Below are 56,581 nucleotides of genomic sequence, written 5' to 3' on the forward strand. Positions count from 1 at the left end.
ACTCGCTCCCCCCTGCGAAGCGGTTTGCTTGTTTTCCCCCCCCCCCCCTCCCCCCCCCCCCCCCCCCCCACTCCACCCCCGCTGCAGTTTTGGGGGACATTTCCTGGAATCGACCTGGTCACGCGGTGGCCGGAAGCAATCGATCACCGGTGTGGATTTTCACTCCGCTCAACTTCTGGTCACCCTCGCCCCATCGCTCGCGTCAGCTCGATCTCGATCACCACGCGCGCCGGATTGGGCGACGGGGTCCGGCCGTAGCGCTCCGCGTAGCGGCGTTCCGCCTCCGCGACCCGGTCGGGCTCGCCGTGGACGAAGGCCCGGCCCTCCAGTGTGGCCCACCGCTTGCCCTCCATCTGGCAGACCGCGACGGCCGCCCCCTGCTCCCCGGCGGCCAGCACGTGGCGCACCTTGGCGCTCGCCTTGTTCGCGATCACCCGAGCCAGACGGGCCTCGGGATCGTATGTGACTCCGACGGGTACCACGTGCGGAGTGCCGTCCGGGCGGGGAGTCGTCAGGGTGCAGACGTGCCGCTCCCGCCAGAAGGCGAGGTACGGCTGGTCGGGGGCACCCGGATCGACGGAGTACTTGGTGGCCATGACCCGGAACTTAGCCCCTCACGTACTCCCGGATCCGTCCTTGAGTGGAATAGACTCAACTTTATGTACGCTGATTGAGTCAGTGCGCTGATCGGGTCAGTGCAAGGAGGAGGAGAACGCGAACGTGGACGCCGAGCTGACCAACCGGAGCCGGGACGCGATCAACGCGGCCAGCAACCGTGCCGTGACCGAGGGGCACCCCGACCTCACCCCCGCCCATCTGCTGCTCTCGCTGCTCCAGGGGCGAGGCCCCCGAGAAAACGAGAACATCACCGATCTGCTCGTGGCCGTCGACGCCGACCAGGCGGCCGTGCGGGTCGGAGCCGAGCGCGTGCTCGCCGGGCTGCCCAGCGTGACCGGCTCCACCGTGGCGCCGCCCCAGCCCAACCGCGAGATGCTCGCCGTCGTCGCCGACGCGCAGGCCCGCGCCAAGGAGCTCGGGGACGAGTACCTCTCCACGGAGCACCTCCTCATCGGTATCGCGGCGAAGGGCGGCGCGGCCGGCGAGGTGCTCTCCCAGCAGGGCGCCGACGCCAAGAGGCTCCAGGCGGCCTTCCAGAAGGCGCGGGGGCAGCGCCGGGTGACCACGGCCGACCCCGAGGGCCAGTACAAGGCCCTGGAGAAGTTCGGCACCGACTTCACCGCCGCCGCCCGCGAAGGCAAGCTCGACCCGGTCATCGGACGGGACCAGGAGATCCGGCGGGTCGTGCAGGTGCTGTCCCGGCGGACCAAGAACAACCCCGTGCTGATCGGTGAGCCCGGCGTCGGCAAGACCGCCGTCGTCGAGGGGCTCGCCCAGCGCATCGTGAAGGGCGATGTGCCCGAGTCGCTGAAGGACAAGCGGCTGGTCGCGCTCGACCTGGGCGCGATGGTCGCCGGGGCGAAGTACCGGGGCGAGTTCGAGGAGCGGCTGAAGACCGTCCTGGCCGAGATCAAGGACTCCGACGGGCAGATCATCACCTTCATCGACGAGCTGCACACCGTCGTCGGGGCCGGTGCGGGCGGCGACTCCGCCATGGACGCCGGCAACATGCTGAAGCCGATGCTCGCGCGCGGCGAGCTGCGCATGGTCGGTGCCACGACCCTCGACGAGTACCGGGAGCGCATCGAGAAGGACCCCGCCCTGGAGCGGCGCTTCCAGCAGGTGCTGGTCGCCGAGCCGACCGTCGAGGACTCCATCGCGATCCTGCGCGGGCTCAAGGGGAGGTACGAGGCCCACCACAAGGTGCAGATCGCGGACAGTGCCCTGGTCGCCGCCGCGAGTCTCTCCGACCGGTACATCACCTCCCGCTTCCTGCCCGACAAGGCCATCGACCTGGTCGACGAGGCGGCCTCGCGGCTGCGCATGGAGATCGACTCGTCCCCCGTCGAGATCGACGAACTCCAGCGCGCCGTCGACCGGTTGAAGATGGAGGAGCTGGCGATCGGCAAGGAGACCGACGCCGCCTCCCGCGAGCGCCTGGACAAGCTGCGCCGCGACCTCGCCGACAAGGAGGAGGAGCTGCGCGGCCTCACCGCCCGCTGGGAGAAGGAGAAGCAGTCCCTCAACCGCGTCGGTGAGCTGAAGGAACGCCTCGACGAGGTGCGCGGCCAGGCCGAACGCGCCCAGCGCGACGGCGACTTCGACACCGCCTCCAAGCTGCTCTACGGCGAGATCCCGGCCCTGGAGAAGGAGCTGGAGGCCGCCTCCGAGGCCGAGGAAGAGGTCGCCAAGGACACCATGGTCAAGGAGGAGGTCGGCTCCGACGACATCGCCGACGTCGTCGCCTCCTGGACCGGCATCCCGGCCGGGCGTCTGCTGGAGGGCGAGACGCAGAAGCTGCTGCGCATGGAGGACGAGCTCGGCAAGCGCCTCATCGGGCAGACCGAGGCGGTGCGGGCGGTGTCCGACGCCGTACGGCGGTCCCGCGCCGGCATCGCCGACCCCGACCGGCCCACCGGCTCCTTCCTCTTCCTGGGCCCGACGGGCGTGGGCAAGACCGAACTGGCCAAGGCCCTCGCCGACTTCCTCTTCGACGACGAGCGGGCGATGGTCCGCATCGACATGTCGGAGTACAGCGAGAAGCACAGCGTGGCCCGCCTCGTCGGCGCCCCGCCCGGATACGTCGGCTACGAGGAGGGCGGCCAGCTCACCGAGTCGGTGCGCCGCCGCCCGTACTCCGTCGTCCTGCTGGACGAGGTGGAGAAGGCCCACCCCGAGGTCTTCGACATCCTGCTCCAGGTCCTGGACGACGGCCGGCTCACCGACGGGCAGGGCCGCACGGTCGACTTCCGCAACACGATCCTCGTCCTGACGTCGAACCTGGGCAGCCAGTTCCTCGTCGACCCGATCACCAGCGAGGAGGAGAAGAAGGAGCAGGTGCTGGAGGTGGTGCGGACCTCCTTCAAGCCGGAGTTCCTCAACCGCCTGGACGACCTGGTCGTCTTCGCCGCGCTGACCAAGCCCGAGCTGGAGCGCATCGCGAAGCTCCAGCTCGACCGTCTGGCCAAGCGCCTCGCCGAGCGGCGCCTCACCCTGGACATCACGCCCGAGGCCCTGGCGTGGCTCGCCGAGGAGGGCATGGACCCGGCGTACGGCGCCCGCCCGCTGCGCCGCCTCGTCCAGTCCGCGATCGGTGACCGCCTCGCCAAGGAGATCCTCTCCGGCGAGATCAAGGACGGCGACACGGTCCGGGTGGACCGCTTCGAGGAGGGCCTGATCGTGGGCCCGGCGACGGGCAAGACGCTCTGACCGGCCGCTCATGCCCCGACGACGGCCCGCCCCCGCACAGGTGGGGCGGGCCGTCGCATGCCGTGATGAGGCGAACCGGACGGGCGTACGAGGTATTCGGCGGTATTCGGCCAACTCTGGCCGCATCCGCACGCTGCGTTCCTTCCGCTTCACGGCAGCTTCACAGTTTCCCCGCAGGGGTCGAACGTCTTTTCGCATCCGCCCGTCGATTCCGCTCGTGAAAGCGGTATCGGCCACGTTCCCGCGGATCTCTGTCGGGCGTGTTGCCCGTGTGTCTAGAGTGACCGGGCTGCCAGTGAAGTGGACCTGACCAGTCCTGCCTGGTGCGTTGACCATTCACGGGGGATTCACGGGGGAATTCGGCCATGCACGTCATTCCGCGCGCCTTCACGCCGCCACCCGTCCGCTGACGGGCATCTCATCGCGGCACGGCACACGCCGACGCCGGCACAGGTGACCAGCCCTTCGACGGCCCCCTGCTCTGCCTCGCTCCGCTCCGCACTGGCCTCACGCGTACCGACTCCAGCCCAGAAGGAATGCCCATGCGCAAGATCCTGACCGCAGCCGGTCTCACGTCGTCCGCCCTCGCGATCGGCGTGCTGTTCGCCGGCCCGGCGGCCGCCTGGACGGCCTCGTCCCAGTTCGACGTCGTCTTCCCCGGCCAGAAGCCGCAGACGACCTACTACGTGGAGAACACCGGTGCGAACATGACCTCCAGCGGCAACATGACCGGGAAGTCGGTCGTCTACTGGCAGCTCGGCGTCGACCAGGTGATCGACGGCTCGAAGCGGTTCACCAGCTTCAAGATCACAACGCGGGTCGAAGCGCGCCTCGGCACGTCCGGGACCGACGAGGTCGTGTCCAAGAAGACCTGCGACATGACCGCGGTCGTCAACGACCACTACGCGTGGTCCTACGACTCCCCTGAGAACACCTGCGTCGCTCCGTCCGTCACGTACGACGGTGAGCTGTGGTGGTCGTCGGACGCCACGGTCGTCTACGACATCGAGGGCGACGGCAAGGGCGCCATCACCCAGGAGCTCGACGGCACCAAGTTGATCCACGGCTGACCTGCGGAAATCCGTCATCCAGTCACGACATCCCGGAGAGACAGACGTGATACGCAGATCGTTGACGGCTGCCCTCGTGGCCACGGCCTCGGCCACCGTGCTCGTACTCACCAGCGGCACGGTGGTGCAGGCGGCCGAGGAGCCCACCGCCGAGCCGTCGGTCACCGCCACACCGGCGGACGAGACACCGGCGAACCCCGTGATCGCCGAGTACGACGGGCGGAAGATCAACCTCGCCGATTCATGGGAGGGCGCCGACAGCTGTACCGAGCTGCCCAGCGGTGAGGTGCACTGCTACGACTCGGACGCCGAGGCGCTGGCCGACCCCGAGCTGCCCGCCGAGATCCGCGAGGAGACGCTGAAGGCCAACGCCTCCGCTCCCGCCGGGCCCAGCGCGGCCGCCGCGCCGCCCGCCCGGTGCGTCGCCGACTACTGGTGCCTCTATATGAAGGTCGGCTACAAGGGCAAGCTCCTGCGGCTGTACTCCGACGGGAAGAAGGACCTCAACGAGTGGGGCTGCCGGGACAAGCTGAGCGCCGTCTACTACTGGGTCGGCCGCTACTCGGTGAACTACGGCGACGCGAAGATCACCGACCTGCGCTCCTGGCCCGTCGAGGACCGGGTCCGGCGACTCGACCCGCCGGGCGGCTGGTCGAACTTCACCAACCTCGACTACCCGGGCGGCGGGAACTGGAACAACAAGGTCGACATCTTCGAGGTCCGTCGCGCCTGACAGCCGTGTGATGGCTCCGGTGGGTACCCGGTGCTTCCCCCGACCGGCCGGATCCTGACAGCCGACGGCTGATGGGGCCGGTCCGGGCTTGCCACCCCCCTCCCCGCATGGGGGAGGATGGCGGAATCCGTACGAAGGGAAATTCACGGTGACCATCGACCCGTCCTCGATTCCGAACTTCGGGGGCCAGCCCGAGCCGCAGCCCGGCGGCCCGGCCGGCCCCGTCGTCCCGGATCAGGACCTCGTGAAGCAGCTCCTCGACCAGATGGAGCTCAAGTACGTCGTCGACGACGAGGGAGACCTCGCGGCGCCGTGGGAGCAGTTCCGCACCTACTTCATGTTCCGGGGTGAGGGAGACCAGCAGGTCTTCTCCGTGCGGACGTTCTACGACCGGCCCCATGAGATCGAGGCGAAGCCGCAGATCCTGGAGTCCATCGACGACTGGAACCGTCGCACGCTGTGGCCCAAGGTCTACAGCCACACCCACGACGACGGCACGGTCCGCCTCATCGGCGAGGCCCAGATGCTGATCGGCATGGGTGTCAGCCTGGAGCACTTCGTCTCCTCGACGGTCAGCTGGGTGCGCGCCGCGATCGAGTTCGACAAGTGGCTCATCGAGCAGCTCGGTCTCGAGGAGGAGATCAACGAGGCGGAGAAGCCCGAAGACGAAGAGTAGGCCCAGCGAGGCCTCGCCCCAGCGGCGCGTCGGCGCGTACGAGCAGGTCAGGTACGTGCTGTACGCGCCGTACGCCTTTTCAGCCCAGCCAGCCCTTCTCGTGAGCGAGCAGCGCGGCCTCGACCCTGTTCGCGGCGCCGAGGCGGCGCATGAGCGCGGCCAGGTGCTTGCGGTAGGTGCGCACGGACACCCCGAGGCGGCGCGCCGCCGTCTCGTCCTTGTCGGCGTCCCTGAGCAGGGCGAGGATCTCACGCTCGATGTCGGACGGCAGGTCCGCCTCGCCCCCGGGGAGGTCATCCGCCCCCTCCCACATGCGCTCGAAGAGCGTGACCAACGTGGCCACCAGGCCGGGTTCACGCACCAGCAGCGCCCCCACCGAGGTGCGGGCCGGGTCGATGGGGGTCAGCGCGGCCGACCGGTCGACGATGATCACGCGCTCGACGGGGTGGTGGGAGATCCGCACCTCCGCTCCGTGCGAGACCAGCTCACGCATGTAGGTGAGGGTGGTGTCGTCCCGCATGATCGCGGACCCCATGATCATGCGCATCCGCACGCCACGGCGCAGCAACCGCATGTTGATCGGGTGCGAGACGGCGATCGACTCCTCGGTCAGGACGCCGGTCGGCTCCGTGGTCAGGTCCTCGGTCCGGGCGAAGAAGGTCAGCTCGTCGATGGCTTCCCGGACCGCCTCGATCCCGTGCAGCTGTGTGATCACCTGGCCGCCGTCGCCGGCGTCCGCGCGGGGCGAGGAGGGGGTGGTCAGACGCTCCTGGAACAGGGACTCGACGACCGAGTGCCGCGTGGCCTCGCTCTCCAGCTCCTCCCGCAGGCGGCGCAGCCGGCCGTCGATCAGGGCGTCCACGGCCCGGGGCGGAGGGACCGGGCGGACCGCGCCCCGGGTGTTCCGGGTGGCGAGCCCCAATGCCACCAGCCGGTCCAGGGCCGATTCCTCGAACGACGTGTGTGAGTCCGCACCGGGCTTCTGGGAGCCGTCCCTCAGGAGAGCGCGGTACAGCTGTTCCTCCGCTTCGTTCACGCCCAGGAAGGCAAGCGGATTGGCCATGTGTTTCCCACAGTTGACGACCGATCACACATGCGGTCCCCGGGATCCTTGAACGCCCGCACTCGACTGTCAATGACGAGCGGGCGGCGCGAGAGGGCCGCTGCAGCTTGAGGAATCCGCCTGTGCAGCAAGCTGCGCGCGGACGGCCTCGTGGCGGCCCTCGCCGGACGGCAGAGTCGTACCCGCCGTCACACACGCCGGTACAGCCGGAAACCCGGCCCTCACCGCAAGGAAATCCGATGACCGTCTCCCGCTCCACCACCTCCCTCGCCGCCCTGCTGGCCGTACTCGCCTGCGCGGAGGTGGTGCTGTTCGCCGGCGACGCCGCCGACGGCGTCCGCTACGGCGTCGGCGCCGCTCTCGCCGTCGCGATCCTCGTGGTGGTCGCCCGGCTCGCCAAGGGTGACTCCTCCGGCTGACCCACCCGTCGACTCCTCGAAAGCGCCCGGCCGGTCGGTCACCCTCCAGGGCTCGATCTTCACTGAAGGTTCACAAGTTTGCTAAGTTGACCACTGCGCGCGCGACTTCTACCGGTAGGCAGGTGGTCTCGCCCGCTTTCGGACGGAAGGAGCGCCCTCGTTGGCGAGTGAGAGCGAGGGCCCGAGCCCTGATGAGGTCCGGCGGTTGGTCAACAGGCTCTACGACCGGGCCGAGAGAGACACGGGTAGATACAACGCGACCCGCGCCGCTTCGATCCCGCGCCAGAGGAGCGCGGCCACCGGTGGCCAGTCCCAGGAGGACACGGAGCCCGCGGCCGCGACCTTTGCCCGGAAGTGGTTCGACTCCGCCCGGGCCACATTGGGCCCGACCCTGCAGGCGACGCTGCCGGACAGGAGGTCGCCGGTCCGTCCCGCCCGCGCACCCGAGTCCGTACGACCCGTGCGCCCGGCGGAACGTCCCGCGGAACCCCTCGCCCTCGAAGCGCCCAAGGGTGTTGCGCGGGAGCTGACCGGCGGAACAGCTCAGTCACCAACCACCGGATCCCTCCCGGAGATCCCCGCCCAGCGTGTCGCACCGGCTCTGCCGGGCGAGTACCGGCGGGACGAGAGCGACCGGCCCGGTGATGCGCTACCGGTCCTCGGCGGCGACGCGGCGGCGTGGCCGCTGTACGAGCCCGTACCGGCGCCTGCCCCGGAGCCCGGCCCACTGTCCGGCCCGCTGCCCACCGTGACGCTGCCCACCGTCCCGGGCCCCGCCGCGAGTACCCTCCAGGCGGATCTCCCGGCAAGCGGGACGGAGGCCTACAGTGCCGGTCCGGCGACCGGCGCGACCGCGACGTATCCCACGGCGCTGTCAGTCGATCCGACCGCTCACCACACCTCCGGTCCCACCCCTGACTACACCTCTGGCCCCACCCCTCACTACACCTCCGGTCCCACCGCTCACTACACCTCCGGTCCCACCGCTCACCACACCTCCGCTCCACCGGCCGGCCTGACCACCGCGATCTATGACGCCGGCCTGCCGGACGTCCCGGCATCCGCCCTCACGGCTCCTGCTCCGGCAGTGCCCGCCGAGCCGGCCGCCGCACCCGCCCTCTCCGCCACGTTCACACCCGGCGCCTACGGCGGATCATGGCTGTCGCCGGACAGCGGCCACCGTCCCCGGGCCGAGCGGGTGATCGCCTTCGCCCGGGCGCAGACCGGCAGGCCCTGCGTATGGGGCGCGGTCGGGCCGGGATCGTACGACGCCCCCGGTCTCACCCAGGCGGCGTGGAAGGCCGCCGGCGTCACGCTTCCCCGGACCACGCAGGCCCAGTGGGAAGCGGGAACGCAGGTCTCGCTCGCTGACGCCCAGGTCGGAGACCTGGTCTTCTTCCACGACGACCTCGGTCACGTCGGCATCTGGAGCGGCGACGGCATGATGATCCACGCCCCGGGTCCCGGAGCGCTCATCCGTGAGGAGTCGGTGTTCTTCGCCGGCCAGTCGGCGATCAAGGGCGCGGTCCGCCCGGCCTGACGCCACTCACCCCTCGTCTAGAACGCCGCCCCGAGCCGCTTCGCCGCCTCCTCCAGCACCCCCGTCCGCTTGCAGAACGCGAACCGCACGAACGGCGCGCCCTCCTCGCGATGGTCGTAGAAGACCGCGTTGGGGATGGCGACGACACCGGCTCGTTCCGGCAGGGCGCGGCAGAAGGCGAAGCCGTCGGTCTCGCCGAGGGGGCGGATGTCGGTGGTGACGAAGTAGGTCCCCGACGGGCGGAACACCCGGAACCCGGCCTCCTCCAGGCCCGCCGCCAGCAGGTTCCGCTTGAGCAGCATGTCGTCCCGGAAGGCGGTGAAGTACGACTCGGGCAGCGCCAGCGCCTCGGCGATCGCGTACTGGAACGGGCCCGCCGAGACGTACGTCAGGTACTGCTTCGCCGAGCGGACGGCCGTGACCAGCTCCGGGGCCGCCGTCACCCAGGCCACTCCTCGTCGGCCTATCTATTCCTCTATCGTGCGACAGGCCCCGCTGCGGATCTCCGGCACCGGTGGTGAGCGGGCCGCACAACCTGTCCGGACCGGTCTGTCGGCCGTACCGACGGGCCCGGTGACGCGGCACTGTCCGTCGTATCCTGACCACACACGGGAAGGAGCCGTCCATGAGCGTCGACGCGATCGTGCACACCGAGTTCCCCAAGGGGTACACGGTCCTGTTCGGGGCCGACGGAAAGGTGATCATGACCCCGCAGAGCGAAGAGCACTCCAGCACCATCAGGTCGATGCAGATCGACTCCGCTCTTGCCCTCGGCCGTCACGCGAAGGTCACCTCCGATGTCTACATCGACTTCCCCGCCGACGAGAACTCCGCCCCCGACCTCGCGATCCTGCGCGAGGACGCACGCAAGGAAGGCAAGCGCTACAGCTTCGAGGACGTCCTGCTGATCTCCGAGGTCGTCTCGACCTCTTCCACACGCAAGGACTACGACGACTGCACCGCGAAGTACGGCCGCTACGGAATCCCGATCTACCTGGTCGTGGACCCCTACGCCCAGGAAGTCGTCCTTCACACCCAGCCGACCGCCACCGGTTACATCGCCGCACACACCCACAAGTACGGCACGGGCAAGCTCCCCATCCCCCTGGCCGACGGCCGCACCTTCACCCTCGACCTCGACGAACTCCCGCGCCCGGATCCCGAGGCAGACGCCCGCTGACGAAGGACTCCCGGTGCGGCGGCGCGGGTGCATGGCGGCTCGGGGCAGCCGTGTACGTGTGGCCGGTACGCCGGGTGCCGGAGCCCACGGCGGACATCGGGTACCTCATGGACGCCGAGCTGATCCGGGAGGCGTGGAAGGGTGCCGCGTTGGAGAAGCGGCGCACGTTGCTGAGGCTCGGCCTCGACGGCGTCTGCGAAGGTCCGAAGTTCGGTGCAGGCCGGATGCCGGTCACCCCGGAGCGGTTCCATTACGCGTGGACGGGAGCCCCGAGGATGCTCACCGAGGAGGGCGCACGGGTTGTTTCCGTCGCCGGAGACGCGCGCAGAGCAGTACGCGTCCGCTGCTTGGCCCCACCCGTGCTGGAGCCCCTGCCCTGGAACGCCCAGGGTGGGGGCTCCTTTTCTGGTACGGGCCGCGTTGTGACAGACGTCGCGCTCAGCAACGGAGGCGATCGGCTCCGGGAAAGTAGGCGCCAAAGGTAAGTTCCCCCTGTATGCGGACCAGTACACGGTCGGGGGAGGAGTTCGCATGTACGAGGCCGAGATTATGACGGTGGCGAGTGGCGCCGCTGGCACCCTCGTGGCAGCAGGCGTTACCGGAGGCGCGCAGGCGCTCCGTGCGCGGGTCGTCGCACTGTTTCGTCGTGGCACCGCCCAGGACCAGGACGCCGCAGTTGCCGCCGCCGAAAGCGCTTCGGGGCGTACCGAGGCCGAGAGAACTGAGGCTCTGGCCGCCCTCATCGCGGCCCACCTCGTTGCTCACCCTGATGCGCGGCCCGAAGTCGAGGCCGCTGCTGCCGACTCGAACGCCGTCACCTACCGCCAGCACAACTCTGGGAGTGGCGTCTTTGTCGGCCGGGACCATGTAGGCGACCTGACGATCAATCACGGCGGTTCGGCCCAGTGAGTACGACGCCTCCGAGCGAGCCGTCGACTACAGAGCAGCGCAACGAAGGATCCGGCACCTTAGTCGGCCGGGATCTGATCGGCAATGTGGTCAACCAGGTGCGCAATGTCTTCATCCGCTCCGGGCGCAGCGTTGGGCAGCCGCCAGGAGGGCCGGGATCCGCACGGCGGCCGACTGACACAGAACACGGCGACATCGAGGAGGAAACACCCCGAGTCCGATTTCTAGCCACACTCTTCCTCGCGTACGTGGCTGTTTACGGCATGGGTCGGATCATCCAGGGCGAGCCCCTTGCGGGCGACGGCCCGACGCCTTCCCTTGCCGTCCAGATCTTCTGGCTCTTCTTCCTCGGCGGCGGGTTCATTGCCTGCGTGGGGTACGCCCTTGCCTGCCTGGCGGAAATCCTTGCCGACTGGGCGCAGTCAGCGGCCGACTCGGCGGTGTCGAATGCGCCTCGCTGGCGCCTCGCGGCCAGGACTAACACCGTGTTCGCACGCGGGCTGGCGAGGAGCAGCGGAGCGAGTGCGGCTGCCGCCTCCGTCATCGCGCTGGTATTCGGCTGGTGCCCGCTCGGCAATGCCATCTCGACCCGGGCTCATCACGCGAGTGACGTTGCATATGCGGCTGTTGCCGAGGCGTGTGCCGCCACGCGGAAGCGCGCAACCTGATCGTTCGCACCGGTGGCTGTGCCACCCAGCCGCCCGGGGGCCACCCACTACTGGGGAGACCAAGTCTCTGGACGCCTTCCGCCTGCGCAAAGTGGAGGGCGGTAAGCAATGCGGCGCGACGCGCTGCCTGGGCTGTGCGCGTCAGGAGAAGCAAGACGCCGCGCACAGGCGCCAGGCGGCCGACCCGGATGGCTATCGCGCAGCGCAGCGCGTCCGCATGCAGACGGCCCAAGATGCGGACCCTGGGGCACCGGGAGCTGCAGGCCGTCACGCAGCGGCCCTGGGCGGCAGGGGCTCACCGTGGAGGAGTCCGAGGCCCTGCGAACACGCGCCTGCGCCATCTGCGGCGCAAAGGCCCCGGAGAGCGGCAATCCGTGTGCGGCGCCCTGTGCCGGAACTGTTTCCGTGGCCTCCGGGCGTTCGAGGACTTCTCGGAGCGCCTGGGCGCCGCCTTGAGCTATCTGAGCTCAGTCTTTCCGCAGTTTCAGTAGTCGATCTGTTGCTGCCTGCAACACATCTGTCCGCTTGCAGAACGCGAACCGCACGAACGGCGCGCCCTCCTCGCGATGGTCGTAGAAGACCGCGTTGGGGATGGCGACGACACCGGCTCGTTCCGGCAGGGCGCGGCAGAAGGCGAAGCCGTCGGTCTCGCCGAGGGGGCGGATGTCGGTGGTGACGAAGTAGGTCCCCGACGGGCGGAACACCCGGAACCCGGCCTCCTCCAGGCCCGCCGCCAGCAGGTTCCGCTTGAGCAGCATGTCGTCCCGGAAGGCGGTGAAGTACGACTCGGGCAGCGCCAGCGCCTCGGCGATCGCGTACTGGAACGGGCCCGCCGAGACGTACGTCAGGTACTGCTTCGCCGAGCGGACGGCCGTGACCAGCTCCGGGGCCGCCGTCACCCAGCCGACCTTCCAGCCGGTGAACGAGTACGTCTTGCCGCTGCTCGAAATGGTCACCGTGCGCTCGCGCATCCCCGGGAACGTCGCCAGCGGCACGTGTTCGGCCTCGTCGAAGACCAGATGCTCGTACACCTCGTCCGTCACCACGAGCAGATCGCGCTCCACCGCCAGCTCGGCGATCGCGGCCAGCTCCTCGCGGGTGAGGACCGTGCCGGTGGGGTTGTGCGGGGTGTTGATCAGCAGCAGGCGGGTGCGGTCGGTGACGGCGTCGCGCAGCTCGTCCAGGTCGAGGCGGAAGCGGCCCTCGTCCTCGTGCGCGCGCAGGGTGACCGGCACCCGGCGCCCGCCCGCCATCGCGATGCACGCCGCGTACGAGTCGTAGTACGGCTCCAGGGCGATCACCTCGTCGCCGGGCTCCACCAGGGCCAGCAGCGAGGCCGCGATGGCCTCCGTGGCCCCGGCGGTGACCAGGACCTCCGTGTCGGGGTCGTACGACAGGCCGTAGCGCCGCTGCTGGTGGGCGGCGACCGCGGTGCGCAGCTCGGGGACGCCGGGGCCCGGCGGGTACTGGTTGCCCCGGCCGTCCCGCAGGGCCCGTACGGCTGCCTCCCTGACCTCCTCGGGGCCGTCGGTGTCGGGGAAGCCCTGGCCGAGGTTGATGGCGCCGGTGCTCAGGGCCAGGGCGGACATCTCGGCGAAGATCGTCGTCCCGAACTCGGCGAGCCGGCGGTTGAGGAGGGGGCGCGCGCTGGAGGTCATGCCGGTCATCCTCCGCCGAAGCTCTGGAGTTCCTCAACTCACCTTCGCGGATGAGCACGTGCGCCGGCACTCGCGGCGCCCCCTCTGCGCAGGGGGAGGGCCGTCGTCGACTGTCGTCATCTGTCGTCGTTGGCCGCCCTCGGACGGCCCACAGACGGCCCGGCTCGTGGCCTCGCTTGTCCTCACTACCGCAGTTAGATGGTGGCCGCAGACGTCTCGGGCCAGCCCCGACCTGCAAGATCGCGATGCACAGCTTAAGTGTCAGCGGTGCAGTACCGGTGTTCTCAGGCGAGTTATGGGTACGTTTCCAGCAAACCCATGCCAGTGGGGTTGAAACGGGTGGGGATGTGGTGAACCGAGAGAACCGAGTACGTCGGGCGAAAATGGCGCGGCGTCATCCCAAAAGCCGGAAAGTGCGGAGCAGGCCGCAGATTCGGCGACAGAAAATGGACTGGGTTAAGTGGACAGCAATCGTCACGGCTGTGATCTCGCTTAGTGGGCTAGTGTTCACGGGGTTTGGAACCTACTGGGGTGCGCGTACATCAAAGGATCAGCTCGCGCAATCCAGGGAAGAAGAAGCGCAGGCCCGCCGGAAACAAGCATCCCTGGTGACGTCCTGGGTGGAGCAGCGGCCTGAGGGGCTCGTCAGAATACTGGTTAACCGATCACCTGACCCTGTCTTTTCCGTTCAGCTCGACTATGAATGGAACGATCCGAAGGATGCGGAAGCGGAACGATCAGCGCTTCGAGACCACCGAGGAGACACCCTCTCGGGCATCGCCGAGGGTTCCCGCGGCGGCTGGGACAGGCTGCTCCGAGGCCATGAGGATGTGATGGCTGATCAGGAGCTGATTTCCCCTGATGGAACTCGCGTCAAGGTGGCCAAGAAGAAAGGGCTTGCGGAAGTTTATTGGGAGATCATGATCAGGAACGCTCGGGCTCGCTACATCGGAGAAATTCCCCCTTGTACAAGGGTGGAACTCAAGCCCCCTGTGCGTAATGTCGATCTACGCTTCATTGATAGTCGGGGAAAGCATTGGTTGCGTACCAGTCAAGGAATTCTTCGACCCAGCGAGCCGGAACCGTTCAGTGATGCCTCCATGACGCTCGCATACAGCAGGGATGGGATTCTGCAGGCAGCGCCACCGAAATCGAAGATGACTAAGATCGACTGCGGTGAGAGCGAGAAGCCTTGACGGTCATCGAATCACGTGTGTGCGGCTCAAGGTGGCCAGCTGCTCGCCCTGGCATCATGTGCCGGGGCGTGTAGCAACGTCAGATGGCATGAGTCGGCTAGTGAAGCCTTCGATGCACAGCCGCTCAAAGGCGGCTACAACGGTGTCCGGTACGTCTTGCTCGATGGCCAGACCCAACCTCGGGAAGACGAGCACGCGTTGCAGGGCGCCCACGATCATGTCGATCACCATGCGAGCGTCTCCGATGGAGTCGGCGTACTCCTCCAAGCCCATCGGCGTCGACGCGCACACCACTTCGACCTCGGGCCAGAGCTTCCGCATCATGGCGTACGAGCGTCGCTCTTCGTACGGCTTGCTCACGAGCAGGACGGACGAGGCTTTGACCTCGGCCTCCGCCAGCACCGCTTTCGTGAACTCGATGTTCTCGCCGGTGTTCGTGGCACGCGGTTCCAGGAGTACCGCGGACTCGGGCACCCCAAGCTCCAACGCCCGCTCGCGGTAGTGAATAGCTTCACCGCGCGGCATGTGCGCCCGGGTCGTCGGGCTGGTGGCCCCCGTGAAGACAATGACCGGGGCCATGCCCTGGTGGTACAGCTCCGCTGTCACGTCGGCCACGCCGAGGTCGTGACTGCCCAGCCCCACCGCCACCGAACACGGCCGTGGGGCATGGTGCATGAAGTGGTAGTCCCACAGGAGTCGAGCGTCCGCCCATGCCTGTGCCGAGATCATTCCTGCCCCTTCTTGTCCTGTGCCGAGTCGGGAACCTTGAAGTCGTACTCCCACGCGAAGCGAGAAGCCGCGTAAACGCCCACCGCGAACTCAACCACCGTGCCATCTGCGGTGTACGTGGTCCGGTGCAGCTCGACCACGGGCTCGCCGGCGGGGAGCTGTAGGAGCTGCACTTCGTCCGTTGTCGGGACGCGGGCGAACAGGGCCTCCCTCATGTGGTCGATCTCGTATCCGGCGTCGTAGAGGACCCGGTACCCGCCGCCCCGGCCGGCAGGCCCCGGAGTGGGGTCGACGATGCGTGTGCCCTCGACGTGCTCCGGCCTGTAGTAACTGGTCAGGGTGTGAGTCGGCTGCACCCCTTCCTTCACGAGTCGAGCGCATGCATACACCTCGGAGCCAACAGGGACGCCCAGCCCCTCCGCTACGAGGCTGTCCGCCTCGACACGGCTCACGGTCTGCGTCTGATCATTGCGCTTGTACGCGCGTCCCGACGCGACGCGGTCAGCGATGAACGCGACTTCGTCACCGTCGCGCCATTTCGCCTTGTCGTACCGGGCGACCCCCAGCCGCTTGAGTGCAGCGCGAGGACGCACGGCGGTGCCATGGCCGCGCGTCGACGTCACAAGGCCTTCAGCCTCCAAGGCCTTATAGGCCTTGTGGACGGTCTCCTTTGAGCCTTCCCCTTCCTCTACTAGCTCTCTGATCTGGGGCAACTGGGTGCCCGGCGGCAACTGACCGATCTTGATCTGCTCCGCGAACCTGTCCGCCAGGTCGCGCCACTTCGGTGCTACGCGGAACTCCTCTCGACGCAACCAGTAGTCGGGGCGCACCAAAGAGGGCCGCTACATCGAGTTGACCCGTTCGCCCGTGCCACCGCCGCACGAGCAACAGGCGTTCTGACCGGCACCGCCGGCACGAGCAAGAGGAGCACCACCGGCCGGGGCGTGCTCCTCTTGCTGTTTGGCGGCACCGCCGCCCTGCTCCGGACGTGCCGCGCAGCGGCTCCTTCTTCATGCTCTGAGCCGCGCTGCACCACCACAGACAGCCCTCGTTTTTTCCTAAGTAGGAAACGCTGCGTCACCTGCGTCACCAGGGCCCAGAAAACAGCGGGTGACCTGCGCAGACAGGGGTGACGCAGACGGCCGACGGCTGCGTCACCCCGCGTCATCTGCGTCACCGATGACGCACCCCCAACGCTCTGTGTCACCCCAAACCCGCAGGTCAGAAGCCTGAATGGCGCAGATGACGCGGGTGACGCAGAAATCCGCACCTCGGACACACGCACGCTCCCAGCACCGCCGGCACGCAACCCGAGAACCCGCCGCAGGACACCTCACCCAACCCCATCACGGACATGAGGAGTCACCAGCCATGGCTAGCAAAGAGCCGACCGACCCGCGTGCGCTCCTGCGTGGCGGAGTCCCGGACCGCTACCTCACCCCCGAAGACCTGGTCACCATGTTCAGCCTCCCGAGCGTCGAGACGGTCTACCAGTGGCGACGCAAGCGCATCGGCCCGGCCGGCTTCCGCGTCGGCCGCTACCTCCGCTTCAACCCCGCCGCCGTACAGGCATGGGAGGCCGAACGCACCGCCCTCGAAGACGCCGCCTGAGGCTGCCGAACCCCTCACCACCCAACTCCCCGGGGAGGGCCACACCGTGGCCCTCCCTGTCCTGTGTCCAGAAGGGACCTCGCGCCACGTGGCAGGCCACATTCAAGATCGCTGGTTCAAGACCGAGACCAATTCCGCCGGCAAGACCGTCCGCGTCAAGACCGACCGCCACGGCACCGGCCTGCGCTACCGCGCCCGCTACATCGGCCCCGACGGAACCGAGAAGTCCAAGAGCTTCCCCGACGGCAAAAAGCGTCTCGCTGAGAAGTGGCTCAGCGCCGTAGAGACGGACATGACGCGCGGTCAGTACACCGACCCCAAATCCATGCAGATCACGTTCCGGCAATACGCCGAGAAGTGGCTGGACAGTAAGATTCCCAGCCCGATGACCCGGAAGGAACTCGGCCGGCGCCTGCGGCTGCACGCCTACCCGGTGCTCGGCTCCCGTCCGATCGGGACCTTCCGGCCGGAGCACATCAGGGAGTTCGTTGCCGCACTGGAAGCGAAGCCCGGCGTCGGCCCGTCCTACGCCCGGAACATCTTCGCCGACGTTCAGTCGGTCCTGTCTGCCGCTGTCGACGACACACTGCTGTCGCGCAACCCGTGCGGTGCCCGCACCGTTCGGCGTCCCAAGCCTGACCCGCATCCCGTGGTCCCGTGGGTGCCCGATCAGGTGTTCGCCGTTCGCGCGGCCCTTCCGGAACGGTACCGAGCCATGGTCAACGTCGGGGCCGGATGCGGCCTGCGTCAGGGCGAGGTGTTCGGCCTCGCTGAAGACGCCATCGACACCGACGGGCGCACGCTTCACGTGGTCCGGCAGATCAAGCATGTGGAAGGGCACCCAGTGTTCGCACTCCCCAAGGGCGGCAAGAAGCGGGACGTTCCGCTGCCCGGCTCCGTGGCGGAAGCACTCCGGGCGCATATGGACGCCTTCAAGCCTGTGGAGATCGCGTTGCCGTGGGACGTTCCGGAGGGACCGAAGGTGTCCGCCCGGCTGATCTTCACGGCGGAGCAAGGGGGCATGGTCTGGCGCAGCAACTTCAACGGCAAGGAGTGGAAGCCTGCTCTGGCGGCCGCCGGACTCATTCCGGAGGCGGACGACGACGGCAAGTACGAGTCGGCGCGCGAGCACGGCATGCACGCGCTACGGCACTTTTACGCCTCCGCATTGCTGGACGCGGGTGAGAACATCAAGGCCGTCAGCGAGTACATGGTGCACGCTGACCCGGGGCTGACGCTGCGGGTGTACGCCCACCTGATGCCGGACAGTCGCCAGAGGGCCCGCCGCGCAATCGACACGGTGTTTCAGCGCGTCTCCCAGGAAGATCACGGCCCACAGACTGCCCAGTAACCCACGGACGCCCCTGACCAGCCCTTCTGCGCAGGTCAGGGGCCGCTGCCCCGTGAGAAGGCTCTGAAGCAACTAGGGCGGGGCGGACGGCCGTACGCACCTGCGTCGGGCCCCTGAAAGTCTCCGTCAGGACGTAGGCCGGCACTCCGCCGATGCGGCGGAACGTCGCGTCCAGACATGAAGTGGTCGTGGGCAGCGTCTTGTCCTGGCAGCATCAGGTGGGTGGCTGGGTCCCGGGATATAGATCGATCCGGATGCTCTCGTCGTCCTCGATGACGTAAGTGGCATCCGTGTGGTGATTCCAGCCCAATGGCAGCAGGCAGTAACGGCGATTTCGTTCCACGAGCAGGCGCAGGCCGCTGTATCGGTACCGGTAGTGTCTGCCTTTCCCTAGGTCCTCGACCCTTGTGCCAGGACCTTTGATGCTCAATTGCTCAGTGCTGAGCACCACTACAGAAACGCGCCGTGCTAGCTGCTCGGCATCCTGGCGTGCGTCCTGTCGGCCCAGCTCTCCGGCTGCCAGGGCTACGACCCACATCAGGAACAGGCTTGCGGTGACGACGGGAACAGCACGATGCCACAGCCGACTCTGGAGGCCCGCAGCAGTTCCTGCGGTGCTGCTCTGTCCCAGGAGCAGTCCGATAGCTACCAGCAGAGGGGCAGCCCACCGGAAGGACCAGGGCTGACCGTAACGCCACGACAGCATCAGGATCACCCCCGCCGCAACGAACGCAAGATGTGCCCGGGCTACGGCGCGGGAAGCCCGATTGACGCGCCGGATGATGAGGCTGGGCACGCCGAGCGAGGGCAACAGTTCGGGGAAGCGAGGGAGAATGCCGACCAGGCTCAAGGTGATGAGCACCGGGAATGTGGCGAGTCGAAGGCTACGCAGTGCCATTTCGATCGGGTCAAAGCCCACGGCAAAGACGTCAAGGTGGAAGTACGTGTAGTAGGCACGGCTGTGGACGAAACCCGTGTAGAGCATCAGTGCGAGGATGAACGAGCCCGCGCCGAAGACGGAGTTGGCGATCTCGGTGGCCCTTCCACCCTGCTCAGAAGAGGCTGGTCGAGCACTCTGCTGCCGATGCCTTCGCGGACGGCGGCTCGGCGCCGGGCCTCGAGATACGTGGGTGTCCAGTTCAGGCGTGAGCAGGGTTCGTCGTGCGGTGTTCCTGCGTTGTCTGCGACGTTGGCTACGAGCCAAGGAACGAGATGAGTCACCCGGCGCGCCCGGTGTGTCTGTGCTGTCCATTGGCCCGGTCAGGACTCACTGGGCTGTGGGGGCGGGATCACTTCCTGAGAGGGCGGGCAGGTCTCGGCCGGTGTGGGAATGCCCTCGCAGGGTGTCTCTGTGGGTGGGGACGTGAGCTCAGGGGATGGGTCGAGCGTGGTTCCTGTGTCCGTCGGCGGGGACGCCACTGGGGGGATGTCGTCTCCGCCCTCGCCGCTGGACTGTGAGGGGGTCGCTTTTTCTCCGCCCTCGCCGCTCGATTGTGAGGGGGTCGCTTTTTCTCCGCCCTCGCCACTGGACTGTGAGGCCGTCGCCTGGTCTCCGTCCTCGGTGCCCTGAGTAGACCTGGACCCTCCATCAGCCGCTGATGAGCCCGAACCGGACGCCGAGGATGGCTCCCAGGGCATAGGCGAAGGATTGGCTCCAGGACCACCGCACCCTGTCGCGCCGACGGCCAGCACCATCACGGCAACGACAATCCCTCTCCGGGCTAACGCCCGTGGCTGGATCCGCATGATCCCTCCCCCGTCTAAAGCGCAGTTACGACGCTGCTCAGGGATATCCCACCGAGAATCGACGCTGCCCAGACTTCCCGTGAGCTGCGTACACGTCTTCAGACATAAGGATGAGTGGCCAGCGGACGACCCACCGCTTCAGCCGCTACGCGCAGGCCGAACCAGCCACCCAAACTGATAGGCTGAGCGGATTGGCGCGCGGGTTTGCTCACGGCCCCATTCGAGAGTTCTCAAACTCGCGCTGTCGAGGGCGTCAACAGCAGGGGTGAGGTCGCGGACTTCACCGAGTGGACGGCCGACGACGCGATGTTGACGAGCTGCCGACGGTCGAGGTCGAGAAGCGGATGGGGCACTTCTACGCGTCCGCGTTGCTGGACGCGGGCGAGGACGTTAAGGCCGTCAGCGAGTACATGGGGCATGCCGACCCGGCGCTGACGCTGCGCGTGTACGCCCACCTGATGCCCGGCAGCCGCGAACATGCCCGGCGCGCCATCGACACCGTGTTTCAGCGTCTCTCGAAAGAAGAACACGGCCCACAGGCGGCCCAGTGACCCACGGACGGCCCCTGACCTGCCCTTCTGTGCAGGTCAGCGGCCATTACCCCGTGAGAAGGCTCTGAACTTCCTCAACTCTGCTTTGGGTCGTGAGTGGGCCGGGCATCCCCTGTTCACGCAAGAGCGAGGCGCCCACGGGGGGCCGCTTCGGGGGAAACGAAAGGAGGGTGACGCCATGGTTATGGGCATCATCCTGGCGGTGTTCGCAGTCGTCCTGATCGCGGCGCTGGTGTCCGGTGTGCGCAGGGGCGGCTCCAGGCGGTCGGCGCGTCGTGGGACCTGGTCGTCCTCGGGTTCGGCCGGCAGCAGTGGCAGCTGGTGGGCCGGCGGGGGAGACTCCGGCTCGTCCGGCGGCTCGTCCTGCAGCAGCGGCTCGTCCTGCGGAGGCGGGTCGTCCTGCGGAGGGGGCGGTGGTGGTGGCGGCGGTGGCTGCGGCGGCGGAGGCAGCTGACGGCAGTCGGCCTGCCTTCCCCATGGGGAAGGCGCACTCACCGAACGCGGGGTCCGTAGCTGAGGCGGGCCTCGCGTTTCCCGTGCGGCGGACCCATCGAACGCCTGTCGGGCAACTGTGCGAGCTCTCAGGCAACTTCGCATGCCTGTAGGACAACCGCGTCCATGGGACGGCGTACTCGGGCATGACTCCGGCAACTGCACTTGTCAAAGGGGCATTTCGCGAGCCCCTTCAGGGTCGGGGCACCCGTCCGTCCCGGCTCCGGGCGGGAGCCCCGGCGCACCGGCGCACGCCTCCCCGGCACCGGCGCACGCCGTAGTTGAACAATTGAGCTGTAGAGCCCTCTGAGGGATGGAAACCCTACGAACTTGGGTAAAAACGCTGTGACGGCGCCACAGTTCATGATTCCCTCTCAATCACCAACGCAGCCCCTCGGACGTCCTGCGGACACCTTCCTGACCGGCCGACTGGGCTGACCCGGGCCGAACCCCCCGGTGCGACCGGGGCGCGGCGGACCCACCTCCCTCTCCTTGTGTGCTTGCGGAGCCGATCCATGCTCACGACCCTGAAGACCTCCTACACCGACACGCGCGCGGCCGATCTCGCCTGGGCGCTGGGGCGCGAGCCGCTTCCCGCACTGGCCGCACTGGACCTCGAACTGACCGGCGCGAAAATGCAGTTGCGACTCCTCGGCGCGTCCCACCAGGTCCTGCTGGAGGAGGAGCGGGGCATCTGCTCGGAGACGGTGGCGTGCATTCCGGGCAGCAGCACTCCGCTTCCGCTGGGCGTCGCCAAGCGGGTGGGCGACTGGGAGTACGAGTTCGCGGCCCGGGTCGAGGTCCTCTCGCCCGGCTCCTTCGAGGGCCGCGCACAGGAGTTGCTGGCCCTCGTCTCCGACCACCCGCACGGCCTCGCGGGTGTCTTCCCCGGCAGCCCGCACGCCTTCACGGCACTGCTGGCCCAGCACTACGAGGGGCAGGTGCACTGGCGGACCTGGCACGCGTACCCGCAGGACGGTCAGTTGGTGGCGACCCGTACGAGAGTCGGCGTACGGATGCCGGTGACGGTCTCCGCCAACTGAACCGCCGGCGCCTCATGCGGCGAACCCCATCCCGTACCGATATCGGGCCTCTGTAAACCAGCACCACACGTGTGGGTGACGAACCGCAGTCGAGGCGTGACGTAACGTCGCAGCGTGATCGAGCCGCACGCGCCCGCCCCGCCCGGTTCCCCGCCGCCCTGGAGCGCCCCGGGCGGCCCCGGTGGCCCGGCGCGGCTGCCCGTCCGGCCGGGCACCGGACGGTTCCTGGTCCTCGCGGGCGTGTTCGTCTGTGCGGCCTGCGGACTCGTGTACGAACTCGAACTCGTCGCCCTCGCCTCCTACTTGATGGGCGACTCGGTCACTCAGGCGTCGGTCGTGCTGTCCGTCATGGTCTTCGCGATGGGCATCGGCTCCCTCGCCGCGAAGCGGCTGCGCGGGCTCGCCGCGGCCGGTTTCGGCGCCGTCGAGGCCACGCTCGCGCTCGTCGGCGGATGCAGCGCCATGGCCCTGTACGCCGTGTTCGCCTGGACCGGCGACTGGGGCGGCATGTGGGTGAGCGGCCCCCGCTGCCTCCTGGTCGCCTTCTCCCTCGCGACCGGGCTGCTCATCGGCGCCGAGGTCCCGCTGCTGATGGAGCTGATCCAGCGCATCCGCCGCCAGGACGCGGGCGGCGCCGTGGCCGACCTGTTCGCCGCGGACTACGTCGGCGCCCTCGTCGGCGGCCTCGCCTTCCCCTTCCTCCTCCTGCCGTTCCTCGGGCAGCTGACCGGCGCACTGCTCACCGGCGCCGTCAACGCGGTCGTCGGCGGGGCGCTGGTGCTCGGGCTGTTCCGCCGGGATCTGACCCGGCGCGCCCGCTGGCTGCTGCTGCTCGTCAACGGGCTCGTGCTCGCGGTCCTCGCCTCGGCCGCCGTCCTCGTCGACGACTTCGAGCGGGCCGCCCGGCAGGCGATGTACGGCAGGGACGTCCGCGTCGCGCTCCAGACCGGCGTCCAGGAAGTCGTCCTCGCCGGCGGCACGCACGGCCGGCCCCTCGCCCTCTTCCTCGACGGCCGGCTCCGGGTCAGCGGACACGACGAACTCCGCTACCACGAGGCCCTCGTCCACCCCGCGATGACCGGGACGCACGCGCGCGTGCTGATCCTCGGCGGCGGTGACGGCCTGGCGGCCCGCGAGGCACTGCGCCACCCCGGAGTGGACCGGGTCGACATCATCGAAGTCGACGCCGAGGTCGTACGGCTGGCCCGCACCGACCCGGGCCTGTCCGCGCTGAACCGGCACGCGTACGGCGACCCGCGCGTGCACGTGACGGTCCAGGACGCCTTCGGCTGGCTGCGCGGAGCGCCCCCGGCGGCGTACGACGTGGTCGTCTCGGACCTGCCGGACCCGGGGATCACCGCGAGTACGAAGCTGTACTCGCAGGAGTTCTACGGCCTCGCGCGGCGCGTGCTGGCCCCCGGCGGCCGGCTCGTGGTGCACGCCGGGCCGGTCGCGGCGGGGCCTCGGGTGTACTGGACGGTGGACGCGACGGTGCGCGCGGCGGGCTTCCGTACCGCCCCCTACGCCATGAAGGGGCGCCGCGCCGGTTTCGCCGCCGGCCCCGACCGCACACCCGCCGACCGCTCCCGGGCGCCCCGGGACTGGGGATTCGTCCTGGCCGCCCGCACGGGCCCGCGGCCACGCCTCGACCCGGACGGTCCGCGTCCGCGGATCCTCACGGACGCGTCCCTCGCGGCGGGGGCGCGGGCGGCGCGGGGGACGCGGATCGCCGGGCTGCCCGCTTCGACGCTGGTGCATCCGCGGTACTGAGGGAGTCGGGGGCGGGGCGTCGCAGGATACGCCGGGCGGACCCGATACGGAGCGAATCCCGGAGGTGGGGGTGCGTTTTTGCCTGTGCTGGGTAGAGTCCGTCGACATGGAGCACGAGGTGTTCGTTCCGGTTGCGGCCGAGCGGCTCAGGGAGGTGCTGGACGACCCCGCGCGGGTCGCCCGGGTGGTTCCCGGGCTCCAGCAGGACGCCGGCGCCGAGCCCGTCGCCGGGCGGCTGAAGATCCGGGTCGGCAGTCACTCCGTCACTTACCGGGGTGCCGTACGGGTCTCCCGGCGGGACGACGGGGCGTACGCCGTGGAGGGTGAGGCGGAGGAGTCGCGCGGCAGCGGCTCGGTCGAGCTCGCCCTGCGGATCGCCCTGCGGGAGGCGGAGGACGGCTGCACCCTCGCGTTCGACGGCACGGCCTCCGCGGACGGGCGGATCAAGGACCTGCCGGCCGACGCGGTGGAGGGCGCCGTCGTCCGGCTGCTGAACCGCTTCGCGGAACACCTGGCCGACGCGGCACCGGAAACGACCACGTCCCTCGCCACCCAGGACTTCGAACCCCGGGCGACGACCGACCACGAAACGACCCCGGACGCGGACGACGAGGCCCCGCCTCCGGCGAGGGCCGACGGGGGTACGGCGGCGGCCGGGGACGACGAGGACGCCGGGCCCCCGGGGGCCGCGGGGAAGCCTTCCGCCACTGGCTCCGGCGGCGGGAGCCCGGCCTCCGGTACGGGCGACGAGAGCCCCGCCCCCGCCCCCGAACCCCCCGCCCCCAAGGGCGACCCGGACGCCGAGTCCATCGCCGAGGCCGCGCACGCGCGGCGGACGATGATCGGGCGCAGTGCCGAGGAGGTCGATCACGCCCCGCCGCGCGGCCGGTACGCGCCGGTGCCCGCGCCGCAGACCGTGACGCCCCCGGCCCCGCTGCGCTGGGCGGCGCCCGCGGCGGCGCTCGCGGTGGCGTCGGCCATCGTGGCGGTGCGGGCCCTGCGCCGCCGGCGCTGAACCGCCCGTCTCGGGTGAGGCCCTCTTGATCACCACAGTAGGGTCGTCCCGTGAGTGACGAAGACATCACGCTGACCGCGGGCGACGCGGAGGTGACCGTGCAGCCGGGCAACGGCGGCCGGGTCGGAGGGCTGCGGATCGGCGGCGTGGAGGTGCTGCGGCAGGGGGCCCGGTTCGGCTGCTTTCCGATGGTGCCCTGGTGCGGCAGGGTCCGCGACGGACGGTTCCTGGACGGCGCCGCCGTGCGGCAGATGCCGCTCAACGCCCCGCCCCACGCCATCCACGGCACCGTCCGCGACCACGTCTGGCGCACCGCCCGCACGAGCACGGACGAGGCCGTCATCACGTACGAGCTCGTCGACCCCTGGCCCCACCCTGGCCGAGTCACCCAGGTCGTCGCCCTCGCCGAGGACGCGCTGACGCTCACCATGTCCGTGGAGACGTACGACGCTTCCTTCCCGGCGCAGATCGGCTGGCACCCCTGGTTCAACCGCAACCTCGGCGGCGAGGACGTACAGCTCGACTTCGAACCCGACTGGCAGGAGGAGCGCGGCGACGACCACCTGCCCACCGGCAACCGCCTCGCCCCGAAGCCCGGACCCTGGGACGACTGCTTCGGGATGCCCGGCGGCGTCGACGTCACCCTGACCTGGCCCGGGCAGCTGGAGCTGAAGGTGGCGAGCCGCGAGGAGTGGGTCGTCGTCTACGACGAGCAGGAGGCCGCCGTGTGCGTGGAGCCGCAGACCGGCCCGCCCAACGGGCTCAACACCCTGCCCCGCCTGGTCACGCCCCTGGAGCCGCTGGAGGCCACCACGACCTGGAGCTGGCGCCGCCTCTAGGGCCCTTCTGGTGGATCGCCGTGGGAGAAGGAGCGGCGTTCGGTGCGTGCGGCGTGGGGGTCCCCCCGCTCGAGCGAAGCCGAGAGGAAGCCGAGAGTGGGGGATGCGTGCCGGGCGTCGTGACGCCGCGGAGATCCACCAGAAGGGCCCTAAGCTGGGCGCCATGACGGACACACGCGGCGCGCTGCTGCAGCAGATCAAGGACAAGGCCGTGGTGCACGGCAAGGTGACCCTGTCGTCGGGTCTGGAGGCCGACTACTACGTCGACCTGCGCCGCGTCACCCTGGACGGCGAGGCCGCCCCGCTGGTCGGCCAGGTGCTGCTGGACCTGACCGCCGAGCTGGACTTCGACGCCGTCGGCGGGCTCACCATGGGCGCCGACCCCGTCGCCGCCGCCATGCTGCACGCCGCCGCCGCGCGCGGGAAGCGTCTGGACGCCTTCGTCGTCCGCAAGGCCGCGAAGGCGCACGGGCTGCAGCGGCGCGTCGAGGGCCCGGACATCGCCGGCCGCCGCGTGCTGGTCGTCGAGGACACCTCCACCACGGGCGGCTCCCCGCTCGCCGCCGTCGAGGCCGTGCGCGAGGCCGGGGCCGAGGTCGTCGCCGTCGCGACGATCGTCGACCGGGCGACCGGCGCCGCGGAGAAGATCCAGGAGGGGGCCGGGGTGCCGTACCTCTTCGCCTTCTCGAAGGACGAGCTGGGCCTGGACTGACCGGGACCTGACCAGGGCGTGGACGGTGGCCTGGACCTTCCGGCCAAGTCTGGAAAGATGGGGCCGACGATGACGTCGCATCCCAAGGTCTAGGTCAGGGCCGTAAAGACGCAGTACGCCAACCCGCAGATACAAGGAGCGGACGCATGCCCATCGCAACTCCCGAGGTCTACAACGAGATGCTGGACCGGGCGAAGGCAGGAAAGTTCGCCTACCCGGCCATCAACGTGACCTCCACCCAGACCCTGCACGCGGCCCTGCGCGGTTTCGCTGAGGCGGAGAGCGACGGCATCGTCCAGATCTCCACGGGTGGCGCCGAGTTCCTGGGCGGTCAGTTCAGCAAGGACATGGTGACCGGTTCGGTCGCCCTGGCCGAGTTCGCGCACATCGTCGCCGAGAAGTACCCGGTGAACATCGCGCTGCACACGGACCACTGCCCGAAGGACAAGCTCGACGGGTACGTACGTCCGCTGCTGGCGCTCTCCCAGAAGCGCGTCGAGGCCGGTCTGAACCCGCTGTTCCAGTCCCACATGTGGGACGGCTCCGCCGAGACCCTGGCCGACAACCTCTCCATCGCGCAGGAGCTGCTGGAGCTCGCCCGCGCCGCCAAGATCATCCTCGAGGTGGAGATCACCCCGACCGGCGGCGAGGAGGACGGGGTCACCCACGAGATCAACGACTCCCTCTACACGACGGTCGACGACGCGATCCGCACGGTCGAGGCCCTGGGCCTGGGCGAGAAGGGCCGCTACCTGCTGGCCGCCTCGTTCGGCAACGTGCACGGCGTGTACAAGCCGGGCAACGTCGTCCTGCGTCCCGAGCTGCTGAAGGAGCTGAACGAGGGCGTCGCCGCCAAGTTCGGCAAGGCCGCACCGTTCGACTTCGTCTTCCACGGCGGCTCCGGCTCCTCGGAGCAGGAGATCCTGACCGCGCTGGAGAACGGCGTGGTCAAGATGAACATCGACACGGACACGCAGTACGCCTTCACGCGCCCGGTCGCTGACCACATGTTCAAGAACTACGACGGCGTCCTGAAGGTCGACGGCGAGGTCGGCTCCAAGAAGACCTACGACCCGCGCACCTGGGGCAAGCTGGCCGAGGCGTCCATGGCCAAGCGCGTCCTCGAGGCCTGCGGCAACCTGCGCTCCACCGGCACGAAGATCAAGTAAGTCCGGTTTTCACGGCTTGAGCCCGGCACCTCCTGTGGTGCCGGGCTCTTCCGTATGCTCCCTGCATGCCCGATGTCCGGATGGCCTCGCCCCAGGGCAAGTGGATCCTGTTCACCACCGTCCTCGGTTCCAGCATGGCCTTGCTCGACTCGACCGTCGTCAATGTCGCGCTGCCGCGCATCGGCCGTGACCTCGACGCGAACCTGTCCGCCCTCCAGTGGACGGTCAACGCGTACATGGTCACGCTGGCCGGGCTGATCCTGCTGGGCGGGGCGCTGGGGGACCGTTTCGGGCGCCGGAAGGTGTTCGTCGTCGGGGTGGTGTGGTTCGCGGTGGCGTCCCTGCTGTGCGGGATCGCGCCGAACGCGGGGGCGCTGATCGCCGCGCGTGCCCTGCAGGGGGTGGGCGGCGCCCTGCTGACGCCGGGGTCGCTGGCGCTGATCCAGGCGTCCTTCCACCCCGACGACCGGGGCCGGGCGGTGGGGCTGTGGTCCGGCTTCGGCGGGGTCGGCGCGGCGATCGGGCCGTTCGTCGGCGGCTGGCTGGTGGACGGGCCGGGCTGGCGGTGGGTGTTCCTGCTGAACGTGCCGCTGGCGCTGGTGTGCGTACCGGTGGCGCTGCGGCATGTCCCCGAGTCGGGCGGTGAAGGGGCCCGTGGCCGGTTCGACGTGCTCGGCGCGGTGCTGGGCGCGGTGGCGCTGGCGCTGCTGACGTACGCGCTGATCGAGGCCGGTGAGGGCGGTTGGGTGGTGGCCGTCACGGCGGTGGCCGGGGTGGCCACGGCCGTCGCGTTCGTGGTCGTCGAGCGGCGCAGGCCCGATCCGATGATGCCCCCGGACATCTTCTCCTCCCGCCAGTTCACGGTGATCAACATCGTCACCCTGTGTGTGTACGCGGCTCTCGGCGGGTTCTTCTTCCTCGCGGCGCTTCAGCTCCAGGTCGTCGTGGGCTACTCCGCCCTCGGGGCCGGTACGGCGCTGCTGCCGACGACCGTGCTGATGCTGCTGCTGTCGGCGCGGTCCGGTGAGCTGGCCAACCGGATCGGGCCGCGTCTGCCGCTCACGGTGGGGCCGCTGCTGAGTGCCGTCGGGATGCTGCTGATGCTGCGGGTGGGGCCGGATGCGTCCTACTGGGCTGATGTGCTGCCCGCGCTGGTGGTGCTCGGGCTGGGCCTGGTCATGCTGGTGGCGCCGCTGACGGCGACGGTGCTGGGCTCCGTGGACGTGGCGCGGGCGGGGCTGGCCAGCGGGATCAACAACGCGGCGGCCCGGGCGGCGGGGCTGGTGGCGGTGGCGGCGCTGCCGCTGCTGGCCGGGATGGGGGAGGAGGCGTACCGGGAGCCGGCCGCCTTCGACGCGGCGTTCGGGCGGGCGATGGTGTGGTGCGCCGGGGCACTGGTGGTGGGGGCGTTGATCGCCGGGGCCACGGTGCGCAGGCCGCCGCCCGGGTGCAGGCAGCCGGAGTGTCTGCGGAACGTTGGTGTCGTGTCGCCGCCGTTGGAGGGGGAGCCGGTGCGGAAACGGTTGGGGTAGGGGACCCAGCCTGCGGGCATGCGTGCCTCCCCCAGTGCCTTGAGGGCCTGGGAGGTGCCCCCAGGGCGGCACGGGTGGGCGGTGGGGGTCCCCCCGCTCGAGCGAAGCCGAGAGTGGGGGAGGCACCCCGCTGCGCCGGGTTGCGTATCCACCCGGCCCCAGCGACAACGTCCAGCACCTCGAAGCGCCGCGTTGCGTACCCACCCCCCTCCACAACGCCGCAGCAGCCCGTGATGCCTCAGACTTGAGGCATGTCCATTCACGAGAACCTTCTCGGGGGTCCGCCCCCGACCCACCTCCCCGATGACCCCGGGCCACGGGAACTGCTCGCTTCGGGTACCGCGCCGGTCGACGTCGCCGCCGCGCACCCCACCTCCTCGCTCGCCTGGGCGCAGCTCGCCGACGAGGCGTTCGAGCGGGGCGCGGCCGTGGAGTCGTACGCGTACGCCCGTACGGGCTACCACCGCGGCCTGGACGCCCTGCGCCGCAGCGGCTGGAAGGGCCACGGCCCGGTGCCGTGGGAGCACGAGCCGAACCGCGGCTTCCTGCGGGCCCTGCACGCCCTCGCCCGCGCCGCGCAGACGATCGGCGAGCAGGAGGAGTACGAGCGCTGCTCCCAGTTCCTCAAGGACTCCTCGCCGACGGCGGCGCAGGTCCTGGGCTGACAGCGGTCCGTGTACGCGAGGCCCGTCCGGTCACCGGGCGGGCCTTGCGGTTCCGGGGGATTATTGCGGAGTATGCCCGTGGGGACCGGGGCCCCCGTGCCGGAATTCGGCAGGGGCGGACCGCTACCCGGAGTTATCTGCAGGAGACAGCGATGTCCCACGAGGCTCACGAGCCCGAGACCCCGCATCTCGATTTCCAAGGCACGACGCCGTACGAGGACTACGTCAAGGCGGACGTGCTCACCCACCTCCAGCACACCCTCTCGGACGACCCCGGAGAGATGGTCTTCCTGGTGACGACCCAGGTGATGGAGCTGTGGTTCACCGTCATCGTCCACGAGTGGGAGACGGCCGCGCGGGCGCTGCGCGGCGACGACATCCCCACCGCGACCGCCGCGCTCAAGCGGTCCGTGCGCGAGCTGGAGGCGCTCAACGCCTCCTGGAGGCCGCTCGCCCAGCTCACGCCCGCCCAGTTCAACTCGTACCGCAGCGCCCTCGGCGAGGGCTCCGGTTTCCAGTCGGCGATGTACCGGCGGATGGAGTTCCTGCTCGGCGAGAAGTCCGCGTCCATGCTCGTCCCGCACCGGGGTGCCCCGCGCGTGCACGCCGAGCTGGAGAAGGCCCTGCACGAGCCGAGCCTGTACGACGAGGTCGTCCGGCTGCTCGCGCGGCGCGGGTACGACGTCCCGGACGCCGTGCTGCGGCGTGACGTGGCGAAGCGCTACGAGCCGTCGCCTGAGGTGGAGGCGGCCTGGACGGCCGTCTACTCCGGTGACCAGGGCGCTGAACTCGCCCGGCTCGGCGAGGCGCTGAGCGATGTCGCCGAACTGGTGTGGCGCTGGCGCAACGACCACCTGGTCGCCACCCGCCGCGCCATGGGCTCCAAGACCGGCACGGGCGGCTCCGCCGGGGTGGCCTGGCTGGAGAAGCGGGCGCAGAAGAACGTGTTCCCCGAGCTGTGGACGGCGCGGTCCTATGTCTGAACTCGTGATGAGGGCCGAGAAGCTGGACGCCGCCGACGAACTGCGCGGCAAACGGGACGGGTTCGTCCTCGACACCGCGTCCGATCATGCGGCTGACGCCGCGGGCGTCTACCTCGACGGCAACTCGCTCGGCGCGCTGCCGGCCGTCGTGCCCGGGCGGGTCGAGGACGTCGTACGGCGCCAGTGGGGCGAGCTGCGCATCCGGTCCTGGGAGGAGAGCGGCTGGTGGACGGCGCCCGAGCGGATCGGTGACCGGATCGCCCCGCTGGTCGGGGCGGCGCCCGGGCAGATCGTGGTGGGCGACTCGACAAGTGTCAATGTGTTCAAGGCACTTGTGGGCGCGGTGCGTCTCGCCGGGGACGACCGCGACGAGATCCTCGTCGACGCCACGACCTTCCCGACCGACGGCTACATCGCGGAGTCGGCGGCGCGGATGACCGGCCGCACCCTGCGGCCGGTGACACCGGCGGAGGTGCCGGGCGCGCTGTCCGGCCGTACCGCCGCCGTCCTCCTCAACCACGTCGACTACCGCACCGGCCGGCTGCACGACCTGCCGGCGCTGACAGCCGCCGTGCACGAGGCGGGCGCGCTCGCCGTCTGGGACCTGTGCCACAGCGCGGGCGCGCTGCCGGTCGGGCTCGACGAGCACGGGGTGGACCTGGCCGTCGGCTGCACCTACAAGTACCTGAACGGCGGCCCGGGTTCACCGGCGTACCTGTACGTGCGCCGGGAGCTGCAGGACCGCTTCGACTCCCCGCTGCCCGGTTGGAACTCCCACGCCGAGCCGTTCGGGATGCGCGGCGCCTACGAACCGGCCTCCGGTGCGCCGCGCGGCCGGGTCGGCACGCCGGACATCCTCTCCATGCTCGCCCTGGAGGCGGCCCTGGAGGTCTGGGACGGGGTGCAGGTCGAGGCGGTGCGGGCCAAGTCCCTCGCGTTGACGGACTTCTTCCTCGAGTGCGTGGCGGAGTACGTGCCCGAGGGCAGGGTCGAGTGCCTGACGCCGGTGGCGCACGCGGAGCGGGGCAGCCAGGTCGCCCTGCGCTGTGACGACGCCGGCGAGGTGATGAAACGGCTGATCGAGCGGGGTGTGGTCGGCGACTTCCGGGCGCCGGACGTGCTGCGCTTCGGGTTCACGCCGCTGTACGTGGGCTTCGCCGACGTGGAGCGGGCGGCACGGGTGCTGGCGGAGACGCTGGGCTGAGCCGACCGTGACGGACGGCCCCTGCCGCCGCGGGGGCCGTCCGTTCCCGACTCGCCGTTCGTCACCAACTCGCCGTAGACGCAAGGAAACGGCTGAACCGTCCGATCTTCACCCAGCGTGACATCCACGTGTCCGCGCATGTCACCTGCCTGGTACCGTCCCGGCCAACGGCCGACTTCTCACTGGTCCGCCCGTACGTTTCGCTGGAAGGTTGGAGCATGACGGACGACGTCGCAGCAGCACGGGCCGCTGCCGAGGAGAAGTCGGCGTTCTCCCACGAGCCCGTCGGTCCCGACGTCACCGCCGCCTACGGTGACCACCCCGACCAGGTGATCGACTTCTACGCCCCGCGCAGGGAGGCCGGTCCGGGCGGGCCCGCCCCGGTCGTCCTCGTGCTGCACGGCGGTGCCTGGCGGGCGCCGTACGACCGGCGTCACATCAGCCCCTTCGCGGACTTCCTCGCCCGTCGCGGATTCGCCGTGGCCAGTGCCGAGTACCGGTGCGGTGGCGGTGACGACTCCCTCGCGGGCCGCTGGCCCGACACCTTCGACGACGTGGCCGCCGCGCTGGACGCACTCCCCGCGCTGGTAAGGGAACTGCTGCCGCAGGCCGATCCGCGACGTACGGTCCTCACCGGCCACTCGGCGGGCGGACACCTCGCGCTGTGGGGCGCGGCCCGGCACGTCCTGCCGGCCGGTTCGCCCTGGCGCGGCGGTGGCCCGGCGGCCCTGCGGGGCGTGGTCGCCCTCGCGCCGATCGCGGACTTCGCGGTCGCCGACAAGCTGGACGTGTGCGGGGGTGCCGTACGCCAACTCCTGGGCGGGGACGAGCACTTCGCCGAGCGGCAGCCGTACGCGGACCCGGCGCTGCTGCTGCCCACCGGCATCGCCACCACCCTCGTCCAGGGGCGCGCGGACCTCGATGTGCCGCAGATGGTCGCCGAGTCGTACGCGGAGGCGGCGGCGAAGGCCGGGGAGATGGTGGGGGTGACGCTGCTGGAGGACGTGGGGCACTTCCCGCTCATCGACCCGGCGGCGGACGCGTGTGCCGTGGTGGCTCAGGAGATCGAGCAGTTGGCCTGGTGAGGGGCCTTTCCTGGCCTGACCCTTGGGTGGGCCCCTGGCCATACCCGTAGTACTTGAGAGCTAGTCCGCAGGTGAGTTCCCCGGTGGGACGCGGACGACGCCTCCGGCTCCGTAACTTCCCTTCCGTGCAGACCCGATGGCCGGGTGCGCTGGAGGGGGAACGACCATGGGGCTCGCGTCGAGGTACCGCCGTAGTGACGGAGGCCGGCGCCGCGTCGGCCGGTGGCGCAGAGCCGCGCTCGCCGCTCTCGTCACGGGTGCGGTGGTTCTCCCTCTTTCCGGGGCGGTGCGGCCGGAGATCCCCGCTCCCGCACCCGCCGCTCTCGCTCCGTTCAGCGCGTCGACGCTGGACGAGGCATACGCGGCCAACCGCGCCAACGCCGCCGAAGCGGCCCGTATGGCCGCGGGCCATCACGACCGGGCCCGTGCCGCGACGGACCGTTCCCTGGCCGCCCCGGCCCGGCACCTCCTCGCCTTCGACGGCCGCGGCTCCGGCCGGGTCACGGAGGTCCTGGGCGACCTCCGCCGGGCCGACCGGATAGCCGTCCTGGTCCCCGGCTCCGACACGAGCCTGGACACCTACGGCCGGTTCCACGCGGCCGCCGCCGCGCTGCACGGGCAGCTCGTCCGGCAGGCCCCGGCGGGCACGCGCACCGCGGTGGTGGCCTGGCTGGGCTACGAGACGCCGGGCACGGTCAGCACGACGGTCACGACGACCGGCAGGGCCGAGCAGGCGGCCCCGCGGCTGCGCGCCCTGGTCTCCGACCTGCGCGCCATAGCGGGCGACGGACCGCGTATCTCGCTGCTGTGCCACTCGTACGGCTCGGTCGTCTGCGGACGGGCCGCCGCCGGGCTCGCCGTCGACGACCTCGCGCTCGTCGGCAGCCCCGGCACCGGCGCGGACTCCGCCGCCGCCCTGCACACCCGCGCCCGCGTCTGGGCGGCCCTCGGCGGTGACGACTGGGTGGCGAACGTCCCGCATGTCACCACGGACCTGTTCGGCACCACCGTCGGCTTCGGCACCGACCCCGTCTCCCCGGCCTTCGGCGCCCGGGTCTTCGCGGCCGGCGACGGCGGCCACAGCGACTACTTCAGGCCCGGCACGGCCTCCCTGACCAACCTGACCCGGATCGTCCTGGGCGAGACCGAGGCGGTGACCCATGACTGACGTCGGCGTACGAGGTATCCGGCACGCGGTGCTCCGTGGCGCCGACCGCATCGGCAGGGCCACCCCGGCCGACCGGGACCGGGCCGTGGACGCCCTGCGCGCCGCCGCGGTGCTGGGCGTCGTCCTCGGCCACTGGCTGGTCACGGCGCTGGTCTCCGACGGCCGCGCCCTGCGCACGGCGAGCCCGCTCAGGGACATGCCCTGGCTGACGCCCGTCTCCTGGCTGTTCCAGACCCTCGCCGTGTTCTTCCTGGTCGGCGGCCATGTCGCCACGCGCGGGTATGCCTCGGCCCGCGCCCGGGGCGTCCCGTACCACCGCTGGCTGACGGGCCGTCTGACCCGGTTGTTCAAGCCGGTCGCGGCCGTCCTCAGCCTGTGGACGATCGCCGCGCTCGCCCTGCTGCTGTCGGGCGCCGAGTTCGGGACGGTCCGCACGCTGGTGAAACTGGCCCTGTCCCCCTTGTGGTTCCTCGTGGTGTTCGCCGTGCTGACGGCGGCGACTCCGTTGCTGACCCGGCTCAACCCGCTGTGGCCGCTGGCCGTCGTACTGCATGTGGACCTTCTGCGGTTCGGCCTGGGCGGCCCCTCCTGGCTGGGCTGGGTGAACGTGGCGGCGGGCTGGATGGTGCCCTACACACTGGGCGCGGCCTGGACCCGGGGCGAGCTGGAGGGCCGCCGCGCGGGCTGGGTCCTGCTCGGCTGCGGTACGGCGGCGACCGCCGCGCTCGTCGTGTGGGCGGGCTACCCGGCGTCGATGGTCGGCGTCCCGGGCGAGGGCATGTCCAACCTGGACCCGCCGACGCTGGCCGTCGTCACCTTCGGCCTGGCCCAGTGCGGTCTCGCCCTGCTGCTGCGCGAGCGGCTGCGCCGCGCGATGCGCCGGCCCGTGGCCTGGGCGGCGGTGGCGCTCGTCAACCTCTCCGCGATGACCATCTTCCTCTGGCACCAGACGGCCCTGATGGCCACGACGGCCACCGGTCTCCTCGCGGGCCGGCTCCCCGGGCTGCACACGCGGCCCGACGGGCTCGACTGGGTCGGGGCCCGGCTCTTCTGGCTTCCCGTGTTCGCCTTGGCCCTCGTGGTCTGCTGGGCGGCCTTCCGTTTCTGCGAGCAGGGCGGCGAGCGGGGCGGCGTGAAGCGCGGCCGACGCGGCCGCAGGTCGCGGGTGGTGCGGGCGCACCGTCCGTCCGACCAGGGGACAGCGGCGAAGGCGCGCCATGTCTAGGCTGGGCCGCGTGACGGACACGGGGGCGGGCCGCGCGCTGCGAGCGCGCGGCGGGGGCTTGCTGCGGGTGCTGCGCGAGGACCTGTGGACGGTCCGGGCCGACCCGCTGCCGCCCTCCACCTGGCTGCGCTGGCTGCCGCACGGGCTGGTGTGCCTGGCCGCGTTCGGCGTCACGGTCGGGGGCATGGGCGACATGTCGGACAACGGCCATCTGAGCTTCGGCCCGGCCCTTCTGGTCGCGGGCGCGCAAGGAGGCGCCGCGGTGCTGGGGCTGTGGCGGCCGGTGCCGGCGTGGTGGCTGTCCCTGGGGGCCTTCTTCACGGGCGCCGTCATGCTGCACCGGCGGCTGGACCTCGACCTGGAGACCTACACCTGGCCCTGGACCGCGGCCGGGATCATCGGCCTGCTGCTCGTGCTGCTGCTGCTCGCGCTGCGGGTCCCCACCCGGGCGGCGGTGGCGGCACTGGTCATGACCGCACTGGTCACCTACGGCCTCGAGAACCTGTGGACCGGTGTGGACCACGACGCCACGGGCACGCTGACGGTCGCCCTGTCCACCCTCGTCGTGGTCGTCGGCACCGCCCTGCGCGGCCGCCGCGAGGCCCGCGCGCAGCTCCTGGAGCAGACCACGCTCACCGCCGAGGAGCGCACCCGGCGCACCCTGCTGGAGGAGCGCAGCCGTATCGCGCGGGAGCTGCACGACGTGGTGGCGCACCACATGTCGGTCATCTCCATCCAGGCGCAGGTCGCCCCGCATCTCGTCGAGAACCCGCCCGACGAGCTCAAGGAGAACCTCGCGGGCATCCGGCAGAACGCCCTGGAGGCGCTGACCGAGCTGCGCCGGGTGCTGGGCGTGCTGCGCTCGGAGCACCCCGGGCCGGGGGAGGCGCTCCTCGGCCCGGGTGGCGACTCCGCCGCCCACGCGCCGCAGCCCACCCTCGACCGGCTCGACGCGCTGGTGGAGAACACCCGGGCCGCCGGCCGCGAGGTCACCACCGAGATCAACGGCGAGCGGCGTCCGCTGCCGCCCGGCGTGGAGCTGTCGGCGTACCGGATCGTGCAGGAGGCCCTGAGCAACGTCCTGCGGCACGCGCCCGGCGCGAGCGCCAAGGTCCGTCTCACGTACCAGCCGGACGGGCTGGAGGTGGAGATAGTCAACTCCCGGCCGACGGGGCCCGCGTCGCCCTCGACGGGAGCGGGGCACGGACTGCTCGGCATGCGGGAGCGCGTCGCCATGCTCGGCGGCACCATGACCGCGCACCCGTGGCACTGGGACGGCTTCAAGGTCACCGCGTTCCTCCCGGACACCCCGCCCGCCGACGCGCCGGGCACCGACCGGATCACCTACCACTTCCCCGACCCCGAGGCAGGAACCCCATGACGAGCGGCGGCACCGGCGATCCCATCCGGGTACTCATCGTCGACGACCAGGCGATGGTCCGGCAGGGCTTCACCGTGCTGCTCGGCATCCAGCCCGACATAGAGGTCGTCGGCGAGGCGAAGGAGGGCCGGGAGGCCGTCGCGAAGGCCGCCGAGACCGCCCCGGACGTCGTCCTCATGGACATCCGCATGCCCGGGGTCGGCGGTATCGAGGCCACTGAGCTGATCACGGCCGCGCACCCGGACATCAAGGTGCTGGTGCTCACCACCTTCGACCTCGACGAGTACGTGTACGACGCGCTGCGCGCCGGGGCCTCCGGGTTCCTGCTGAAGGACGCGTCGTCGGAGCAGCTCGCCGAGGCGGTCCGGGTGGTGGCGGCCGGGGAGGCGCTGCTCGCCCCGGTCATCACCCGCAAGCTGATCGCCGAGTTCTCCCGGCTGGACGACCGGCCCCGGGCCCCGATCAAGGAACGGATCGGCGATCTGACCGAGCGGGAGACGGAGGTGCTCGCCCTGATCGCGCAGGGCCTGTCGAACGGGGAGATCGCCCGGCACCTCTTCGTCGCCGAGCAGACGGTGAAGACCCACGTGGGCCGGATCCTGGTGAAGCTGGGCCTCAGGGACCGGACGCAGGCGGCGGTGTTCGCGTACGAGTCGGGGCTGGTGCGGCCGTCGGGGTACTGAGGACCCACCCCGGGTCCCCGTAGTACCTGAGAGGGACCCCGGGGAACCCCTCTCACTGGGGACGACCGGGACCCGGGGGTGCGCTTACCTTTCTGTACGTGACCGAGACGACTCACCTGCAGACCACGCCACCGGGGGCCGGGGCCAAGCAGCGCAGCCCGGAGTACCGGGTGGCGGTAGACTCCCTGCGCGGGCTGCGGCAGGACCTGATCCATGACGCCTTCGCCTACCGGCCGCTGCCGGGCCGGCGCACGGACGGGCGGTTCGCCCGGCGGCTGCCCGGCCGCCTGCGGGAGTACGCGGCCTGGACGCCGCACGCCCTGATCGTCGCGGCGGCCCTGATCACCGTGGCTTTCGCCACCGTCGACTCCGGCGGACCCGCCGTGCTGATGGGGCTGTTCTGCGCGGTTCCGGTGCTGCTGACCATGGTGCGGCCGGTGGGGGCGTTCTGGGCGTCCATGGTCTCCACCCCGGTCGTGGCCGTGATCGGCAGCCGCTGGTACGAATGGCCGTGGGCGGCCGGCAGCTTCGTCTGCCATCTGACCGTGCTGACGGTGGTGGCGATGCGCACCAGGCCGCGCACGGCCGGGTGGATGTGGGTGCTGACGGCGCTGTACGCGATCATCGCGGACACCGGTATCGGCCCGCGGGACATGTACGGCAGCAACTCCGGCGCCATGCTGATCATCTCGGCGCTGATCCTGCTCTGCGTCACCGTCCGGCACATCCGCCGGGACGCCGTGCAGGAGGTCACCGCCCAGCAGACGGTCACCGCGCACGAGCGGTCCCGCCGCACCCTGCTGGAGGAGCGCACGACGATCGCCCGTGAGCTGCACGACGTCGTCGCCCACCACATGTCGGTGGTCGCCATCCAGGCTGAGGCCGCGCCCTACCGGGTGGAGAACCCGCCGCCGGAGCTGGAGAAGGCCTTCGCCACGATCCGGGAGAACGCGGTGGCGGCCCTGACCGAACTGCGCCGGGTCCTGGGCGTCGTCCGCGCCGAGGACTACGAGGTCCCGGACGCCCCGCAGCCCACGCTCGCCGAGCTGGACGGGCTGCTGGCCAATGTGCGGGATGCCGGGCTGAGCGTGGACAAGGCGGTGACCGGGGCGGTGCGCGAACTGCCCCAGGGCGTGGAGCTGTCGGCGTACCGCATCGTGCAGGAGGCGCTGAGCAACTCCCTGCGGCACGCGCCGGGCGCGACCGCCCGCGTCGAGATCGGCTACGTCCTCGGAGGGCTCGGTCTGCGTATAGTCAACGGCCCGCCGCCGAACCCGAGCCTGATCAAACCCTCGCCCGGCGCCGGGCACGGCATCACCGGCATGCGGGAGCGGGTGTCGATGCTGAACGGCGAGATGACGGCGGGCCGCACGGACGACGGAGGCTACGAGGTGGCGGTGTTCCTTCCGGTCGCCCTGCCGGACGAGGGTGACGCATGACCATTCGCGTACTGATCGCGGACGACCAGATGATGGTGCGCGAGGGCTTCTCGGTCCTGCTGAACGCGATGCCGGACATCGAGGTCGTCGGCGAGGCGGTGAACGGCCGGGAGGCCGTCGCGAAGGTCCGCGAACTCGCCCCGGACGTCGTGCTGATGGACATCCGCATGCCCGAGCTGAACGGCATCGAGGCGACCCGCGAGATCGTCGCTGCCGACGGCGCGGCGAAGGTGCTGGTGCTCACCACCTTCGACCTCGACGAGTACGTGTACCAGGCGCTGCGCGCGGGAGCCTCCGGCTTCCTCCTCAAGGACGCCTCGGCCCGCCAGCTCGCCGACGGGGTGCGGATCGTGTCCACCGGGGAGGCACTGCTGGCCCCCTCGGTCACCAGGCGTCTGATCACCGAGTTCTCCAAGCTCTCCGAGACCCCGCGCCTCATGCCCTCCGCGCAGGCGGCGTACGGGGACCTCACCGAGCGGGAGACGGAGGTGCTGGTCCTGATCGCGCAGGGTCTGTCGAACGCGGAGATCGCCGAGCAGCTGGTGGTCGCCGAGTCGACGATCAAGACACATGTCAGCCGCATCCTGGTGAAGCTCGGCCTCCGGGACCGCACCCAGGCGGCGGTGTTCGCGTACGAGGCACGGCTGGTGACGCCGGGCTAGCCGGGGGCGAGGGCCGTTCGTGTCGGAACACCCCTGGTCAGAGAGGGGGATCCGGGCTAGCGTCCGTCCATGGCAGCTGCTTTCGACCTCGCGTTCGACCCGTGGGACCCGGCGTTCCTCGCCGACCCGTACCCCGCCTACGCCGAGCTGCGGGCCAAGGGCCGCGTGCACTACTACGAGCCGACGAACCAGTGGCTCGTCCCGCACCACGCGGACGTCTCGGCCCTGCTGCGCGACCGGCGCCTCGGCCGGACGTACCAGCACCGCTTCACGCACGAGGAGTTCGGCCGTACCGCGCCGCCGCAGGAGCACGAGCCGTTCCACACGCTCAACGACCACGGGATGCTCGACCTGGAGCCGCCGGACCACACCCGGATCCGGCGCCTGGTGTCGAAGGCGTTCACACCGCGCACGGTGGAGCGGCTGAAGCCGTATGTGCGGGGCCTGGCGGACGACCTGGCGTCGGCGCTGGTGGCGGCCGGCGGAGGGGATCTGCTCAAGGACGTGGCGGAACCCCTCCCCGTCGCGGTGATCGCCGAGATGCTCGGCATCCCGGAGTCCGACCGGGCCCCGCTGCGCCCCTGGTCGGCGGACATCTGCGGGATGTACGAGCTGAGCCCGTCCGAGGAGACGGCGGCGAAGGCGGTCAGGGCGTCGGTCGAGTTCTCCGACTACCTGCGTGAACTGATCGCGGCCCGCCGCAAGGAACCGGGCGACGACCTCATCTCGGGCCTCATCGAGGCACACGACGAGGGCGACCGCCTCACCGAGCAGGAGATGATCTCGACGGCGGTCCTCCTCCTGAACGCCGGCCACGAGGCCACGGTGAACTCCACGGTCAACGGCTGGTACGCCCTCTTCCGCGACGAGGCCCAACTGGCGGCCCTGCGCGCGGACCACACCCTCGTCCCCTCCGCCGTCGAAGAACTGATGCGCTACGACACCCCGCTCCAGCTCTTCGAACGCTGGGTCCTGGACGACATCGAGATCGCCGGCACGACGATCCCGCGCGGCGCGGAGATCGCCATGCTCTTCGGCTCCGCCAACCACGACCCGGCGGTCTTCCCCGACCCGGCCCGTCTCGACCTGACCCGCACGGACAACCCCCACATCTCCTTCAGCGCGGGCATCCACTACTGCATCGGTGCGCCGTTGGCACGGATCGAGCTGGCGGCCTCCATGACGGCCCTCCTGGAGAAGGCCCCGGCACTCCGCCTCGCCGAGGAGCCGCAGCGGAAGCCGAACTTCGTGATCCGGGGTCTTGAGGGGCTCAGCGTCGCGGTCTGAGACGCCGGACCAGGGCCCAGGCCGTCAGGGCGGCGGCGACCCCGCCGAGGATCGCCAGCGGCAGCTCGGCGTAGAGCACGCTCCAGTCCGGGGCCGCCTCGAACCGCCAGAGCCGCTCCCGGACGCCGACGGCCCACACCGCGAGCCCCGCGCCCGCGCCGACGGCCGCGGTCAGACATCCCGCCGCGGCCTGCGTACGTTGTCCCATGCCCGGCATGGACGTACGCGGGCCGCTGCGCAGTTCCCGCCGCCGCTCAGGCCGTCATGTCCCGGCGCCGCAACCCCGCCAGGCCGGCGGCCACCAGCACCACGGCCAGCCCCAGCAGGACCAGCACCGGCCCCCACTCCATCTCCCCGCCCGGCAACTTGGGCAGATGGCCGAAGGGCGACAGGTCCAGCACCGCCTGCGGCACGTCCAGCGCGGGCCCGACCCAGCCGATCAGCAGGACCGTTCCGGCGACGCCCCAGGCCGCGGCTGCCGCCCGGGGCAGGACGCCGATCAGCAGGACCGCGAGGCCGCCGATCACCCAGATCGCCGGGAGCTGCACCAGGCACGCCCCCAGGATCGGGCCGATCTCCCTGCCGTAGCCGAGGGCGAATCCCAGGCCGGCCAGCAGCATCAGGAGCGCCGCACCGCCGAAGGCGATCACCAGATGGCCGGCGGCCCACCGCAGCCGCCCGACCGCGTTCGCCAGGACCGGTTCCGCCCGGCCCGACGTCTCCTCGCCGTGCAGGCGCAGCACCGACGCCACGATGTACAGGGCCGCGACCAGGCCGAGCATGCCGACCATCGACGCCAGGAACGCGTCCGTCAGGCCGGAGTGGCCGCCCATCCGCTCGAAGATCCGCCGGGCACCGGCGTTGTCGCCGACCAGGTCGGCCGCGCCCTCGGTCATGCCGCCGTAGACGACCCCGGCGAGGAGGAAGCCGATGCTCCAGCCCAGCACACCGCCCCGCTGCAACCGCCAGGCCAGCGCGCCCGCGCTGCCCAGGCGACCGGTGGCCGGGCCCGGGCGGGTGGGCAGGAAGCTCATGCCGATGTCCCGGCGGCCGGCCAGGCCGTAGGCCACCGCGCCCTGGAGCAGAACCGCCCCGGCGAGCAGCGCCAGCACCCACCAGCGTTCGTCCGCGTAGGGCCGCAGGTACTCCAGCCAGCCCAGCGGCGACAGCCACGTCAGCGCCGACGAACCTCCCCCAGTGCCGAAAGCCTGGGAGGTGCCCCCATCCGTCGCCGAGTCGCCCGCCGCGCGCAGCACGAACGCGGCGCCCAGCACCGCCGCAGTCAGCCCCCGGGCCAGCCGCGCGCTCTCCGTCAGCTGGGCGACGATGGCCGCCATCGTCGCGAAGACCATCCCGGCTCCGGCGATCCCGAGGCCCAGCGCCAAGGCCCCGGCCGCACCGTGCCCGGCCAGTCCGGCCGTGACCAGCAGTGCCAGTACCGCGTTGGCGACCGCCGCCGCCAGCAGGGCCGAGGTCAGGGAGGCCCGGCGGCCCACCATCCCGGACGCCACCAGCTCCTGACGGCCGCTCTCCTCCTCGTCCCGGGTGTGCCGTACGACGACCAGCAGGCTCATCACGGCGGCCAGGGCACCCGCGTAGACGCCGACCCGCCAGGCCGTCAGGGCGCCGATCGAGTCGTCGAAGACAGGGCCGATCATCGCGCGCAGCGAGGAGTTTGTGGCCATCTGCCGGATCAGGTCGGCGCGTTCGGCAGGGGTGCTGTACAGGCCCTCCAGCGTGCCCGGCATGGAGAGGACCATCAGGGCGTTGACCCCGATCCACACCGGGATCATCAGCCGGTCGCGGCGCAGTGCGAACCGCAACAGCGTGCCCGTCCCGGCCAGTTGGCGTGAGCTGCCGTGCCGCACCGCGAAGGTCGTCATCGGGCCGCCGCCTCTGCCGTCTCGTCCGCCTCGTTCTGGTAGTGCCGCAGGAACAGCTCCTCCAGCGTCGGCGGCGTCGACGTCAGCGACCGCACACCCGACTCGCTCAGCGACCGCAGTACGGCGTCCAGTTGGTCGGACTCGACCTGGAGCCGGACGCGGCGGCCCTGGACGTCGAGGTCGTGGACGCCGGGCAGATCCGCCAGTCCGTCGGGCGGGCCCGCGAGTTCGGCGACGACGCTGGTGCGGGTCAGATGGCGCAGGTCGGCGAGCGATCCGCTCTCGACCGTACGGCCCTTGCGGATGATGCTCACCCGGTCGCACAGCTCCTCTACCTCGCTGAGGATGTGGGAGGAGAGCAGGATCGTGCGCCCCCGGTCGCGCTCCTCGGCGACGCACCGCTGGAAGACCTCCTCCATCAGCGGATCCAGGCCCGAGGTCGGCTCGTCCAGGATCAGCAGGTCGACGTCCGAGGCGAACGCGGCGACCAGGGCCACCTTCTGCCGGTTGCCCTTGGAGTACGTACGGCCCTTCTTGGTGGGGTCGAGCTCGAAGCGCTCGATCAGTTCCGCCCGGCGCCGGGAATCCAGCCCGCCGCGCAGCCGGCCGTAGAGGTCGATGACCTCGCCGCCGGAGAGGTTGCGCCACAGCGTCACGTCGCCCGGGACGTAGGCGATACGGCGGTGCGCCTCGACCGCGTCCGTCCACGGGTCGCGGCCGAGCACCTGCGCGGCGCCCGAGTCGGCGCGCAGCAGGCCGAGCAGGACACGGATGGTGGTGGACTTGCCGGCGCCGTTGGGGCCGAGGAAGCCGTGGACCTCGCCGGAGGCGACCTCCAGATCGAGCCCGTCGAGTGCGTGCGTCCGTCCGAAGGACTTGTGCAGTCCGGAGACGGTGATGGCCTTCGTCATGCTTCAGAAGGTACGCTTTCTTCAGAAATTTGTGAAGTTAAGGAAGCGTATGAATCGCGGATAGGGTGAGCCGCATGACGGAATCAGCCGGAAGCGGCCGGGACGCGGAGGCCGTGTCGAGGTTCGTGGAGTCCTTCGCGGCGCAGCTCGTCGAGGCCGGGATGCCACGGATGCCCGCCCGGGTCTTCGCCGCGCTGCTCTCCTCGGACGAGGGTGCGAGGACCTCCGCCGAACTGGGAGAACAGCTGCGGATCAGCCCTGCGGCGGTGTCCGGGGCGGTGCGCTACCTGGCCCAGGCGCACATGGTCTCGCGCGAACGGGAGCCCGGTTCGCGCCGGGAGCGTTACCGGGTGCACGGCGACCAGTGGTACGAGGCCCTGACCAACCGCGAGACCGTCCTCAAGCGCTGGGAAGGCGCCCTGCGCGAGGGCGTCACCAGCCTCGGCGCCGACACCCCGGCCGGCCGCCGCATGGCCGAGACACTCGCGTTCTTCGAGTTCGTCGAGGTCGAGATCGTGAAGATGATGGAGCGCTGGCGGGTGCACAGGGAGAAGACGTTCGGGCCGGAGTGATCGGATGGTTACACTGGGTGGCGGGTGTCGGCGAAGCCCTGTCCTTCGTCGCCGAACTGACCTCCCCCTCCACCCGGACCGACGACCTGACCGACAAGGTCGACGTCTACGCCAAGGCCGGTGTCCCCGTCTACCTGGTCCTCGACATGCAGGAGCAGCAGGCCATCGTCTACGGGTCCCCTTCCGCGAAGGGCTACGAGCTCCGCCTCTCCAAGCCCTTCGGCGAGAAGCTCCACATCCCGGCCCCCTTCGACTGCCATCTCGACACGGCCGGTTTCCAGGCCCCTTCCGCAGCCGACAACGAGGCCTGACTCACCCCGGCCCCGGCCCCGGCACCGTCAGCCCCCAAGCCCCCTCCCGCACCCTCCACGTCCGGGTCCGGACCGGTCCCGACACCGCCGTGTCCGCCCGGTAGCGGAAGTGTGCCCCCGAGACGGTCACCGTCCGGCCCTGCGCGAGCAGGGGGGAGGCCTCGGCGCCCACCGACACCGGCCTGACCTCCACCGACGCGATACCCGCGGGGCCCGGTGCCACCGACACCGCCTCGACCGGCTGGTTCAGGTCGACGAGGGTCTGCCCGTCCACCTCGACCCGCAGCCGGGACGGCCCGGGCTCCGGCGCGGCGGCGAGCCGGGACGGGCGGCCGGCCGGCACCAGGGTCCGTACCAGGGACTGGCACGTCCGCAGCCAGGGGCGGCCCGTCGCCGCCTCCGGATCCTCGTCCTGAGGCCCCTCGGCCGCCGGGAAGGGCGAGAGGGGCGGTATGCGCAACGCGCCGAGCACCACCCCGTCGCTGTCGTCGACCATCAGGTCCATCCGCCGCTCGACCCCGTCGAGCACCGCCCGCGCCGCGGCCACCGTCCCCGTCGGCACCCCCAGCGAACGCGCGAGGGACATGGCGCCCCCGACCGGCACCACCGACAGCGCGCACCCCGCCAGCTCCCGATGCCGGTGCAGCAGCGACACCGCGCGGATCAGGGCCCGGTCGTCGCCCACCACCACGGGACGCCGTGAACCCCGCCGGGCCAGCGCCCGGGCGAACTCGTCCGGCCCCTCCGGCAGGCACACCTTCATGGCGGCACCCGCGCTGAGCACGTCTTTCGCGATCCGGACGGACTCGCCGTCCGACCGACGGGCGACATGGTCTATGACCACCAGCAGCTGCTCGGACGTCGCGGAAGTCGCCACCTCGGCCATGCCTCGCTTCCTCGGGTAGCATCTTTGTGCAAGAGCCCCTTGCGCTATTGCGCCAGGGGCTTCGTCTATTCCGGGGCATCCGGTCCGACGGTTGGCGGCCAACGGCGGTCGCGGTGCACGCGGTGGTACACCGCCGCGTTCGCCCTCGACCATGGACATGCCCCGCCCGGAAGGGGTGTACGCGCGTGCCCGCACTTGTGCTGCTCGGTGCTCAGTGGGGTGACGAAGGCAAGGGAAAGGCCACCGACCTGCTCGGTGGATCCGTGGACTATGTAGTGCGCTACCAGGGCGGCAACAACGCCGGCCACACGGTGGTCGTGGGTGACCAGAAGTACGCACTGCACCTCCTCCCTTCCGGAATCCTGTCTCCCGGCTGCACGCCGGTCATCGGTAACGGTGTCGTCGTCGACCCGTCGGTCCTGCTCTCCGAGCTGAGCGGTCTGAACGAGCGTGGTGTCGACACCTCCAAGCTCCTCCTCAGCGGCAACGCGCACATCATCACGCCGTACAACGTCACGGTCGACAAGGTGACGGAGCGCTTCCTCGGAAAGCGCAAGATCGGCACGACCGGGCGCGGCATCGGCCCGACCTACGCGGACAAGATCAACCGTGTCGGTATCCGTGTGCAGGACCTCTACGACGAGTCGATCCTCACGCAGAAGGTCGAGGCGGCCCTCGACATCAAGAACCAGGTCCTCACCAAGCTCTACAACCGGCGCGCGATCGCCGTGGACCAGGTGGTCGAGGAGCTGCTGGCCTACGCCGACAAGCTCCGCCCGTACGTCGCCGACACGGTCCTGGTCCTGAACCAGGCCCTGGAGGAGGACAAGGTGGTCCTCTTCGAGGGCGGCCAGGGCACGCTCCTCGACATCGACCACGGCACGTACCCCTTCGTCACCTCCTCGAACCCGACCGCGGGCGGCGCCTGCACCGGCGCCGGCGTGGGCCCGACGAAGATCAGCCGGGTCATCGGCATCCTCAAGGCCTACACGACCCGGGTCGGCGCGGGCCCGTTCCCGACGGAGCTCTTCGACGAGGACGGCGAGGCGCTGCGCCGCATCGGCGGCGAGCGGGGTGTGACGACGGGTCGTGACCGGCGCTGCGGCTGGTTCGATGCCGTCATCGCCCGGTACGCCACCCGCGTCAACGGCCTGACCGACTTCTTCCTCACCAAGCTCGACGTCCTCACCGGCTGGGAGCAGATCCCGGTCTGCGTGGCGTACGAGATCGACGGCAAGCGCGTCGAGGAGCTTCCGTACTCCCAGACCGACTTCCACCACGCGAAGCCGGTCTACGAGATGCTGCCGGGCTGGAGCGAGGACATCAGCAAGGCCAAGTCCTTCTCCGACCTGCCGAAGAACGCCCAGGCCTACGTCAAGGCGCTGGAGGAGATGTCGGGCGCCCCGATCTCCGCGATCGGCGTGGGCCCGGGCCGGGACGAGACGATCGAGATCAACTCGTTCCTGTAGCCAGACCTCAGCCCACATCCACTGGCGGCCGGCCCTCTTGTGAGAGCCGGCCGCCGCTGTTCTGCGCTCCCTCGGGTCGGTGGGGGCTCGGCGCCTACGCACCGCCGAGCATGTCGTCCTCATCGAAACCGAGGTCGTCCTCGATGCCCAGTTCCTCCGCCGCGTGCCAGCGCAGGGCGTCGGGCCATGAGCCCGGCTCGCTCGTGGCGATGCTCCTCAGGAACCGCTCGGCGTCGGCACCACCGATCTCCCCGAGCGCCTGGATGCCCTTGACGCAGAAGGAGAAGAAGGGCCCGTCCACGTCCCTCTTCTCCTGAACGAGTGAGGAGATCGGCTCCACCCCCTCCGGGGCCCGCAGCTCACCGAGCATGTCGACCAGGTCCTCGCTGTTCATCCCAGTCGCGTGCGAGGCGAGTGCAGAAGCCAGCAGAGGGGGGAGGCCGTCGGGGTGCAGGTGGACCGCCACGCCCGCCAGCCGTTCGAACCGGCGCCAGTCCCCCGCTTCCGATACGGTCCGCAGCCAGCCGAGGATGTGAGCGCGTGCCTCGGGGACCTCTGCCGCGACCTCCTCGGCGCGCTCCCGCCCGACATACCCACGGCCGACGAGGATCGAGTCCGCCCGCTCCATCGGCGTGTTCGCTCCCACCGAGTCACCTGACATCTGTGTCGTTCTCCTGATTCCGTTTCGGGCAACCTGTTGAGTGCTGGTGCGCGGTCACAGCAATTCGTGCGTCATTCTCAGAATGTTCGAGTTGAACACATGGGCGGATCCCTCACGGAGGCCGAAGTTCAGCCCGCCCCGCTCCAGCTTCACATGGACGAACTGGGTGCTCTCCCCGATCTCGTCGAGATGGACGCCGAAGCTTTCGCGGATCGCGGCGATGTTGTCCCCCGACCCGCGTCCTGCGGCTATGAGTGCGTCCCGGGTTCCCGGCTCCATCTCGTATCGCACGAGATGGGTGTACTTCTGCGCGTTCCTGCCCCCACGTCGGGCGAACCGTTCCGCGATTCCGGTGACGTAGTCGGACTCCTGAGTCACGAAGTTCTCTCCCCGGGGAGTGATCTCTCCCTTCGGGCCGAGCCGCGAGAACTCCTTCTCCGACATCACCCGGTAGAAGACCTCGTAGGGCGCCAGCCCCAGCGGGTCCGTACCTGCCCAGGGGTTCGGCACATAGGCTGTGGGATGCGGCGCAGCGCTCAGCCCCAGGGGGTCGGGCGAGATGTAGCGGCCGACGCCCGGGTCGTAGTATCGCTGCTGGTTGTAGTGCAGACCGGTTTCGGTGTCGTGGTACTGGCCGGGGAAACGCAAGGGTGTGTATGCGGTGCTCTGGCGCGGCCAGGAGGTGCCGCCCCACAGCGTGGACCGGGCTCGCCATGCGACGTTCCCCTGCTCGTCCACCAGTTCCGTCGGCGTACCCACGAGATCGGTGACGATGGCGAAGAACCGGGAGTCGATCTCCTCCTGCGTCGCCGCGTTCGTCAGACGTTCTGTCTGCGCGACCGGCTGCAGCCCTTCGTAGTGCCAGGTCAGCGTGACGGTGTGAGGCAACCCCCCGCCAGTGGTGGTTTGCTCGACGAGAGTGTCGCCGTCCCAGGTGAATCGGGTCTCCTCGGCGATGGACGCGCCGTCTTCCGCCATCCGCTGCTTGGCGAGACGGCGCCCGAAGACGTCGTACCGATAGCGCCAGACCACACCGTCGGGTGTCACGACGGACGTCAGCCGGTCCTCCGCGTCCCAGGCGTAACGCCACGTCTCGGGCCGTCGGGACAGGCGCTTGCGGTGTCGGGCCACCATCCGGCCGGCGGCGTCGTACTCATAGTGCACCTCGCCCGCCCGGGTGACGCGGGTGCCCGTGTGGGTGCGGAGGCCGCGAGCCTCCGGGGCCGGATGGCTCTCCGGCCAGGCAGCGTCGGTCTGGTTCCCGGCAGCGTCATAGGCGTACGTTTCGCTCCAGTTCGCCGCGCTCACCTCTACAACGCGGCCGACCGGGTCCAGGTCGATCCGGCGCGCCCCGTTCTGCGGATCCTCCACCCCTACGACGTGGCCGTCGGCGCGTCGGACGTAGCGGTGGCTCTGGAGCGTTCCGTGGGGCGTCACGGCAGTCTGTTCGGCGGGCAGACCGGTCGAGTTCCACCGGGTGTGGACGGCGAGTGCACCGTCCACCTCACGGGCGATCTCCCGTCCGGTGATGTCGTGGCCGAACCGCAGTGTGTGTCCGCCGGTGCTCAGCGCAGCCCGACGCCCATACGGATCGTAGGCGTACTCGGACACCTCACCCGCCGGTGTCACGCGCCGGGTCCGTCGGCCGAGCGCGTCGTAGGCAAAGGTCAGAGCACGGCCATCGACACGCTCCGCGACGATCCTGCTCCAGGCATCGCGTTCCAGAGACACGGATGAGTCAGGCCCCGTGGCACTCAGCAAGCGCCCCATGGCGTCGTGTTCGTACCGGGTGGTGGCTCCGTCGGCGTACTTCGCCACCACTTGTCCGAGCACGTCCCGTTCGTAGGTGACGCGCTGCCCCAGTGCGTTCTCCCTGGCGGCGATCCGACCGGCGGCGTCGTACTCGTAGTCGACCTTGCGACCGTCGAAGTCGGACTCCGACACGATCTGCCCGGCCGCGTCGTACGTGTACCTCCAGGTCAGCCCTTGGGGGTTGATGACCTTGGTCAGACGCAGGGAGGTGTCGTGTTCGTAGGTGTACCGCCCTCCGTCAGGTCCGGTCCTGGCCGTGAGGAGGTCGAAGTGCGTGTACTCGTACGAAGTGGATCCGCCGCAGGCGTCGGTGTGCCGTACGCAGTTGCCCTCGCCGTCGTACTCCCAGGACTCCTGGGCTCCGCCAGGCCCTTGCCACCGCGCGACGCTTCCCTCCACCGTCCACCACAGACGGGCCTCGCTGCCCGTGGAGTCTCCGACAGCGGCGACCCGGCCGAAAGCGTCATAGCGGCGCCGCTCGCTCCCGCCCTGCGCATCGGTCAGTCGAGTGGTCAGCCCGGCAGCGTTGGTCTCGATCCCGGTCGTGTTTCCCAGGGGGTCGGTCACCGACTTCAGGTGTCCGGCGTGGTCGTAGCTGTACTGGATCGTGGAACCGGTGGGTTCGGTGACCGATACGCAGTTGCCCCTCTCGTCGTACTCCCGTCGCCAGGTACTCCCGTCCGCGTGAACCCCTGAGGTGGCTCTGCCGTTGTGGTCGTAGCGGAATCCGGCCGTGGCCCCGTCCGGATACGTGATGGTCAGGGGCTGACCCATCTCGTTTCGGACATAGTGCGTGGTCCGGCAGAGCGCGTCGGTGACCGACTCCTCCTGATGGCGCTCGTCATAGGTCGTCCGGGTGGTGTTTCCCAAGGGGTCTATCCGGGCGACCACCTGGCAGATGGTGTTGACGACGAAGCGCGTGACAGCGCCCTCTGCCGTGGTGAGGGTGGTGATGCGGCAGTCGGGCCAGGCCGGGTCGGCCCCGTCGTAGTCGAGGGTGATGGCGATGTGGCCGGCCTCGCCGCCTTCGGCGACGCAGCGGTCCTTGTCGTCGTAGCTGTACGAGTACCGGCTGTTGTTGGTGTCGGTCCAGGATGTGACACGCAACCGCTCGTCGTACGTGAACCGCAAAGGCAGACCGGACGAGTTGACCGTACCGGTGAGGCTGCCGTCCGAGTACTCGTATCGCTTGATGACGACGTCCGAGCCGTCCTCGGCGGCCCCGGCCAGGCTGAGGGCTGTGACGCGACCGTCGAAGGTGGTGAGTTTGAGGTGGTAGCCGCCTGAGTGCCGGACTGCAAGAGGGACGCCGTGTTCGTCGTAGTCGAAGGTGATGGTGTTGGTGTTGCGGTCCGACATCCGGGCGAGCAGAGAAATGCCATGCTGCGGGCGCAGGAAGTGGCGAGTGTGTCCGCTGAGCCGGTCCTCGATTCGGTAGCCGCCGTCGTCCTGCCGGGTGAGCGGCCAATGCGGGCCCATCGTCGGGGACACGGACGTACCCGCCCCCTCCGGGTGGGGGTACTCGAGGAGCATTCCATCCTCGGTGACGAAGATGATGCCCTTCTCGTCGATCTCCAGTCGCTGGTCGATCGTGGAGGACCAAGTGGGGCCGAACCACCAGCCGCACCGGTAGTCCGAGGCCACTCGACGGGTGAAGGCCAGCGGCAGCACTCCTGGGAGGGAGACGTCGGTGACCGGCAGGAACATGGTTCCGGTGGCCATGTCGACCGGATCGCTGCCCTCGACCCGTATGACACCCTTGAGCCGGTTGTAGGCCCCCTTGGCGCCGTCGGCGATCATGCCTCGGGCGTTCTTGCCCAGGCCTCGCACGGCGAGCCCCATCCCCTTCAGGCCACCCCTGAGGCCCTTCATCGCGGCCATTCCGCCCTTGAGGCCCTTGGCCAGGCCACCCAGGGTGGTGAGGCCCTTCATGCCGGGTATGCAGTCCAGGGCCGCGAACCCAACGTCCCATAGGGATGCTTGCCCCTTGGAGTACTTGTAGAGCGTGTCGGCGAGCACGACCGCGGCGGCGATCAGCACGATCGCGCCCAGGATCGGACCACCGATGATCATCGCAACGATGCCCAGGACCGTGACGACGACCTTGCAGACCGCGACGATCGAGTCCCAGTTGTCCGTGAACCAGTCGCCGACCTCCTCCCACCACGACCGATTCTGAATCCCGGCATCGGACGCCTCGTCGATCTTCGACTTCGCCTCGCGCGCGGCCTCATCACGCATCGTGCGGGCGTCCGCGGCCATCTTCTTCGCCGCGGCGAGAGCGTCCTGGGCGTCGGAGACATCCGACTGTGCCTTGGACTGGGCCGACTTGGCGTGCTGCACATCCCGGGTGGCGGCGCGGACCTTGGCCTCGTCCGGCTTGTCGGCGTCGGACTTGCTGCCGGTGGGGTCGTCCTTGTACTTGTCCGCCTCCTTGCCGGCCCGCGTCACCCACGAGTCGGCCGACGTCAGCTTCGACTGAGCCGAGGAGAGGCTGTCGCGCGCCTCGCGCCCCTTGCGCAACGCCTTGTCCGCCAGGGACTGAGCCCGCTCCAGCTTCGGCCAGAAATCGGACAGCGCGTCGCCGCACATCTCGTACGACTTCTTCAGCTTCTTGAGGTTCTTCGGGACATCCGCGAAGTCCTCCTTGAAGACGTCCGCGGACTTGCCCGCCCACTCCAGGAGCGTGCCCTCCCCCGCCATGCCCTTGACCAGACGCAGCGCGTCGGAGACATCGTCGGCGAAGTCGTGAAGATGCTTCGCAAGCGTGCGCACCCGCTGCGGATCCCCAGGGGTCGGGTCCTTGTCCAAGTCCAGGACATGCCAGTCCGCCGGCCTGTGCCCCGCCATACCGCAACCCCCGTCACCTGCGCACCTTCAACATCCGTATGCACATGTGAACTTACATGCCGTGGAAGTTCAGCGAACGGCCCTCATTCGACCGATGGGCTGCCGGTGGGCTCCCGACGCCCCCTGATGGAGTAGCAAACGGATGTTTGCCGTAAAACCGGTCATAGTCTGAACGCAGCAGCCGCGAGAGAAACAGAAACCAGGTGAGTGCTATGCGCGTGATGCTCAAGGCGACGCTCGACACGGACAAGGGCAACGAGGCCGTCCGGGGTGGCAAGATGCCGCAGATCATGCAGGAGGCCATGGAGAAGCTCAAGCCGGAGGCGGCCTACTTCGGGCCCGTGGGCGGGCGCAGGACCTGCTTCCTGGTCTTCGACATGCAGGACAGCTCTCAGCTGCCTCCCGCGCTGGAGCCGTTCTTCAACGACCTCAACGCCGAGGTCGAGGTCTGTCCGATCATGAACAGCGACGACCTCCAGAAGGGGCTGTCCCAGCTGCGCTGACCTCAGCTGAAGACGATCATCGACCCCTGCGCCAGACTCCGCGTCACCGCCGCGTGCAGCCCGAGCCAGACGTGCCGTTCGCGGGCGAACGGGCTGGGGTCGTAGGGGGCGGGGACGGCGGGTTCCTCCAGCTCCGTGGGGGCCAGGGGTGCCTGGGGCGCCGCCGGGGGGTTGGCCGGGTCGATGCCCAGGGCGGGGGCGACCGTCTCCAGCTCCCGGAGCAGGGCGTGCGAGGAGCCCAGCGGGCCGCCGCCCGCGAGCAGATCGTCGTCGGCGAGCGGGCTGGGGAAGTCGACGGGGACGTACGCGCCCGCGTGGTCGTAGTGCCAGACGAGGTGCGACTGCTGGGCCGTCGACTCGAACATCTCCAGCAACTGCTCGTAGTCGCCGCCGAGTTCGTCCACGGGCGTCACCGGCAGGCCGCACACCTGGAGCAGATAGGCGCGGCGCAGGAAGTGCAGCGCGTCGTAGTCGAAGCCCGCGACCGGGGCGACCTCGCCGGACAGGCCCGGCATGTACTGGTACACCGGCACCGGCGGCAACCCGGCCTCGGCGAGCACCTTGTTGTATTGCGCGAGTTCCTCGGCGAACGGGTTGTCCGGCGTGTGGCACAAGACGTCGACTAGCGGTACCAGCCACAGGTCACAGGCCAAAGAAGGCTCCTCGCTCAGCTCAGCGGTCGGGTGGCGTCGGGTAGCACGGTGGTCAGGGAAGCGTATCGGTGCGGCACGACAGAGGCTCCTGTCGTGCATGTCCCATACCCATACGGACAGATGCGACGCAGGCCGCCAGGGCCTGCCCTAGGAAGCAAGGCGCTCGATCAGGGCGAGCGAGTGGGAGTTGTAGCCGGCGATGATCGACCGGGCCGTGACGGTGTCCTGGGCGGCCAGGGCGTCGACCAGCGCGGTGTGGCCGGCCCACAGTTCGCCGCGCAGGTCGGGGAGCCGGCGCAGATGCTGCACCGCGCCCACCCAGGTCTGGACGCGCAGCCGGTGCAGGAAGCCGCCCAGATACGGGTTGCCGAAGAGCGCGGCGAGTTCGCGCCAGTAGCGCAGGTCGTAGCCGATGAGGACAGTGAGGTCACCGGCCGCGGCGGCCCGCTGCGCCTCCTCGCCACGCCGCCGGACCCCGGCGAGCACGGCGGCGACCCGGGGATCGTCGGGCTGCAGGGAGGCCCGCTGCCCGGAGGTGAGGGCGTGGAACATCCCCTCGATGACCAGGTCGCGGGCCTCGATCATGCCGCGGAAGTCCTCGGCCGAGTACTCGTGGACCCGGAAGCCGCGGTGCTGGTCGGCGTCGAGGAGCCCCTGGGCGGAGAGGTCGACCAGGGCCTCGCGCACCGGCGTCGCGGACACCCCGTACTGCTCGGCGATCTCCTTGACCGTGAACTCCTGCCCCGGCTGGAGCCGCCCGGCCAGCACCTCGTCACGAAGCGCGTCCGCGATCTGCTGGCGCAGGGTGCTGCGCGTCACGGCGCCGTTGCCGGTGCTGCCGGGCATGGTCAGGGCGTCTCCCTCGTCGCGTTCGGGTGGCGTGCACGTATATGTATGTCTACGAGCACGCCACCTTACGCGTTCGAATGAGGCGCGAGGTTGTCGGCTACTGACGGGTTTACAGCTGTTTACTCTCCTGTTTACTCCGCTGTCTACGCCGTGTACTCGTCCGCCACCGACAGCGCCGTGTCCAGGACCGCGAGGCCTTCCTTCAGCTCCGCCTCGCTGATGTTGCAGGGCGGCACCACATGCGTCCGGTTCATGTTCACGAACGGCCACAGCCCGCCGCCCTTCGCGGCGGCGGCGAAGGCGGCCATCGGCGCGTTCGCCTCCCCGGCCGCGTTGTACGGCACCAGCGGCTCGCGCGTCTCCCGGTCCCGCACCAGCTCCAGCGCCCAGAACATGCCCGCGCCGCGCACCTCGCCGACGCTCGGGTGCCGCTCGGCGAGCGCGGCCAGCTCCGGCCCGACGACGGACGCGCCCAGCCGGGCCGCGTTCTCGACGATGCCCTCCTCCGCCATGACGTTGATCGTCGCGACGGCGGCGGCACACGCCAGCGGGTGCCCGGAGTAGGTCAGACCGCCGGGGTAGGGCCGCTTCCCGAACGTCTCCGCGATGGCACCGGAGATCGCGACACCGCCCAGCGGCACATAGCCGCTGTTCACGCCCTTCGCGAAGGTCAGCAGGTCGGGCGTGACGTCGAACAGGTCGGCCGCGAACCACTCACCGGTCCGTCCGAACCCGGCCATGACCTCGTCCAGGACGAAGACGATCCCGTACTTGTCGCAGATCTCGCGCACGCCGGCGAGGTAGCCGGGCGGCGGGACCATGATCCCGGCCGTGCCCGGGATCGTCTCCAGGATGATCGCCGCGACGGTCGAGGGCCCCTCGAAGGCGATCGTCGTCTCCAGGTGCTCCAGCGCCCGCGCGCACTCCTGCTCCTCGGTCTCGGCGTAGAAGCGGGTGCGGTAGAGGTAGGGCGCCCAGAAGCGCGCGACCCCGGCCGTGCCGCTGTCGGAGGCCCAGCGGCGCGGGTCGCCGGTGATGTTCACGGCCTGCTGCGTGCCGCCGTGGTACGAGCGGTACGCCGAGAGCACCTTGGGGCGTCCGGTGTGCAGACGGGCCATGCGGATGGCGTGCTCGACGGCGTCGGCGCCGCCGTTGGTGAAGAAGATCTTGTCCAGGTCGCCGGGGGTCCGCTCGGCGATCAGCCGTGCCGCCTCCGACCGCGCCTCGATCGCGAACGCGGGCGCGAAGGTCGTCATCTTCGCCGCCTGCTCCTGGATCGCGGCGACGACCTTGGGGTGCTGGTAGCCGATGTTCGTGTAGACGAGCCCACTGGAGAAGTCGAGGTAGCGGCGGCCGTCGTAGTCCCAGAAGTGCGACCCCTCCGCGCCGGCGACGGCGAGCGGGTCGATGAGCTCCTGGGCGGACCAGGAGTGGAACACATGGTCACGGTCGGCGGCCTTGACGGCGGCACCGGCTTCGGGGTTCGGCTGAGGGGTCATGCGGGCGAGCGTAGGCATGCGGAGTGCGAGCGGGAAATCGGCGTCGTGTGTGAGGTCTGGGGGTTTCCGCGACAGGTTGTCGACGGGGTGGGGCCACACGGAGGGCACGGAGGAGCTTCTCGTCGGATGTTGACAACATGCTGTCCAAACGACAGCATGTTGTCATACGCGAACCTCCAGGAGGAGCCATGAGCGCCAAGCCCGTCCATCTCGCCGTCTACGACACCCTCGCCGACTGGGAGACCGGCCACGCCACGGCCCACCTCGCCCGCGCCGGCCACACGATCCGCACGGTCGGCCCGTCCACGGCCCCGGTCACCAGCACCGGCGGACTGCGCATCCAGCCCGACACGGCCCTGGACGACGTCCGGCCCGAGGACAGCGCGCTGCTGATCCTCCCGGGCGCCGACCTCTGGGACACGAGCGACGACCTCGCCCCCTTCGCCCGCAAGGCCCGGGCCTTCCTGGAGGCGGGCGTGCCGGTCGCCGCGATCTGCGGGGCCACCGCCGGACTGGCCCGGGAGGGCCTGCTGGACGACCGTGACCACACCAGCGCGGTCTCCTTCTACCTGGCCGCGACCGGCTACGCGGGCGCCGAGCGCTACGTCGAGACCGACGCGGTCACCGACGGCGCCCTGGTCACCGCGGGCCCGACCGAACCCGTCGCCTTCGCCCGGGAGATCCTCCGGCTGCTCGGGGTCTACGAGGGTGAGGTGCTCGACGCCTGGTACCGGCTGTTCCACGACTCCGACGCGGCGGCCTACGCGGTGCTGGAGAAGGCCGGCGCGCTGTGAGCCGGGAGCGTCAGGACCTGCTCAGCCGCAGCGCCCTCGGGGTGTTCAGGCTCAACGGCCAGTTCCTCGCCGTCGCGGATGAACTGGCCCGGCCCGCCGGGCTCACCGCCGCCTGGTGGCAGGTGCTCGGCGCGGTCCTCGGCGAGC

At 70.2% G+C, this 56,581-nt stretch carries 51 protein-coding genes and 3 pseudogenes (1 of these 54 only partly in view); 38 read left to right on the forward strand and 16 right to left on the reverse strand.

Going from position 1 to position 56,581, the window contains the following annotated elements:
- Nucleotides 1–179 precede the first annotated feature (179 nt).
- Nucleotides 180–596, reverse strand: a complete 417-nt coding sequence (locus tag ACZ58V_RS25510) for a pyridoxamine 5'-phosphate oxidase family protein (protein ID WP_471292540.1) — start codon at nt 594–596, stop codon at nt 180–182.
- Nucleotides 597–720: 124 nt separating this feature from the next.
- On the opposite strand from ACZ58V_RS25510, the gene clpB reads away from it, so the two are divergent.
- The 4 genes from clpB (at nt 721) to ACZ58V_RS25530 (ending at nt 5,806) form a co-directional block, all read left to right on the forward strand.
- Entirely contained in the window at nt 721–3,327 is a 2,607-nt protein-coding gene (gene clpB, locus ACZ58V_RS25515; RefSeq protein WP_471292541.1) for an ATP-dependent chaperone ClpB, read from the forward strand.
- Between the two features lie 542 nt (nt 3,328–3,869).
- The gene (locus ACZ58V_RS25520; protein WP_468192795.1) at nt 3,870–4,397 is read left to right on the forward strand and encodes a hypothetical protein; all 528 of its coding nucleotides are present in this window, start codon (nt 3,870–3,872) and stop codon (nt 4,395–4,397) included.
- A gap of 46 nt (nt 4,398–4,443) precedes the next feature.
- Entirely contained in the window at nt 4,444–5,130 is a 687-nt protein-coding gene (locus tag ACZ58V_RS25525) for a hypothetical protein (protein ID WP_468192793.1), read from the forward strand.
- A 148-nt stretch (nt 5,131–5,278) separates the two neighbouring features.
- Nucleotides 5,279–5,806: a YbjN domain-containing protein gene (locus tag ACZ58V_RS25530; protein ID WP_031142427.1), complete on the forward strand. Its 528-nt coding sequence runs from the start codon at nt 5,279–5,281 to the stop codon at nt 5,804–5,806.
- Nucleotides 5,807–5,885: 79 nt separating this feature from the next.
- Here the strand turns inward: ACZ58V_RS25530 and ACZ58V_RS25535 are convergent, their stop codons facing one another.
- Nucleotides 5,886–6,869: a helix-turn-helix transcriptional regulator gene (locus ACZ58V_RS25535; protein WP_471292545.1), complete on the reverse strand. Its 984-nt coding sequence runs from the start codon at nt 6,867–6,869 to the stop codon at nt 5,886–5,888.
- A 239-nt stretch (nt 6,870–7,108) separates the two neighbouring features.
- Here ACZ58V_RS25535 and ACZ58V_RS25540 point away from each other — a divergent pair, with 239 nt between their 5' ends.
- Both ACZ58V_RS25540 and ACZ58V_RS25545 read left to right on the forward strand, forming a co-directional pair.
- Complete coding sequence (locus ACZ58V_RS25540) at nt 7,109–7,288, forward strand: hypothetical protein (protein ID WP_471292548.1); 180 nt, start codon at nt 7,109–7,111, stop codon at nt 7,286–7,288.
- A gap of 460 nt (nt 7,289–7,748) precedes the next feature.
- Nucleotides 7,749–8,828 (forward strand): C40 family peptidase, encoded by a 1,080-nt coding sequence (locus ACZ58V_RS25545; protein WP_471292551.1) that lies wholly within the window; start codon nt 7,749–7,751, stop codon nt 8,826–8,828.
- Between the two features lie 17 nt (nt 8,829–8,845).
- On the opposite strand, the pseudogene ACZ58V_RS25550 reads toward ACZ58V_RS25545, so the two are convergent.
- A pseudogene (locus ACZ58V_RS25550) lies at nt 8,846–9,280 on the reverse strand (aminotransferase class I/II-fold pyridoxal phosphate-dependent enzyme); the annotation flags it as partial.
- A gap of 173 nt (nt 9,281–9,453) precedes the next feature.
- On the opposite strand from ACZ58V_RS25550, the gene ACZ58V_RS25555 reads away from it, so the two are divergent.
- The 3 genes from ACZ58V_RS25555 (at nt 9,454) to ACZ58V_RS25565 (ending at nt 11,585) form a co-directional block, all read left to right on the forward strand.
- Complete coding sequence (locus ACZ58V_RS25555) at nt 9,454–10,008, forward strand: Uma2 family endonuclease (protein ID WP_471292553.1); 555 nt, start codon at nt 9,454–9,456, stop codon at nt 10,006–10,008.
- A 531-nt stretch (nt 10,009–10,539) separates the two neighbouring features.
- Nucleotides 10,540–10,917 (forward strand): hypothetical protein, encoded by a 378-nt coding sequence (locus tag ACZ58V_RS25560; RefSeq protein WP_471292556.1) that lies wholly within the window; start codon nt 10,540–10,542, stop codon nt 10,915–10,917.
- Nucleotides 10,914–11,585, forward strand: coding sequence for a hypothetical protein (locus tag ACZ58V_RS25565; protein ID WP_471292557.1), 672 nt, complete (start codon nt 10,914–10,916; stop codon nt 11,583–11,585). The genes ACZ58V_RS25560 and ACZ58V_RS25565 overlap by 4 nt, the downstream gene beginning before the upstream one ends.
- Nucleotides 11,586–12,052: 467 nt before the next feature.
- Here the strand turns inward: ACZ58V_RS25565 and ACZ58V_RS25570 are convergent, their stop codons facing one another.
- Nucleotides 12,053–13,252, reverse strand: coding sequence for a pyridoxal phosphate-dependent aminotransferase (locus tag ACZ58V_RS25570; RefSeq protein ID WP_471292560.1), 1,200 nt, complete (start codon nt 13,250–13,252; stop codon nt 12,053–12,055).
- A gap of 236 nt (nt 13,253–13,488) precedes the next feature.
- Between ACZ58V_RS25570 and ACZ58V_RS25575 the strand changes: the two genes are divergently transcribed.
- Nucleotides 13,489–14,439, forward strand: a complete 951-nt coding sequence (locus tag ACZ58V_RS25575; RefSeq protein WP_471292563.1) for a hypothetical protein — start codon at nt 13,489–13,491, stop codon at nt 14,437–14,439.
- Between the two features lie 54 nt (nt 14,440–14,493).
- Here ACZ58V_RS25575 and ACZ58V_RS25580 read toward each other — a convergent pair whose 3' ends face one another.
- Nucleotides 14,494–15,168: a YdcF family protein gene (locus tag ACZ58V_RS25580; RefSeq protein WP_471292564.1), complete on the reverse strand. Its 675-nt coding sequence runs from the start codon at nt 15,166–15,168 to the stop codon at nt 14,494–14,496.
- On the reverse strand, nt 15,165–16,001 hold the full coding sequence (locus tag ACZ58V_RS25585; protein WP_468192780.1) for a GntR family transcriptional regulator: 837 nt from the start codon (nt 15,999–16,001) through the stop codon (nt 15,165–15,167). Before ACZ58V_RS25585 ends, ACZ58V_RS25580 begins: the two co-directional genes overlap by 4 nt.
- A 538-nt stretch (nt 16,002–16,539) precedes the next feature.
- Here ACZ58V_RS25585 and ACZ58V_RS25590 point away from each other — a divergent pair.
- Both ACZ58V_RS25590 and ACZ58V_RS25595 read left to right on the forward strand, forming a co-directional pair.
- The gene (locus tag ACZ58V_RS25590) at nt 16,540–16,779 is read left to right on the forward strand and encodes a helix-turn-helix transcriptional regulator (RefSeq protein ID WP_471292567.1); all 240 of its coding nucleotides are present in this window, start codon (nt 16,540–16,542) and stop codon (nt 16,777–16,779) included.
- Between the two features lie 88 nt (nt 16,780–16,867).
- Nucleotides 16,868–18,130, forward strand: coding sequence for a tyrosine-type recombinase/integrase (locus ACZ58V_RS25595; RefSeq protein WP_471292569.1), 1,263 nt, complete (start codon nt 16,868–16,870; stop codon nt 18,128–18,130).
- A gap of 214 nt (nt 18,131–18,344) precedes the next feature.
- Here the strand turns inward: ACZ58V_RS25595 and ACZ58V_RS25600 are convergent, their stop codons facing one another.
- Complete coding sequence (locus tag ACZ58V_RS25600) at nt 18,345–19,115, reverse strand: hypothetical protein (RefSeq protein ID WP_468192776.1); 771 nt, start codon at nt 19,113–19,115, stop codon at nt 18,345–18,347.
- Between the two features lie 1,111 nt (nt 19,116–20,226).
- Between ACZ58V_RS25600 and ACZ58V_RS25605 the strand changes: the two are divergent.
- From ACZ58V_RS25605 to ACZ58V_RS25700, 20 genes and pseudogenes are all read left to right on the forward strand, one after another.
- Nucleotides 20,227–20,427 (forward strand): annotated as a pseudogene (locus tag ACZ58V_RS25605) (site-specific integrase); the annotation flags it as partial.
- Between the two features lie 178 nt (nt 20,428–20,605).
- Nucleotides 20,606–20,881, forward strand: a complete 276-nt coding sequence (locus ACZ58V_RS25610; protein ID WP_471292572.1) for a hypothetical protein — start codon at nt 20,606–20,608, stop codon at nt 20,879–20,881.
- A 553-nt stretch (nt 20,882–21,434) separates the two neighbouring features.
- Entirely contained in the window at nt 21,435–21,962 is a 528-nt protein-coding gene (locus ACZ58V_RS25615) for a DUF2617 family protein (RefSeq protein WP_471292573.1), read from the forward strand.
- Between the two features lie 114 nt (nt 21,963–22,076).
- Nucleotides 22,077–23,732: a polyamine aminopropyltransferase gene (locus ACZ58V_RS25620; protein ID WP_471292575.1), complete on the forward strand. Its 1,656-nt coding sequence runs from the start codon at nt 22,077–22,079 to the stop codon at nt 23,730–23,732.
- A 106-nt stretch (nt 23,733–23,838) separates the two neighbouring features.
- Entirely contained in the window at nt 23,839–24,747 is a 909-nt protein-coding gene (locus ACZ58V_RS25625; protein ID WP_471292578.1) for an SRPBCC domain-containing protein, read from the forward strand.
- 50 nt (nt 24,748–24,797) lie between these two features.
- A complete protein-coding gene (locus ACZ58V_RS25630; protein WP_471292581.1) occupies nt 24,798–25,586 on the forward strand; it encodes an aldose epimerase family protein in 789 nt (262 codons plus the stop codon).
- A gap of 163 nt (nt 25,587–25,749) precedes the next feature.
- On the forward strand, nt 25,750–26,298 hold the full coding sequence (gene pyrE / locus ACZ58V_RS25635) for an orotate phosphoribosyltransferase (RefSeq protein WP_189725711.1): 549 nt from the start codon (nt 25,750–25,752) through the stop codon (nt 26,296–26,298).
- Nucleotides 26,299–26,444: 146 nt separating this feature from the next.
- Nucleotides 26,445–27,467, forward strand: a complete 1,023-nt coding sequence (gene fbaA, locus ACZ58V_RS25640; RefSeq protein ID WP_468192767.1) for a class II fructose-bisphosphate aldolase — start codon at nt 26,445–26,447, stop codon at nt 27,465–27,467.
- A gap of 65 nt (nt 27,468–27,532) precedes the next feature.
- On the forward strand, nt 27,533–28,999 hold the full coding sequence (locus ACZ58V_RS25645) for an MFS transporter (RefSeq protein ID WP_468192766.1): 1,467 nt from the start codon (nt 27,533–27,535) through the stop codon (nt 28,997–28,999).
- Between the two features lie 251 nt (nt 29,000–29,250).
- A complete protein-coding gene (locus tag ACZ58V_RS25650; RefSeq protein WP_184594398.1) occupies nt 29,251–29,664 on the forward strand; it encodes a DUF3151 domain-containing protein in 414 nt (137 codons plus the stop codon).
- A 152-nt stretch (nt 29,665–29,816) separates the two neighbouring features.
- Nucleotides 29,817–30,647: a tryptophan 2,3-dioxygenase family protein gene (locus tag ACZ58V_RS25655; RefSeq protein WP_471292585.1), complete on the forward strand. Its 831-nt coding sequence runs from the start codon at nt 29,817–29,819 to the stop codon at nt 30,645–30,647.
- Entirely contained in the window at nt 30,640–31,851 is a 1,212-nt protein-coding gene (kynU, locus tag ACZ58V_RS25660) for a kynureninase (protein ID WP_471292587.1), read from the forward strand. The genes ACZ58V_RS25655 and kynU overlap by 8 nt, the downstream gene beginning before the upstream one ends.
- Before the next feature lie 218 nt (nt 31,852–32,069).
- Entirely contained in the window at nt 32,070–32,936 is an 867-nt protein-coding gene (locus tag ACZ58V_RS25665; protein WP_468192761.1) for an alpha/beta hydrolase, read from the forward strand.
- A gap of 166 nt (nt 32,937–33,102) precedes the next feature.
- Complete coding sequence (locus ACZ58V_RS25670; protein ID WP_471292590.1) at nt 33,103–34,104, forward strand: alpha/beta hydrolase; 1,002 nt, start codon at nt 33,103–33,105, stop codon at nt 34,102–34,104.
- Nucleotides 34,097–35,329 (forward strand): acyltransferase family protein, encoded by a 1,233-nt coding sequence (locus ACZ58V_RS25675; RefSeq protein WP_471292592.1) that lies wholly within the window; start codon nt 34,097–34,099, stop codon nt 35,327–35,329. The genes ACZ58V_RS25670 and ACZ58V_RS25675 overlap by 8 nt, the downstream gene beginning before the upstream one ends.
- Complete coding sequence (locus tag ACZ58V_RS25680; protein ID WP_471292595.1) at nt 35,322–36,710, forward strand: sensor histidine kinase; 1,389 nt, start codon at nt 35,322–35,324, stop codon at nt 36,708–36,710. The genes ACZ58V_RS25675 and ACZ58V_RS25680 overlap by 8 nt, the downstream gene beginning before the upstream one ends.
- Complete coding sequence (locus ACZ58V_RS25685) at nt 36,707–37,393, forward strand: response regulator (RefSeq protein ID WP_471292597.1); 687 nt, start codon at nt 36,707–36,709, stop codon at nt 37,391–37,393. The genes ACZ58V_RS25680 and ACZ58V_RS25685 overlap by 4 nt, the downstream gene beginning before the upstream one ends.
- A gap of 98 nt (nt 37,394–37,491) precedes the next feature.
- On the forward strand, nt 37,492–38,832 hold the full coding sequence (locus tag ACZ58V_RS25690) for a sensor histidine kinase (RefSeq protein WP_471292600.1): 1,341 nt from the start codon (nt 37,492–37,494) through the stop codon (nt 38,830–38,832).
- Nucleotides 38,829–39,494, forward strand: coding sequence for a response regulator (locus ACZ58V_RS25695; RefSeq protein WP_468192754.1), 666 nt, complete (start codon nt 38,829–38,831; stop codon nt 39,492–39,494). The genes ACZ58V_RS25690 and ACZ58V_RS25695 overlap by 4 nt, the downstream gene beginning before the upstream one ends.
- Before the next feature lie 69 nt (nt 39,495–39,563).
- On the forward strand, nt 39,564–40,781 hold the full coding sequence (locus ACZ58V_RS25700) for a cytochrome P450 (RefSeq protein ID WP_471292604.1): 1,218 nt from the start codon (nt 39,564–39,566) through the stop codon (nt 40,779–40,781).
- Here the strand turns inward: ACZ58V_RS25700 and ACZ58V_RS25705 are convergent.
- Genes ACZ58V_RS25705 through ACZ58V_RS25715 form a run of 3 tightly spaced genes read right to left on the reverse strand, consistent with a single transcriptional unit; the run spans nt 40,765 to nt 43,575 of the window.
- On the reverse strand, nt 40,765–40,989 hold the full coding sequence (locus tag ACZ58V_RS25705; RefSeq protein ID WP_468192750.1) for a hypothetical protein: 225 nt from the start codon (nt 40,987–40,989) through the stop codon (nt 40,765–40,767). The two genes, ACZ58V_RS25700 and ACZ58V_RS25705, sit on opposite strands and share 17 nt — an antisense overlap.
- A gap of 46 nt (nt 40,990–41,035) precedes the next feature.
- Nucleotides 41,036–42,664: an ABC transporter permease gene (locus ACZ58V_RS25710; RefSeq protein ID WP_471292607.1), complete on the reverse strand. Its 1,629-nt coding sequence runs from the start codon at nt 42,662–42,664 to the stop codon at nt 41,036–41,038.
- Nucleotides 42,661–43,575 carry an ABC transporter ATP-binding protein gene (locus tag ACZ58V_RS25715; RefSeq protein ID WP_468192748.1) on the reverse strand — a complete coding sequence of 305 codons (915 nt, stop codon included), beginning with the start codon at nt 43,573–43,575 and terminating at the stop codon, nt 42,661–42,663. Before ACZ58V_RS25715 ends, ACZ58V_RS25710 begins: the two co-directional genes overlap by 4 nt.
- A gap of 74 nt (nt 43,576–43,649) precedes the next feature.
- On the opposite strand from ACZ58V_RS25715, the gene ACZ58V_RS25720 reads away from it, so the two are divergent.
- Both ACZ58V_RS25720 and ACZ58V_RS25725 read left to right on the forward strand, forming a co-directional pair.
- Nucleotides 43,650–44,147, forward strand: coding sequence for a GbsR/MarR family transcriptional regulator (locus tag ACZ58V_RS25720; protein WP_471292610.1), 498 nt, complete (start codon nt 43,650–43,652; stop codon nt 44,145–44,147).
- A 29-nt stretch (nt 44,148–44,176) separates the two neighbouring features.
- Nucleotides 44,177–44,458, forward strand: a pseudogene (locus ACZ58V_RS25725) (Uma2 family endonuclease); the annotation flags it as partial.
- Nucleotide 44,459: 1 nt separating this feature from the next.
- On the opposite strand, the gene ACZ58V_RS25730 reads toward ACZ58V_RS25725, so the two are convergent.
- The gene (locus ACZ58V_RS25730; protein WP_471292613.1) at nt 44,460–45,344 is read right to left on the reverse strand and encodes a diacylglycerol kinase family protein; all 885 of its coding nucleotides are present in this window, start codon (nt 45,342–45,344) and stop codon (nt 44,460–44,462) included.
- Nucleotides 45,345–45,529: 185 nt separating this feature from the next.
- Between ACZ58V_RS25730 and ACZ58V_RS25735 the strand changes: the two genes are divergently transcribed.
- On the forward strand, nt 45,530–46,813 hold the full coding sequence (locus ACZ58V_RS25735; RefSeq protein ID WP_468192744.1) for an adenylosuccinate synthase: 1,284 nt from the start codon (nt 45,530–45,532) through the stop codon (nt 46,811–46,813).
- 94 nt (nt 46,814–46,907) lie between these two features.
- Here ACZ58V_RS25735 and ACZ58V_RS25740 read toward each other — a convergent pair whose 3' ends face one another.
- Both ACZ58V_RS25740 and ACZ58V_RS25745 read right to left on the reverse strand, forming a co-directional pair.
- Nucleotides 46,908–47,459 carry a hypothetical protein gene (locus tag ACZ58V_RS25740; protein ID WP_468192743.1) on the reverse strand — a complete coding sequence of 184 codons (552 nt, stop codon included), beginning with the start codon at nt 47,457–47,459 and terminating at the stop codon, nt 46,908–46,910.
- A gap of 69 nt (nt 47,460–47,528) precedes the next feature.
- Nucleotides 47,529–52,136 carry a DUF6531 domain-containing protein gene (locus tag ACZ58V_RS25745; protein ID WP_471292618.1) on the reverse strand — a complete coding sequence of 1,536 codons (4,608 nt, stop codon included), beginning with the start codon at nt 52,134–52,136 and terminating at the stop codon, nt 47,529–47,531.
- 212 nt (nt 52,137–52,348) lie between these two features.
- Between ACZ58V_RS25745 and ACZ58V_RS25750 the strand changes: the two genes are divergently transcribed.
- On the forward strand, nt 52,349–52,639 hold the full coding sequence (locus tag ACZ58V_RS25750) for a DUF3303 family protein (RefSeq protein WP_468192741.1): 291 nt from the start codon (nt 52,349–52,351) through the stop codon (nt 52,637–52,639).
- Between the two features lie 2 nt (nt 52,640–52,641).
- Here ACZ58V_RS25750 and ACZ58V_RS25755 read toward each other — a convergent pair whose 3' ends face one another.
- The 3 genes from ACZ58V_RS25755 to ACZ58V_RS25765 all read right to left on the reverse strand — a co-directional run bounded on the left by ACZ58V_RS25755 (nt 52,642) and on the right by ACZ58V_RS25765 (nt 55,640).
- Nucleotides 52,642–53,292: a hypothetical protein gene (locus ACZ58V_RS25755; RefSeq protein ID WP_376388725.1), complete on the reverse strand. Its 651-nt coding sequence runs from the start codon at nt 53,290–53,292 to the stop codon at nt 52,642–52,644.
- Between the two features lie 147 nt (nt 53,293–53,439).
- Nucleotides 53,440–54,138, reverse strand: a complete 699-nt coding sequence (locus ACZ58V_RS25760; RefSeq protein WP_468192739.1) for a GntR family transcriptional regulator — start codon at nt 54,136–54,138, stop codon at nt 53,440–53,442.
- A gap of 146 nt (nt 54,139–54,284) precedes the next feature.
- Nucleotides 54,285–55,640, reverse strand: a complete 1,356-nt coding sequence (locus tag ACZ58V_RS25765; RefSeq protein WP_468192738.1) for an aminotransferase class III-fold pyridoxal phosphate-dependent enzyme — start codon at nt 55,638–55,640, stop codon at nt 54,285–54,287.
- Nucleotides 55,641–55,828: 188 nt separating this feature from the next.
- Here ACZ58V_RS25765 and ACZ58V_RS25770 point away from each other — a divergent pair, with 188 nt between their 5' ends.
- Entirely contained in the window at nt 55,829–56,434 is a 606-nt protein-coding gene (locus tag ACZ58V_RS25770; RefSeq protein ID WP_468192736.1) for a type 1 glutamine amidotransferase family protein, read from the forward strand.
- Nucleotides 56,431–56,581 carry the beginning of a MarR family winged helix-turn-helix transcriptional regulator gene (locus tag ACZ58V_RS25775; RefSeq protein ID WP_471292623.1) on the forward strand. 308 nt of this gene lie beyond the right edge of the window, so 151 of the gene's 459 nt are visible here — the first part of the coding sequence; the start codon lies at nt 56,431–56,433; the stop codon falls past the right edge of the window. The genes ACZ58V_RS25770 and ACZ58V_RS25775 overlap by 4 nt, the downstream gene beginning before the upstream one ends.

It is taken from the genome of Streptomyces sp. NPDC040589, from assembly GCF_055594445.1.

Bases quoted from the DNA above. Each gene is read 5' to 3' on its own strand.
- ACZ58V_RS25555 (WP_471292553.1), top strand. From the start codon at position 9,454: ATGAGCGTCGACGCGATCGTGCACACCGAGTTCCCCAAGGGGTACACG.
- ACZ58V_RS25580 (WP_471292564.1), bottom strand. From the start codon at position 15,168: ATGATCTCGGCACAGGCATGGGCGGACGCTCGACTCCTGTGGGACTAC.
- ACZ58V_RS25680 (WP_471292595.1), top strand. From the start codon at position 35,322: ATGTCTAGGCTGGGCCGCGTGACGGACACGGGGGCGGGCCGCGCGCTG.
- ACZ58V_RS25745 (WP_471292618.1), bottom strand. From the start codon at position 52,136: ATGGCGGGGCACAGGCCGGCGGACTGGCATGTCCTGGACTTGGACAAG.
- ACZ58V_RS25750 (WP_468192741.1), top strand. From the start codon at position 52,349: ATGCGCGTGATGCTCAAGGCGACGCTCGACACGGACAAGGGCAACGAG.
- fbaA (WP_468192767.1), top strand. From the start codon at position 26,445: ATGCCCATCGCAACTCCCGAGGTCTACAACGAGATGCTGGACCGGGCG.
- ACZ58V_RS25510 (WP_471292540.1), bottom strand. From the start codon at position 596: ATGGCCACCAAGTACTCCGTCGATCCGGGTGCCCCCGACCAGCCGTAC.
- ACZ58V_RS25655 (WP_471292585.1), top strand. From the start codon at position 29,817: ATGTCCCACGAGGCTCACGAGCCCGAGACCCCGCATCTCGATTTCCAA.
- ACZ58V_RS25570 (WP_471292560.1), bottom strand. From the start codon at position 13,252: ATGACCGGCATGACCTCCAGCGCGCGCCCCCTCCTCAACCGCCGGCTC.
- ACZ58V_RS25675 (WP_471292592.1), top strand. From the start codon at position 34,097: ATGACTGACGTCGGCGTACGAGGTATCCGGCACGCGGTGCTCCGTGGC.
- ACZ58V_RS25645 (WP_468192766.1), top strand. From the start codon at position 27,533: ATGCCCGATGTCCGGATGGCCTCGCCCCAGGGCAAGTGGATCCTGTTC.
- ACZ58V_RS25615 (WP_471292573.1), top strand. From the start codon at position 21,435: ATGCTCACGACCCTGAAGACCTCCTACACCGACACGCGCGCGGCCGAT.
- ACZ58V_RS25665 (WP_468192761.1), top strand. From the start codon at position 32,070: ATGACGGACGACGTCGCAGCAGCACGGGCCGCTGCCGAGGAGAAGTCG.
- ACZ58V_RS25600 (WP_468192776.1), bottom strand. From the start codon at position 19,115: ATGCTCTACACGGGTTTCGTCCACAGCCGTGCCTACTACACGTACTTC.
- ACZ58V_RS25695 (WP_468192754.1), top strand. From the start codon at position 38,829: ATGACCATTCGCGTACTGATCGCGGACGACCAGATGATGGTGCGCGAG.
- ACZ58V_RS25705 (WP_468192750.1), bottom strand. From the start codon at position 40,989: ATGGGACAACGTACGCAGGCCGCGGCGGGATGTCTGACCGCGGCCGTC.
- ACZ58V_RS25685 (WP_471292597.1), top strand. From the start codon at position 36,707: ATGACGAGCGGCGGCACCGGCGATCCCATCCGGGTACTCATCGTCGAC.
- pyrE (WP_189725711.1), top strand. From the start codon at position 25,750: ATGACGGACACACGCGGCGCGCTGCTGCAGCAGATCAAGGACAAGGCC.
- ACZ58V_RS25610 (WP_471292572.1), top strand. From the start codon at position 20,606: ATGGTTATGGGCATCATCCTGGCGGTGTTCGCAGTCGTCCTGATCGCG.
- ACZ58V_RS25730 (WP_471292613.1), bottom strand. From the start codon at position 45,344: ATGGCCGAGGTGGCGACTTCCGCGACGTCCGAGCAGCTGCTGGTGGTC.
- kynU (WP_471292587.1), top strand. From the start codon at position 30,640: ATGTCTGAACTCGTGATGAGGGCCGAGAAGCTGGACGCCGCCGACGAA.
- ACZ58V_RS25760 (WP_468192739.1), bottom strand. From the start codon at position 54,138: ATGCCCGGCAGCACCGGCAACGGCGCCGTGACGCGCAGCACCCTGCGC.
- ACZ58V_RS25770 (WP_468192736.1), top strand. From the start codon at position 55,829: ATGAGCGCCAAGCCCGTCCATCTCGCCGTCTACGACACCCTCGCCGAC.
- ACZ58V_RS25590 (WP_471292567.1), top strand. From the start codon at position 16,540: ATGGCTAGCAAAGAGCCGACCGACCCGCGTGCGCTCCTGCGTGGCGGA.
- ACZ58V_RS25710 (WP_471292607.1), bottom strand. From the start codon at position 42,664: ATGACGACCTTCGCGGTGCGGCACGGCAGCTCACGCCAACTGGCCGGG.
- ACZ58V_RS25765 (WP_468192738.1), bottom strand. From the start codon at position 55,640: ATGACCCCTCAGCCGAACCCCGAAGCCGGTGCCGCCGTCAAGGCCGCC.
- ACZ58V_RS25700 (WP_471292604.1), top strand. From the start codon at position 39,564: ATGGCAGCTGCTTTCGACCTCGCGTTCGACCCGTGGGACCCGGCGTTC.
- ACZ58V_RS25715 (WP_468192748.1), bottom strand. From the start codon at position 43,575: ATGACGAAGGCCATCACCGTCTCCGGACTGCACAAGTCCTTCGGACGG.
- ACZ58V_RS25540 (WP_471292548.1), top strand. From the start codon at position 7,109: ATGACCGTCTCCCGCTCCACCACCTCCCTCGCCGCCCTGCTGGCCGTA.
- ACZ58V_RS25670 (WP_471292590.1), top strand. From the start codon at position 33,103: ATGGGGCTCGCGTCGAGGTACCGCCGTAGTGACGGAGGCCGGCGCCGC.
- ACZ58V_RS25535 (WP_471292545.1), bottom strand. From the start codon at position 6,869: ATGGCCAATCCGCTTGCCTTCCTGGGCGTGAACGAAGCGGAGGAACAG.
- ACZ58V_RS25575 (WP_471292563.1), top strand. From the start codon at position 13,489: ATGCACAGCTTAAGTGTCAGCGGTGCAGTACCGGTGTTCTCAGGCGAG.
- ACZ58V_RS25520 (WP_468192795.1), top strand. From the start codon at position 3,870: ATGCGCAAGATCCTGACCGCAGCCGGTCTCACGTCGTCCGCCCTCGCG.
- ACZ58V_RS25650 (WP_184594398.1), top strand. From the start codon at position 29,251: ATGTCCATTCACGAGAACCTTCTCGGGGGTCCGCCCCCGACCCACCTC.
- ACZ58V_RS25560 (WP_471292556.1), top strand. From the start codon at position 10,540: ATGTACGAGGCCGAGATTATGACGGTGGCGAGTGGCGCCGCTGGCACC.
- ACZ58V_RS25720 (WP_471292610.1), top strand. From the start codon at position 43,650: ATGACGGAATCAGCCGGAAGCGGCCGGGACGCGGAGGCCGTGTCGAGG.
- ACZ58V_RS25625 (WP_471292578.1), top strand. From the start codon at position 23,839: ATGGAGCACGAGGTGTTCGTTCCGGTTGCGGCCGAGCGGCTCAGGGAG.